The following is a 57,671-nucleotide window of genomic DNA, read 5'->3' as shown; positions in this document are numbered from 1 at the left end:
TGATAATTTGTCGTTTTTGTAACTAAAGTGAAAATAAAGCTAGACACTTTTGTATCAGGATGAATATCATCCACTACCGCTAAATGCAGTTGCACAAGTAAATTTACAGACCATTTAGGTTAATTATCAGCAACTTAGATAATTAACTTAGGGTTCCAAGGAGTTAAACGATGCATGCTTCGCTGAAAATGTTATCAATATTAGGTATTAGTTTGGCTTTGACTCAAACTCATGCCGAGTTGGTTCAATCCTCTTATCTAAATAATGATGTTGACCAATCAAGTCTTGCTTCACGCGTGATTAGCAAAGACTCTACAAGTTTCAATTCACACTTCTCGAATTTAAACAGTTTAGCAATTACTGAAAGTTCAGGTGATAAAATTCGTCGTGAAACAATCGCAGCGAAAATTCAAGTACCTGTTGAAGAGCCTTCAGTGATTGACAAACTTAATAATGTTGCTTCAAACACTGTTCGTCGTTTTAGCCAAACAGGTGTTGCTTCTTGGTACGGTCGTCAATTTCATGGTCGTAAAACTGCAAGTGGCGAGACGTTTGATATGAATGCACTTACTGCAGCGCATCGTAGCTTACCGCTTAATTGCTATATTCGTGTAACAAATAAATCAAATGGTAAAAGCGTCGTTGTTAAAGTAAATGATCGCGGCCCATTTCATGGTAATCGTGTTGTAGATTTATCTTACGGTGCTGCGAAATCTCTTGGTATTACCAATGCTGGTACTGCGCGTGTCAGCATCGAACGTGTGGATGGTCCAAATTCTTAGGTCCTCATGATTCAGCGAAGCATTTAACGACAAGCCACTCATTGAGTGGCTTTATTATTTTTAATTTTTTTTGATGTGACCAATATACAAAAAAGAATCTTGATTTATCATCTTATGTCATACTGTAGTTTATAGAATAAATAAAATTCAAATAATCAGTGAAGGAAATAGGATGAAGACAATTACAGAATGGTTAGATGAATATAGTGATAGCCATCAAAACCCAACCAATAAAACATTACACTGGATTTGCGTACCCACGATTCTATTCTCGATTATTGGCATACTTGCTCATTTCAGCGCATTACTGACTACCCTTTTACTGGTGTTAACACTCATCTTTTATGCAAGATTAGATCTTGTACTCTCGGTTGCAATGGCAGCATTATTATTGGTCATGTCTTGGCTTATTATTATTCTTCCATTCGGGAAAGGATTCTATATTGCTCTGTTCGTTTTAGCTTGGATAGGTCAATTTTATGGGCACAAAATTGAAGGGAAAAAGCCTTCTTTCTTTAAAGACCTCCAATTCCTTATGATTGGCCCTCTATGGTGTATGGATGCTTACCTAGATAAGATACTACCCAATTGGAAATCACGCCAAATCAGCGCTTAAATTAGCAAATACAGCATGGGTTAAATTAGAATTTAATTTAGCCCGATGTTCATGCTCTAATTAAGTAATTTATGAGATAGAAAAACAGTAAAGTAAAAACTAAATTACTGATAACTTTTTGACTTATTAGCGCAAGCAGTACACAAAATATTGCTGCCCATAAATAGTGATTACTCGACATAACCCTTAATTCTGCTGCTTCATAAAAGACAATCGGTACACATATTGCAGTCAACAAACATGGCGCAGAATATTTCAACATCTTTTTCAAAATTCTAGGAAGTGGCACATTTACCCTTGGCTCCAAGAATAAATATCGATTAATAAAGATCATGATCGACAATCCCAGCAAAAGCATCCAGCTCATTTTTAATCCCCTTCTGTTGTTTGCCATTTTTCAACTATCACACTGGCAAACATTCCACATAGACCAGAAATAATTAACGCTGCATTTACTTGGTAAGCTTCTAAAATTAAAGAAAAAATTATGGTAATCACAACACCAACAAGTATTGTAAGATTTTTTATCATTGGCACTATAATTAATATAAGCAGTGCAACGACTGAGAAATCAAGATGCAAATTTGATAAATTAGGAATGAAGTGAGCAAGCACAATCCCAAATAAACTAAATATCAGCCAAAAAATATAAAAACAAAGTCCTGCTCCAAATAAATATGCGAATGATCGTTGTGATTTATTTTTTACTCCAACCGCAAATAATTCATCCGTCAGCAGAAAGCCAAATACAATACGTTTAAATAGTGGAAATTTACTAACATCATTTCGAAAATTAAGCGCGTAAATTAAATGCTGACTCGTCAGAAAAAATATCGTCAGATAGATTGTCATCAGCGAAGCCTGCCCCGAAACCAATCCTAAGCTCACTAATTGTGCAGCACCAGCAAACATAAACAATGACATTGCAAAAGCTTGTATCGCATTCAATCCAGTCTGTATCGCCAAAGAGCCAGCCAATACCCCCCATGGCATGACTGCAATTGCCAACGGCATAATACCCAGCACACCATGTATAAAATTCTTTTTTGTATCACTCATCTTTTTCATCAATACATCTTAATCTGATTCACTTATCGATTATTATCATCTGATGAGTAATGATTGATCTTGAATAATATTGCGGCGCAAATTTAAGGAAAATTAATAGTTCAAAAGATATTGTCTAGGCGTTACACCTATTGCACTTTTAAAATGTCGATTTAAATGACTCTGATCAGAAAATCCAGTGAGTTGTGCAACCTCAGTTATTCGCACCCCCTGCTTAAGCAATTGTTTAGCTTTTTGAATTCTTCTTTGAACAAGCCAACTATGTGGAGGCAATCCCGTATGTTTTTTAAATTCACGTAATAAATGCCATGGGCTTGTATCTACATATGCAGACAACTCGTGTAGAGAATAGTCATGTTCAGGAAAACTACTCATAAGTTCTTTTATTAGTTCAACTTTTTTTCTCATTTCTGGTGTGTTGATTGGACTCAATTTCGCCCGCCCATAGCAATAGATCAATCTGGCCAATGTCGTCAAATAGAGGCTTTCTTTAAGCAAAGTATCCTCGCCCTGCTCAAATAAATCGAATAAAAATACTAGTTGCCTCGCCAAACCCAAATCATGGATCACTGCATCCGAGAACCATGGGACTGCATTCTTGGTTGTAAAAAAATCTCGACTCAGATCTAATATCATTTCAGGTGTTGGGTAAATTGCTCGATATTTCCAACCAGTTTCCACAGCGGATGAACCAGTATGTATTTCATCAGCATTCACCAGAATAATATCGCCTTTAGGTGCGATATGAAGCTTTCCAGAGCGGTAAAAACTTTGTGCCCCATCTTCAATGACACCAATACAATAGCCCTCATGAGCATGTTTTGAAAATTGCTTACGTTGAAATTGAGCTTTTAATAATTCCAATCCGCCCAATTCTTTGAAATGAAGATAATTAGCAGACTCTTGCATCTTTTTTCTGGATATTACGCCTATAAAATTGCATAAAAACTATCACGCCTGCATTTTAAATCTAGAATGAAATTGCTCATCTCATATATTTATTTTTATAAAAATTATTGATAACTTCGACCCTGATGCTTTAACCAACCATCAATATGCCGTTTTTGAGGATCATGGTGAGTCCAATGAATTACACCACCCTTGTCGGTATATTCATATTCACCATAGAACTCGACGATATCCCCTTTTTGAATATTCTCAACACGTGGTGCCAAGTCTATATTATGAGCTACCAAAACTGTCTGACCATGATTAAGTTTTAAAATAAATTTCTGATGTCTAGATCCTTCATTATCATCATTTAATATTGCAACAACTTCTCCAGAAGCCCTAACTTGCACATCTCTCATCTTTTTTTGAAAAAGTGTCGCTATTTTTGCGACATCATCATTATCCGCAGAGGATAGTTCTCGTTGGTTAGCATCATTATATTGAGTACTTGCATCTGTAGGATTTAGTGCGTGCTCATTACTCTGTTTTAAATCCTGTTTTAAATCGACACCGAAATATGCTGCGACCAACACTGCAATTAACGCAACAATACTTATTTTTGATTTCTGAGACATATTGATCTCTAAGTTATATTTTTATTTCATCCTAAAGTTTATATCATTTAGACTCATCAAAAAAAAGAAAAAGCCCTTAAAGGGCTTTTTCTTTTTCAAAATAATTGAATCAATTATTTTGCAGCAGCTTGAGCAGCAGCAACTTCTTCAGCGAAAGAAAGTTCAGCTTTTTTCTCAATACCTTCACCCACTTCGAAACGTACGAATTGAGCAACAGTTGTACCTGTAGACTTAAGAACATCAGCAACTTTCTTGTCGTTGTCGATAACGTACATTTGACGCTCAAGAACAACTTCATTTAAGTATTTTTCAACTGAACCAGTTACCATTTTTTCAACGATATTCGCTGGTTTACCAGATTCAATTGCTTTTGCTTCAGCAATTTCTTTCTCTTTAGCGATTAACTCAGCAGAAACACCTTCAGCATTTACAGCAACTGGGTTGAACGCAGCAACGTGCATTGCGATACCTTTACCAGTAGCAGCATCACCAGCAAATGAAACTACAACACCGATTTTTAAACCGTGTTTGTAAACTGCAAGGTTTTCACCTTCAACGATTTGAGCACGACGAACTTGAATGTTTTCACCGATTTTTTGAACAAGCGCAATACGAGCTTCTTCTACAGTTGCACCATCTTCAAGTTTCAATTCAGCAATTTGAGCAGCATCAGTTACATTCGCAGCAAGCGCAGCAGCAGCAACTTTCGCAGAGAAACCAGCAAAGTTTTCGTCTTTAGCAACGAAGTCAGTTTGACAGTTTACTTCTAAAAGAATTGCTTTATTGCCTTCTTGAGCAATTGTAATCGCGCCATCAGCAGCAATGTTACCTGCTTTTTTAGCAGCTTTTGCTTGACCAGATTTACGAAGGTTGTCGATCGCTAACTCGATATCGCCACCAGCTTCTGTCAACGCTTTTTTACATTCCATCATTGCTAGACCAGTACGATCACGCAACTCTTTAACCATGCTTGCAGTAATAGCAGTCATGTTATTCTCCTAAATTCGGTCGAGATATGTATCTGTTAACAAAAACGGCCCAAATTAATCATCTGGGCCGTTTTGCTTGATTGATGCTTAAGATGCCACGATTACGTGTCGCAAAAATGACAAATCCGCATCAAATCGCATTAAGCCTCAGGAGCTTCTTTAGCAGCTTCTTCGCCTTTAGCTTGCGCATTAGCTTGAGTTTGAGCGTATTCTTTACCAGCAATAATCGCATCAGCCATCGCAGTAGCGTAAAGAGTTACAGCGCGGATCGCATCATCGTTACCAGGAATAACGAAATCAACGTTATCTGGGTTAGAGTTAGTATCAACGATACCGATTACTGGAATACCAAGGTTCTTAGCTTCTTTGATTGCAATCGCTTCGTGGTCAACGTCGATGATGAACAATGCGTCAGGTAAACCACCCATGTTCTTAACACCGCCAAGAGCACGTTCAAGTTTTTCCATTTCACGAGTACGCTCTAAAGCTTCACGTTTAGTAAGCTTAGCGAAAGTACCGTCAGTAGACTGAGTTTGAAGATCTTTAAGACGGTTGATTGATTGACGAAGAGTTTTCCAGTTCGTCAACATACCACCTAACCAACGGTGATCTACATATGGTTGACCAGCACGTTGAGCTTGTTCACGGATGATGTTAGAAGCAGCACGTTTAGTACCAACGAACAATACTTTGTTCTTTTTGCTTGCTAGGTTGTTAACAAAGTTCAATGCATCATTTAACGCAGGAACAGTGTGCTCAAGGTTGATGATGTGAATTTTGTTACGCGCACCAAAAATGTATTGACGCATTTTTGGGTTCCAGAAGCGAGTTTGGTGACCGAAGTGCGCACCAGCTTGAAGAAGGTCGCGCATGCTTACGTTGTAATCTGCCATTTTCTTTACCTTAAAAGTTTGGGTTAGGCCTCCATATGTCCGCATTCTCCACCCTTACGGGCACCCAGAGTAATGTGTCGACATATGTGCGGATTTTATTAACCAACATATCATCCGATTAAGTGAATCTATTCACGAAAAGCATTTGATAAATTGGGCGGCTATTTATACCATAGTCACACACAAATTTCCAAAAGTTTTTAAAGATCATGAACAGTACTTATGAAGCACCACGTCGTTTAATTAAATCTGCTGAAGATATCGAAAAGATGCGTGTGGCGGGACGACTAGCGGCAGAAGTTTTGGATATGATCAAACCGCATATCAAGCCTGGTGTGAGTACACTAGAATTGGATACGATTTGTCATGATTATATTGTGAATAAACAAGATGCCATTCCTGCTTGCCTAGGCTATGGTGCTGCGCCTGGTCGTCCTGCATTCCAGCATACGATTTGCACATCAGTAAACCATGTGGTTTGCCACGGTATTCCCTCTGAAAACAAAATCTTAAAGAAAGGTGACATCTTGAATATTGATGTCACTGTGATTAAAGATGGATTTCATGGTGATACCAACATGATGTACATCGTGGGTGGTGAGACTTCTATTCTTGCAGATCGCTTATGCAAAGTTGCACAAGAAGCAATGTATCGTGGTATTGCTACGGTAAAACCTGGTTCGACGATCGGTGATATTGGTCATGCGATTCAAAAATACGTTGAGTCAGAGCGTTTCAGTGTCGTTCGTGAATATTGTGGTCATGGTATTGGAACTGTTTTCCATGATGAACCTCAAGTGCTTCATTACGGTCAACCAAATTCAGGCATGGTTTTAGAAGAAGGTATGACATTTACAATTGAACCAATGGTCAATGCTGGTGTATGGCAAACTAAACTTCTTGGTGATAAATGGACAGTTGTAACGAAAGATCATAAATTATCTGCGCAATATGAACATACTGTTTTAGTCACTAAAACAGGTGTCGAGGTATTAACTGCTCGCCCTGAAGAGGATTTATCCCGATTTCAATAATTTTAGTTAATTAATAAAGTTAAAAAAAGTCAGACCAATTTAAATTGATCTGACTTTTTATTTTGCTAAGTCACTCAATCAGAAATAAATTCACAAACAAACCTAACAAATGTTGGATTTTTAAGATTTAAATTCATGATTTTTAAAATTTTTTTATCACAAAAATGCGTAAAAACGCTTTTCAAACTGATTCATTTTATGTTTATATAACGCTTAAAGAATGTAAAACAACAACTAGCAACAAAATCGGACAGGGAGTCCAAAATGACGAAAAAAGCATTCTGGTGCATGGTCGTACCTATTGTTTTTGCATCTACAACTATTTATGCAGAATCATCATTTTTTAATCTGGATGAAACTGAAGGGTTTAAACGATATTCAATTTCAGTCGGACCATTACATGTTATGCCTCAAGGTAAAGCCAAGGCACCTAAAATTCGTACAGCAGTAAAAAATGGTGAAGTTGCAAAAAATGGTGATATTACACTTTCTACAGTTTTTGAGAACTTAGATCCTGATAAAGAAAAAGAAAATCAAAGTATGCAAGCGCTTTTGAAGATCGTTGATGCTTTTAGTGATACTTATCCAGCCAGTCAAAGTGGAACTTCAACTGTAAGCGGCATTGAAAGTTGGAGTATGGATGGTTCTGGAATGACTGCAGATGATGTCACAACACTTGGCATCATGATCAATTACCATTTCAACGATAAGATCTCATTCGAGAGTAAAGCTGGGTTCCCCCCAAAAGTAGATATTCAAGGTAAAGGTAAGATTACAGCACCATTTACAGCCGAAGCAAATTCAACACTTTTAGGTATACCTTTACCAACAATCTATCTTAAGAATGATCTGCCAATTACAGATCTTGAAAGTCATGGAAATTCTATTGCGACAGCACGTGCATGGACTCCAATGTGGGAATTGCAGTACCATTTTGGACAGACTGGGATCAATAAATTTAGACCCTATGTTGGGCTTGGACTTATGGTCGCATACTTCAATGAATTAGAATTGAATCCAAGCCTTGAAAAAGACTTAATTGATTCAGGTCACATGATTGCCAATATGAAAAATGGACGCGGTGGCGATGCATTAATTAAAGGTAAAAAAAGTACAGCAAATCCCAAGGTTAAACTTGAGTCCGAATTGAGTTTTGCGCCAATAGCCACGCTTGGGTTTACTTACGACTTCAATCAAAACTGGTTTGCAGTAGCCTCTATTAGTTATGCACATCTAACAGGTAAAACCACGATTGAAGTCAACGATGATAAACTTGGAACATTATTTTCATCGGAAGTTGATTTAGAAGTAAACCCGATCATTGGTTATGCTGGTGTAGGCTATCGCTTCTAAAACACTTGAGGCATATTGAAGCCACACCCCAATATGCCCAATCCATCACTAACAAAGGAAAAATAAGACAATTAGTATACATTTTAAAATCTAACTTATATCATATTTTTCAATAATTTAACAATTGTAAATTAGGATAATAAATTTGATTTCAAGTGAACAAACTGCTTTGCATTTAGATGATTTAATGAATATAAAATGAACTAAAAATTGGACATGGAGTCCTTCAAACAATGAAGAAGTTTTTAGTTCCTACATTATTCGCAAGTTCATTCTTATCTACTCTGAGTTATGCGGAGTCAGGATATTTCAGCCTTTCTGATGAGGGGTTTAAGCGTTTTTCAATTTCAGTGGGTGCATTACATGTAATGCCGCAAGGTAAGGCCCAACCTTTTAATGTCAAAACAGTCATAAATGACAATTATGAATCTAAAGTTGGGGACATTAATGCTTCCACTGTAATCGATAACCTTGACCCAGATCGTAAACCAAATTATTTAGTAGAAGGTATTGTTAAATTAATTTCTGCTTTTCAAGGCAATGTCTCAGGGGCTATAAGTGGAAAATCCTATATTAATGGATTAGCTGAATGGGATAATCCGAATACGGGCTTGGAGGCTGATAAAGTTACAACAGTTGGCATCATGAGCAGTTATCACTTTACAGATAATTTGTCTGTGGAAATAAAAGGTGGAATTCCACCTAAAGTGGATATCAAAGGTATTGGAAATATTAAAGCCCCCTTCTCAGCTACTGCAGCACCCTTAGGTGGAATTGCGGGGAACTTAGACCTCAAAAATAATATTCATATTACTAATCTAGAACAATCTTCAAAAGCTGCTGAAGCTAGAGCATGGACCCCTGCTTTTGAATTACAATATCGTTTTGGTGAGACCGGGATTAATAAATTCCGCCCTTACGTTGGCGTTGGATTAATGTACGCTTATTTTAATGAGCTAAAAATGGATCCAGGTATTGAAAAAGATTTAGTCGCCGCTGGGCATATGATCCAAAATATTATTAATCAAAATGCTGGTGCAGCACTCGATAAGAAAGATACCAATGGAAAAATGAAAGTTAATTTAGAAGCAACTGATGTTTTTGCACCTATAGCTACAGTTGGATTCACCTACGACTTTAATGATACATGGTATGCAGTAGCATCTATTAGTTACGCTCACTTGCAGAATGAAACGAAGATCACAGTCGTCAATGAAAATACTGGACAAGAGTTAATCAACTCAAAAGCTGATATCGAGATTAACCCGATATTAGGCTATGCTGGGGTTGGCATGCGTTTCTAACGCATAGAGTAAGAAAAGAGGCAATTGCCTCTTTTTTTTGTAATCAAACAAAAACCAAACATAATTGGCAAATTATTACTACAATGTGTCTAAAAATAAATTTGATAATAAAAATACAAAAATAATCACTCTTTATTTACAGTTTTGGACATGGAGTTCCATAATGAAAAAAAAACTAGCTTACTTAGTTGCATCCATTAGTGCGTTAAGTTTTCCAGTCTTCAGTTATGCAGATTCACCTTATTTTAGTTTGAAAGATGGAGATGGCTTTAAACGTTTTTCTGTATCAGTGGGTGCATTACATGTAATGCCTCAGGGTAAAGCTCAACCGATTAATATTAACACCGCTGTACCAGAGGGTACCAAGTCTGAAGTTGGACGAATTTCAACATCTTCTGTACTAGGTGCTATTGATACTTCGACAGCAGATGGTGTTGATAAAAAACGTAAATTAGAGACACTTATAAACTCAGGTCTTGTTAGCCCATTAATCCTTGATGAAATCGATGGCGTAAAATATCTTAAGCCATCAGTTGGTGGCACTGCCGAAATTGATGGATTATCATCATGGACTGCTCAAGGGACAGGATTAGAAGCTGATGATGTCACTACCCTCGGAATCATGACTAATTACTTCTTTACAGATAATATTTCTTTAGAAGTCAAAGCAGGAATTCCACCTAAGGTTGATATTAAAGGTAAAGGGAATATATCAGCACCTCTCACAGGCTCAGTAGATCCTGGAAACGTCAATATCATTATTGCAGATATAGATGCTGGGAGTATTATTGGCGGCAATATTCCACTCAAACAAGATATCCAAGTAACAAATCTTGGAGCCCATGGTAAAGTCGCAGAAGCTCGTGCATGGACGCCAGCATTCGAATTCCAATACCATTTTGGTAAAACAGGCGTAAATAAATTTAGACCTTATGTAGGGCTTGGTTTGATGTATGCATACTTCAATGAATTGGAAATGAACTCCAACCTTGAAGCTGATCTAGTCGCTGCAGGTCATAAAATTGCGAACATCAAATTAGGTGAAGCTGGGAAAGCACTTGATGGAATTGAAAGTACTGCGAATCCTAAAGTTAAACTCGAAGCTAAAGATGCTTTCGCCCCTGTAGCTACTGCCGGTTTTACTTATGATTTCAACGATCGTTGGTTTGCAGTCGGGTCAATTTCCTATGCGCATCTTAAAGGTGAAACAACAATTACAGTAAACGATGCTAAACTTGGTGAATTAATCAATGCAAAATCAGATATCGAAATTAATCCGATTCTGGGATACGCCGGTATTGGTTATCGATTCTAATTTCCATCAGTCTTCATAAAGCGGCCAAGTGCCGCTTTATTCATTCTAATAACTAAATTTTATTGATTGATAAATTTTTATTCTGTCGTCATGATGCTACTGATCTTTTAAAATTACAAAAAATGCTAAGCGGATTGACCATGTCAGAAACCAAATTTTCAAAACCCCTCATCTTTATGCTCATTGGGAGTGCTTTTATTTTGGCACTCTCCTTAGGTGTCAGACATGGATTTGGCTTGTATTTAGTTCCAATGAGTCATGAGTTTAATTGGAATCATCAAGTTTTCAGTTTAGCAATTGCCTTTCAAAATTTATTATGGGGTGCTGTTCAACCCTTTACGGGAGCGCTAGCAGATAAATATGGGAGTAAAAAAGTCGTTGCCGTTGGCGGCGCTTTATATGCGATTGGACTTGTGATGATGGCATTTAGCTCAACAGGGCTTCTCATCAATCTTAGTCTAGGTTTAATCATTGGTTTGGCTTTATCAGCTACTTCATTTTCTGTTTTGCTCTCTGCTGTCGGACGTGCAGCGCACCCAAGTCGACGTAGTATGGCTATGGGTATTGCTAGCGCAGCAGGCTCTTTTGGGCAATTTATTATGTTGCCAACCACACTTTTACTCTTACAAAATTTTGGTTGGTCATCGGCGCTACTCATCACAGCGATTTTAATTGCATTAATTGTACCCTTGGCTTGGATGCTAAAAGCTCCAATGTATCAAGCGCCTCAAGCAGTTGATGCGATTGCTAAACCTTCTTTAAGTTTTAAACAAATACTCATTGTTGCTAAAAACCACAAACCTTTTATCTGGTTAGCATTAGGATTTTTAGTTTGTGGATTTCAAGTCGTGTTTTTGGGCATTCATTTGCCGGGTTATTTAACTGACCATGGTTTTAGCACCACCACTGGTACTATGTTTTTAGCCTTGGTTGGGCTATTTAATATTATTGGAACTTACACTGCTGGTTGGCTGGGTGATAAATATTCCAAACCTAAATTGCTCATGTGGTTATATGGACTACGTGGCATCGCCATCATTTTATTCCTCGCATTGCCACTCTCGATCTTTACGATTTATAGTTTTGCCATCATTATGGGGTTGTTATGGTTATCAACCGTTCCCCTTACCAATGGTATTGTTGCTAATATGTTTGGGGTTAAGTATCTCACCATGCTAAGTGGAATTGTATTTTTTACTCACCAAGTCGGTTCATTTTTTGGAGGATGGTTGGGTGGCTTAAATCATGATATGACAGGCAATTACAATATTATTTGGATGATGTGTATTGCGCTCAGTATCTTCGGTGTATTGATTCATTTATTTGTTAATGAGGAGAATGTCGTCAATGACTAATCGCTTCAATCTGCTCAACATCAGCATATTCATCGGAGTCATCCTTCTGCTTGGTGTATCAATTGCTTTATGGATGAACACTCCTGATTTATTTACATATTTTAACCAAGCTTTTTGCGCACATTAATTTATATAACTTCATAGTTTTGACAACTCAGTTTTTTAAACTCCTCAATTAAATAATCTAATAAACATCTCACGGCAGGCATCATGCCTTGTCGTGATGTATAGGCAACATGAATAACGCCACGTGGTAACTCCCATTCAGGGACTAATTCTACAAGAGTGCCTTGATTAAGCTCTTCATAAACAAACACTCTAGGTAATGATGCTATTCCAACACTATTCAACACTGCAGATTTCATGGCAGCAAAATTATCAGTTTTGAGTCTTGGAAAGAATTCTACTTCTTGAAACTGATTAACTGTGTCAAATTTGGATTGAAATCTCCAAATCGATTTTGGGACATGAAAACCTATACTCGGAAGTTGTGCAAGGTTATCCAAATGGATAGGCTCATGAATCTGTTGAATTAATTCAGGCGTTGCCACTAACACATGTTGCCAAGCATCAAGCTCTCGTACAATCAAGTCGCTATCTTCAAGTGGTAAATTTCTCACCCTAACAGCCAAATCAATCCCCTCTTCTATGAGATCAATTTTACGATTTGTTGCGACCAGATGAACTTGAACACGTGGGTAATGTTGCATGAATTTAGCAATCATATTCCCCAACGGAAACTCAACCAAACCAATTGGGCACGAGATTCGAATTAAACCTGAAGGCTCGCTCGACAAACTTTGCTCTACAAAATTTTCTGCCGCCTCCACTTGATCCAAAATCTTAATACAATATTCAAAAAATTCTTGACCAACTGCGGTTACGGCAAACTTTCGTGTATTTCGTTGCAATAATCTTACGTGTAAACGGTTTTCCAAATCTGAAATATGACGAGACAACTTAGATTTTGTAATACCTAAAGCCTCACTTGCCTTAGTAAAACCTTGATATTTAACGACTTGCACAAAATAGTAGTAATCATTTAAATTTTGCATAATTGTTTCATTTTTGGAATTATCTGTTGAGAGAATCGCCCTGTAATCTCATCAATATACCTCAATATCATGATTAGAACGATATATAGAGGAATATAAATGACACAAGTTCAGAAAGTCTATACCAGCGATCGAAGCACATGGGTGGGTGATGGTTTTCCAACAAACTCCATGTTACCCATGCATGAAATAGGAAATCATACCAGCCCATTCTTGGTAATGGGTTATACAGGTCAATATCGATTTTCTCCAAGTCACCACCAACGCGGTGTTGATTTACACCCCCACCGTGGTTTTGAAACGGTGACGATTGTCTATGACGGCGAATTAGAGCATCGTGACTCAAAAGGCAATCATGGAAAAATTGGTCCAAACGAAGTGCAATGGATGACCGCAGGTAAAGGTATTCTGCATGAAGAACACCATTCGGAAGCTTTTGCAAAAACTGGCGGAGTTTTGGATATGGTTCAACTTTGGGTAAATCTACCAGAGCATGCCAAGATGACTGAGCCGAGATATCAGGAATTGACTGAGCAAAATATTCCTGAAGTTTTAACTCACGATGAGCAAACCAAGATTCGTGTTATTGCTGGTCAATATCAAATCGGCTCAACTGTTTATCAAGGACCAGCTCAAACATTTAGCAACATGAATGTTTATGACATTAGACTTAATCATGGAGCACGCCTTCCATTAAATCTTATGCCAAACTGGAATCATCTGATTTTCATCCTTGATGGAGAAGTTGAGATTGATGGTCAGATCTATACAGCCATGCAAACGCTTTATCTTGACCCAAAATCAACACAGGTCGAAATATTTGCTCATCGTACGGCGAAAATTCTTTGCTTAAGTGGTGAACCATTGAATGAACCCATTGTTGCCCACGGTCCTTTCGTCATGAATACTCAGGAAGAAATCATGCAAGCATTTGATGATTTCAGAAATGGAAATTTTGCTTAATTTAACACCCACAAGCCTTATCATTTTCAAGATAAGGCTTACTGCTCATCACTCCTTCATTCATTTCAAATACCTGTCATAATCCCCTATTAGACTTAGTTCAAAAACAACGTACGATTACAAAATGAAATCAGATAATTTTCCTAAAGTTAGCTTATCAGCACTATTTTTTATTTTTCTTAAATTAGGATGTATTTCATTTGGTGGTCCTGCAGCGCATTTGGTGTTATTTCATCGCACTTTTGTTGATCGGCTCAAATGGCTAAGCTCTCATGAATATGGACAATTGATCGCATTAGCACAATTGTTGCCAGGTCCGACCAGTAGTCAAGTGGGGTTATCGATAGGATATTTATCCAAAGGATATTGGGGGGGCTTTATTGCTTGGTTAGGATTTACATTACCTGCCTTCATTCTAATGACTTCATTTGCTATTTTTGGTCAATATTTTTTTTCCGATATACCTCTTGAACTCTTTCACGTCATCCATTTGATTGTAATAGCCGTCGTCATTTGGGCTTTTTTACAAATGTTCAAAAGCTTCTGTACTGAAATTTGGCAGTATGTCCTGATGCTGAGTTCTGCTTTTTTTATTTATTTTGCACAGTGGAGCTATAGTCAAATTTTCTTAATTTTAGTGGCTGGATTCATTGGCTTAGCATTTACAAAAAAAGGAAAATCTCAGCCATCACCGCACATCAAAACCACTCAGGCATATCAAAAGTATCATTATCTCTGGCTCATCCTGTTTGTCACTTTATTTATTATTTTTCCTGCGCTGCAATTTATCTATTCATCAAGCTTGCTTAGAAATCTAGAAAGCTTTTATCACACTGCTTCAATGGTTTTTGGGGGCGGTCATATCATCCTGCCACTCATGTATGAAGATTTTGTGCTTACTCAACACATCACTGCGGAACAATTTGACTTAGGCTATGCATTTGCTCAACTTATTCCAGGCCCTTTATTTAGTTTTGCAGGATACGTTGGCACATATTTAGGATTTACCGCATCGCCTTTACTTAACGCTGCGATTGCAACCAGTATAATTTTCCTGCCCTCATTTCTGCTTATTTTCGGCACGCTCCCTTATTGGTCAAAATGGGTCAAAAACAAAAAGATTGCAGCAGCCGTAGCTGCAATTAATGCAGCGGTCATCGGGTTATTACTCTGTTTAATTGCTCAAATGGCTGAAAAACATCTACACTCAATTTATGATTTTATTTTTATCGGCATTGTCATTCTTTTACTGAGATCAAAAATCCCTGTCATCATCTCTTTATTAGCGAGCTTTGTTAGCTATGGAGCTTTATTGTATTTTGTAATTTAAAGATCAAACTTAAATGCAAAAATAAAAAAACTCGCAAGCCTGGACTTGCGAGTTTTTTTTGTCATCAAGTCGCCTTAGAACAAGCGATTCATCCCGTTTAACGTTGCTACGCGATAAGCTTCAGCCATCGTTGGGTAGTTAAACGTTGTCTCAACAAAATACTTGATGGTATTGTTCGGACTATTCATCACGGCTTGACCAATATGAATAATTTCAGAAGCATTATTACCGAAGCAATGCACACCTAAAATTTCTAAGGTTTCGCGATGGAACAAAATCTTTAACTCACCCACTGTATCACCCGTGATTTGTGCACGAGCAAGGTGACGGAAAGACGCCTGACCAACTTCATAAGGAATTTTTTCTTCAGTTAATTCCTGCTCAGTTTTACCAATTGATGAAATCTCTGGAATGGTATAAATACCAGTAGGAATATCAACTACGGGTTGGATACCTTGTTCACCACTCATAATCGCGCCAGCACAGCGACCTTGGTCATATGCAGCTGAAGCTAGAGACGGCCAACCAATTACGTCACCCGCAGCATAAATATTTTCAACCTCAGTTTGATACTGCTCGTTCACTGATAGTTGTCCGCGGCTGTTTGGTTTGATGCCAACATTTTCCAAGCCAAGACCATCTGTATTACCAGATCGACCATTACACCATAGAATTGCATCAGCTTTAATTTTCTTGCCACTTTCAAGATGCAACACCACATGATCATCAAATGTTTCTAAGTGATCAATCTGCTCATTGTGGCGAATCAATACACCTTGTTCACGTAAGTGATATGACAATGCATCAGCAATTTCGTCATCTAAATAGCTCAGTAATTTATGCTGAGTATTAATCAAATCAACTTTGTGATCTAAGCCAATAAAGATAGATGCATATTCACAGCCAATGACACCAGCGCCATAAATAATGATTTTTTGAATTGAAAAATCTAGGTCTAAGATTTTGTCAGAATCAAACACACGTGGGTGATTGAAATCTAAAATTGAAGGACGATATGGACGACTACCTGTCGCAATCACCAACTGTTTAAAAATAATCGTTTCTTTCACACCTTCAGGCGTGAAAATCACCACCGTATTTTGATCTTGGATATAAGCACGACCGTGGAAAATATCAATGCGGTTACGGTCGTAAAAACGCGAGTGTGTATCCACTTGCTGTTGGATCACTTTATGCGCATTACGAAGCACTTGCTTCATGGTGAATTGTTTCCAATCACCCACTTTTTGGAACATTGGATCACGTTGATAACGGATAATGCTAGAAACCGTTTGACGTAAAGCTTTACTTGGAATGGTTCCTACATGCGTACAGTTACCACCAAGTTGTTCACGCATATCAACTACTGCAACGCGCTTGCCTGATTTGGCAAGTTTCATTGCCGCACCTTCACCAGCAGGGCCTGAACCTAAAACGACTGCATCATATTTGACAAAGGTTCCACTCACGACCTCTTTCTTACGCGGCATTCAATGCTCCTATACAATTATCTCTTCATTTATCTAACTTATATTATGACTGAAAATGCATACATTTGCTGTATTTCAATACCATATATTACTTGATAGCCACATTTATTTTATGAATATCGTTTTTGCCCAATTTATGCATAAATTCGCTATAATAAGAGACCTATTTTTAATATTTCCTCCCGTCACACATTAGTGGAATCGTTGAATATGTCAGAAAACCGTAAACCAGTACAGGGTGAAAAACTTCGTGGCGCTGAGAAAGTTGCACGTATTCCTGTAAAAGTGATTCCTACGGTTGAAGCACCTCGTAAACCAGACTGGATTCGCGTCAAAATGGCTGCACCAGAAGAGGTTCAACGCATTAAATCAACTTTACGTGAACAAAAATTACATACAGTGTGTGAAGAAGCTGCATGTCCAAACCTTCCTGAATGTTTTGGTGGTGGTACAGCAACTTTCATGATTATGGGTGACATTTGTACACGTCGTTGCCCATTTTGTGATGTGGCACATGGTCGTCCGAATGCATTAGACCCAGATGAACCACGCCACATGGCTGAGACAATTGCAAACTTAGGTTTGAAATACGCTGTTATAACATCTGTAGACCGTGATGATCTACTCGATGGTGGAGCGCAACACTTTGTTGATTGTATTAAAGAAGCGCGTGCTTTAAGTCCTAATACATTATTGGAAATTTTAGTACCTGATTTCCGTGGTCGTATGGATGTTGCATTACGCATCATGACGGAATGTCCTCCAGATGTGTTTAACCACAACATTGAAACCGTACCACGTTTATACAAAGCAATGCGTCCAGGTTCAGACTATCAACATTCCTTAAACCTTCTTAAAATGTTTAAAGAATACTGCCCAGATATTCCAACTAAATGTGGCTTGATGGTAGGTATTGGCGAAACTGAAGAAGAAGTTCTCGCACTTCTTGATGACCTTAAAGCACACGATGTTGACTACGTAACGATTGGTCAATATTTACAACCATCAAAAGAACATGCACCAATTGATCGCTTCGTCACACCTGAAGAGTTCGAACGCTATACAGCACATGGGCAAAAATTAGGCTTTAAAAATATTTGGGCTGCACCAATGGTACGTTCAAGTTATTTTGCTGATCGTCAATACTATGGCGAACCAGTACCAGCAGTTCGTCGTAAAGCTGATCCTGCAAAGAAAATTACTGTTCAAACAATCGAAGCATAATTCTTCTTACTTTAAAGCCCTCGTATGAGGGCTTTTTTGTTTGTGGTTTTTATAATTCTCAATTACTTATTGACACATTTCTTATCTCTCTTCAGCTTGAATTTTGAATATTTTTCAAACAATCTTATCCAATATAAGTATTAATATGCGTCCGTTTTAGAACTCAACGCTTTCGTTTCACATTTCATGATCCAATATCTCTGTAGATCTGATGTTTGTGCTTTGATTAAATTTACTGTGGGTATTGGCTCCATGACCAAATCATAAATGGAGCAGTTCATAATGTTTTTTATACTCAGTTTAATTATTCTATTTATAACACTCTGGGCTATTTTTTATTTCGAATTCTCAAGAACTTCTGGGGCTATCATACTCACAGTCGTATCTATTTTAGTCGCGTTGATCAGCCCTTGGTCGCTGATACTCGGTATTCCTTTTATCCTAATTTCATTGATTGTCAGTATTGATACGTTAAGGATGAAATTTATTACACAACCTGCCTATAAAGCTCTAGCCAATGCAATGCCAACAATGAGTAGTACCGAGCGTGAAGCATTGGATGCAGGAACCAGTTGGTGGGAAAAAGAATTATTTATGGGGGCACCAGACTGGAAGAAATTTGATCAGTATCCGTACCCCACGCTGTCTGAAGAAGAACAATCATTTATCGATCATGAAGTCGAACAGCTCTGCCAGATGCTGGATGAATGGGATATTCACCATCATCGTAAAGACCTCCCTGAAGAAGTCTGGTCATTTATTAAATCCAAAGGTTTTCTGGGTTTAATTATCCCTAAAGAATACGGCGGTAAACAATTCAGCTCATTTGCGCAAAGCCGTATCATGAGTAAGATTGCCTCGCGCTCACTTACCACTGCTGTCAGTTGTATGGTGCCTAACTCTTTAGGTCCAGGAGAATTACTCTTACACTACGGTACTGAAGATCAAAAGAATCGTTATTTACCAGGTTTAGCAAAAGGTGAAGAAATTCCATGTTTTGGTTTAACAAGCCCTGAAGCAGGTTCAGATGCAGGTGCAATTCCTGATACAGGTGTGGTCTGTTATGGTCAATTTGAAGGACAAGAAGTTCTTGGCCTAAAAATGAATTTTTCCAAACGTTGGATTACACTTGCCCCTGTTGCTACGGTGGTCGGTTTAGCTTTCAAATTATATGACCCTGAAGGCTTACTAGGTGATAAAAACAAAACTGAATACGGAATCACATGTGCCCTATTACCAGCTGATCATGAAGGTGTGATTGTAGGAGCACGCCATAATCCAGGTTCACCATTTATGAATGGTACCGTGGATGGTAAAGATGTCTTCATTCCGCTGGATTGGATTATTGGTGGTGTAGAAAATGCAGGTAAAGGCTGGCGTATGCTGATGGAATGTCTGGCAGTTGGCCGCGGTATTTCTCTTCCAGCACTATCAACAGCTGCAGGTGAAATGTGTTATTTAAATGTCGGCGCCTTTGCTCGTGTCCGTCAACAATTCAAAATTTCAGTCGGTAAATTCGAAGGTGTTCAAGAGGTTTCAAGTGATATCGCTAGCGATACCTATATGCTTGAAGCATTCCGTTACCTCGTCACTTGTGGCCTAAACCAAGGGGGTAAGCCCGCAGTTATGACCGCAATGGCAAAATACTACGCAACTGAGACCATGCGTGAGATTGTTAATCATAGTATGGATATTGTGGGCGGGCGTGCTATCCAAATGGGTCCTCGTAACTTCTTGGCGCTCATGTACCAAGCGATCCCTGTTTCGATTACTGTTGAGGGTGCCAATATTCTGAGTCGTTCACTGATGATTTTTGGTCAAGGTTCGATGCGTTGTCATCCCTATTTATTTGAAGAATTACAACTTTTACAAGCCGAAAATAAAGATGCAGCATTAAAAGAGTTTAATGACATTCTTTATAAGCATTTGGGTTATACATTTAATCGAACCGCTAAATCATTTGCTTATGGTTTTATAGGCGGATCAACAGAAGGCTCAGTAAAGGCTGATGATTTCAGTCGCCCTTACTACAAAACCATTAATCGTTTGAGTGCTAATTTTGCCTTAGTCGCAGATATGTGCTTAGGCCTCCTTGCAGGTGATATCAAACGCAAAGAAATGCTGTCTGGACGATTGGCAGATATGCATTCACACTTATTTATTGCGACTGCAATTCTTAAATTTTATGAAAATGGTCAACGTACTGAAGCTGAACAACTGCATGCTAAACTCGCACTTGAGAAAGCATTATATGCATCTCAAGCAGCGTTCTATGGTCTGTTTGATAACTTCCCTGTAAAAATTGCCGCAAGTTTAGTCAAACTTATTTGTTTCCCTTTTGGTCGTCCTATTACTCAACCATCGGATGCCTTGAAACTTAAATTAGGTGAACTAATTCTTCAGGAAAATGCTTTCCGCGATGAATTAAAAAAACATGTCTTCTATAGCACTGATCCCGATGATGTCAATGGACGCATGGAGTCTACATTCCAAATGTTGCTTCAAATTGAGGATTTATGGAATAAGTTTAAAAAGGCTGAATCCAAAGGCCAATTTACAGGTCTGACTTTCGAAGAGCATATTGAATCTGCTCTTAAGGAGAATTTCATCACTCAAGCTGAAGCAGATCAGTTGCTTACGTATAACGCTAAACGTTTTGACAGTATGTTGACTGATGTTTTCGATACTGAACTTAACCAGAGTTTAGAACTTGAGAACCCTCACGCTCAGGCTTTGTCAAATTCTACACAATACTAGTCACCCAATTGCTTCTGAAAAAACGATCCTAAAGGGTCGTTTTTTATTTTTCATTCCACTTTTTATATTTCATTCCACTATGGTGTTATAGAAAACAACATCAAAATAAGCGAAATTAAATGAAAACAAAATAATGAATCTTTATTCATTTTTTATGATAATGTGATTACAACTAATAAATAGCTGTCATTAAATTTTGAACATATGAAATTGACACGCATTTGAATCATATAAACTACAGGACAAGGATCAACGCTATGAGTCAAGAAATCGTATTAGTTGCAGGTAGCCGTACCGCTATGGGTAGCTTTCAGGGAGGACTTTCAAGCTTAACAGCCCCGCAACTTGGTGCTGAAGTCATTAAAGCCGTACTTGACCAATCTAAGCTTGCTGCGGATCAATTAGATGAAGTGATTATGGGGTGTGTTTTACCTGCGGGATTAAAACAAGGTCCTGCTCGTCAAGCGATGCGAATTGCAGGTGTACCAGATCATGTAGGTGCAACAACGATCAATAAAATCTGTGGGTCTGGCATGAAAGCCGTGATGCAAGCTGCAGATGCCATTAAAGCTGGCTCGGTAAATATTATCGTCGCTGGCGGAATGGAATCCATGTCGAATGCACCTTATCTCATGGACAAAGCACGCGCAGGTTACCGTATGGGACATGGCAAAGTGATTGATCACATGTTCCAAGAAGGTTTGGAAGATGCTGAAACTGGCTATTCAATGGGTATTCTTGCTCAAGAAATGGCAGATAAGAAAAACTACACACGTGAACAACAAGACGATTTCGCGATTCGCTCCTTAACTCGTGCTCAGAATGCGATTCAAAATAATTATTTCAAAGATGAAATCACCCCCGTTACAGTAAGTTCACGTAAAGGCGATGTCATCGTTGCCCAAGATGAAAATCCATTTACAGCAAAAATTGATAAAATTCCTACGCTACGCCCAGCATTTGCTAAAGACGGTACAATTACTGCAGCGAATGCCAGTTCAATTAGTGATGGTGCATCAGCATTTTTAGTGACTTCTGCTGAACACGCAACAGCAAAGGGGCTTTCAACTTTAGCAACGATTAAAGCTTACGCATCTCACTCTCAACACCCATCAGAATTTACCATCGCACCTGTTGGTGCAATTGAAAAAGTATTAAACAAAGCGGGCTGGACTGTTGAAGACGTGGATTTGTGGGAAATTAATGAAGCGTTCGCGATGGTAACCATGGCAGCGATTGATGCTTTTCATTTAGATCCTGAAAAAGTGAATATCCACGGTGGAGCTTGTGCACTCGGGCATCCATTGGGGTCATCAGGTTCACGTATTATTTTGACTCTCATCCATGCATTAAAACGCTTAGGTAAAACAAAAGGTGTTGCCGCGCTTTGCATTGGTGGTGGAGAAGCAACTGCGATTGCGATTGAAATCCCAGCTTAATATTTATGCTATAGCGCATCTTAAGGTGCGCTTTTTTTATGAGGAAAAAAATGTCAAAACAAGATTATGAAAATGGTTTAAAAGTTCGAACCGAAGTGATGGGAGAAAATTTTGTCAAACGTGCACAAGACAATACAGTTCCATTTACTCAACCACTTCAAGATTGGATTAATGAGCATGCATGGGGTTCAACTTGGCAACGTGAAGGTGTTTTACCGCGCAAGTATCGTTCCTTAATCACGATTGCATTTTTAACAGCCCAAAAAAGCCCAACAGAACTTAAAGGTCATGTACGTGGCGCTTTAAACAACGGCGCAACTATTGAAGAAATCCAAGAGGTTCTTTTGCACAGCTTGCCGTACTGTGGTGCTCCAGCTACCCAAGAAGCATTTAGAGCCGCGTTAGAAGTCATTAATGAATATCAACAAAGCTAATCTCATTGAGCATTCATAGATAAACCGCTTAATCTACATTAAGCGGTTTTATAAGGTATTTCGACGCTAGATTTAACTTAATTCAATTTTAGATTGATGTTCAAGCACTTGAACCACAGCTGAAAAATCAGAATCTTGAGCTTTCACTTTTTCAATTTGCATATACTGATTTTGTATAAGTTGCATCGCTGGCAAATTCAACGCTTGCTCTTGAATTAGATCAGTCGCAATTCCAATATCCTTTTGTAAAAGATTTAAGGCGAAGGTTTTTGGAAACGCACGACTCAAGACACGTTGCGCCATAATATTTTCAGACATTGAACTTTTACCACTAGAATGATTAATACAATTCAATGCACTATTCAAATCTACTCCTTTTGACTTTAATACCGTCAATCCTTCTGCAAGTGCCCATAGATGGGTTGCCATCAACGTATTATTCACCGCTTTAACAGCAAATCCAGAACCACTCTCCCCGACATATTCAATTAATCCTGCAAATGCCTGAATAATCGGTTTTGCACGCTTATAAGCATCGAAATCACCTCCAACCATTACCGTCAGTGTCCCTTTTTCAGCACCTATAGTTTGCCCAGAAACGGGGGCATCTAAATATTCAACACCATTAAATTTCAACTGATTTGCAAGTTTTAAAGCACTTACAGGTACACCACTGGTACAGTCGATCCATACGCTCCCCTTGACCGGAGGATTTTGAGCAATAAGCTGTTCGATATCTGCACTGGTGGGTAAGCAACTGAAAATAAAATCTGCTTTCACTGCTTGATCGACAGAAGTCGCTTTAGTACCAAATGTTTGTGCATGTGCTTCTGCTTTTTCAAAATTACGGTTCCAAACCAAAACTTCAAATCCTAGTTTTGGTAAATGGCTCGCCATGTGCCATCCCATAGCACCTAAACCGATAAATGCAATTTTCATTTTTAATTTCACCTTAAATTTGAGTGTTAGGGAGTGCCGTTGCTTCTGCTGAATGCGGTTTGTTTTCGAGCTCTACTGTTTGCGCATTTTTATCTTCACGATTTAAGAAAAGATTCAATAAAATAGCCGCTAATGTTGCAGTCCCTATTCCACCCAAATCAAAATTCCCAATTTGTAAACTATAATTGCCTGTCCCCATAATTAAGGTGACAGCAGCAATCAACAGAGTACTGTTTTTGGTAAAATCTACGCGGTTGTCCACCCAAATTTTAGCACCAGCCACTGTAATCAGACCGAAAACAACAATCGAAGCTCCCCCTAATAATGCGACAGGAATCGTACTAATAACCGCGCCAAATTTTGGTGATAGACCTAGCAAAATTGCAAATACGCCAGCAAATAAAAATATGGTGGTCGCATAAATTTTGGTTACCGCCATCACACCAATGTTCTCAGCATATGTTGTCATTCCTGTTCCACCGACTGATGCAGACAAGGTCGTACACACACCATCTGCAAAGAAACCTCGTCCCATATATGGTGAAAGATTACGTCCAGTCATTGCAGACACCGCTTTGAAATGTCCTAGATTCTCTGCAACTAAGATGATCGCTACGGGAGCAATAAGGAGCATGGCATTAAATTCAAACACTGGCGCATGAAAAGTAGGTAAACCGAACCAAGCTGCCTCACTGACTTTAGTAAAATCGATCGCTGTACCAAAACCCAAAACATTGGTGAGTAAAAAATAAATAAAGTAAGAAGCCACTAAGCCAATGAGCAATAATAATCTACGGATCATGCCCTTAGTAAATACGGCGATCACACTAATACAAATAATCGTAATTAGAGCCATCCATGAATCAAACTGATTAGCAGAGACACTTTTGATCGCCACTGGTGCTAAATGCAAACCAATGATCATCACAATTGCTCCAGTCACAATTGGTGGCATCAATTTTTCAATCCATGCTGTGCCAGTTTTCATCACGATCAAACCGATCAAGGCGTACAAAATACCGCATGCAATGGTACCGCCAAGTGCTAAGCCTAGGTTTGGATTTAAGCCAACACCGGTATAACCAGTGACTGCAATGACTGCTCCAATGAAAGCGAAGCTCGAGCCTAAATAGCTCGGCATACGCCCCCCAGTCATTAGGAAAAATAATATTGTCCCAATACCCGTAATAAACATTGTAAGATTCGGATCGAAACCCATCAGTAAAGGGGCAAGTACTGTTGCTCCAAACATTGCAAATGCATGCTGCAGCCCCAATACCATACTTTTACCTGGCGGCAAGTACTCATCTACTTGAACTGCGGTCGTGTCTAGATTTCCTTGGAAAGGTTTAAATTTTGGAAACCATGTTTCTTTTGTGCTCATCGACCTTCTCCTGATCAAGCATGCTGTTTTAGACCATTGGAACTGGCTCGCAATATGCGCGGTTAAAATACATGAGGGCTTTTTCACCCGCTTGCTGTTTCATCCCCTTTACATGGCAGAACAAAACATCATGACTGCCTACCGATAAACTTTGTACGACTTCACAATCAAAACTCACTAGCGCACCTTCTAAAATAGGTGCACCTGTGACTAATGTTGACCAGTCCCCCTTTTCAAAACGTTCTGCCATTGGAGTTTTACCCCCAAACACATTTGATAAATGCTTTTGACTACTACTTAAAGTATTGACACACAAAACCTGATTACTTTTAAATGTTTCAAATACTGATGCTGATCGATTTAGACATACCAGCAATGTTGGTGGTGTATCTGTCACACTACATACAGCTGAAGCTGTGAAGCCAGCTTTTCCTGCTTGACCAGCTGTAGTAATGACATTGACAGCTGCACCTAAATTCGACATTCCTTGCCTAAAAACCTGTTGGTCAATGTTGAATGTGGCACTCACTGCCTCGGGTAAATTGATTGATTTCACATTTGCATTCATAGTGTTCTCCATCCCTCATCGCCTAAGCAGTCAGTGAGGGACTCATAATAGGGTGATGAAAGCTTTCAAATTAAACATGAGCAATCGAAGCAATTTCGATGAGTGCATCAGGTTTGACTAATCCTGTTTGAACACAGTAACGAGCTGGTTCTGCATTCGGAAAATATTCGGCATATACTTCATTCATTGCAGCGTAGTTTGCCCAATCTGTCAGAAAAATATGGTTGAAAGTAATGTCAGACATTGTTCCGCCAGCAGTTTCGATGACCTTCTTTATTGTTTCAAGGACATGGCGTGTCTGTGCTGCTACGTCTCCAACATGAACTACATTGTTGTTTTCATCAAAAGGCAAAGTGCCTGAAACATAGACAATGTTGTCTGCTTTAGTTGCTGGCGAATACGGTGCGAGTGGCTTACCTGAACCCACTGGAATAATGACTTCTTTTGACATGACTTATTTCCTAATTTTAAAATTTATAAATATCTATGCGCTTTCAGAGAGTGTTGGTTGATCTGCAAAACTACTGACAAAACTTTCTGTATCCGACACCCATCCAAAGAAGGTTTTTATGTTGTACATACTTGCGACATGGGCTTCTTTTGGCCCTGCTTGATGACAGGCATCGTCTAAAGCCACGCCAAAATATTCTAGAAAGAAGCCATCTCTGAGCGTCGATTCAACGCATACATTGGTCGCGATACCAACAAAAACCAAATTACGAATTCCACGCACTCTGAGCATGCTGTCTAGCGCCGTGTTAAAGAATCCACTATAACGAGGCTTTTCAATCACAATATCTTGAGGAGCTGGCACCAACTCATCAATCAACTCAAAATCCCAATCCCCTTTTGCTAACAATTTGCCTTGTAGCTCAGGACGCTTACGCATGGTCTTCAGTGCATTTGATTTATGAAAGTTTGGTGAATCAATACCACCTGCTTCACGATATTGATTATCCCAACCGTTTTTGAAATAGATCACTTGAATACCAGCATCATGTGCTGCAGAAACTGCCTTTTTAATATTTTCAACCACAGGTTTTGTCGTCGACACATCAAACCCAGCAAGATCTAAATAACCACCTTTTGACGTATACGCATTTTGCATATCAATCACGATTAATGCTGTTTGCTCTGGTGCAAGCACAATATTTTCCGGTTCGGCTTTGAGTTTTACACCCGTACCCGCTTGTGCAGTAAATCCAGCTTCAACGGTATTTTCTAAATGACTCATGCGATTTTCTCCAACACAGGTTCTGAACTCATTCCTTCAACCACAACATGTTCACGACATTTCATAAGCGGCTGAATCCGCTGTCCAAAACTTTCAACACCTTCAACAAAATCATCAAATGTCAGTAAAATGCCTTCAGTTCCTTTCACCTCACTAATCTCATCTAGCATTTTTGCGATAGTTTCGTAAGAACCCACCAACGTTCCCATATTGATGTTGACTGGTGATACTGATGAAGCCATTTGACGAATATTAGTATCTGCACCAGATTTAGTATCTTTTCCGCCTTGATTCATTAACCAGTTGATCGCTTCAATATCAGCGCCATCGTTGTAATGTTGCCACTTCGCCATCGCTTCTTCGTCTGTTTCAGCAGCGATAATCATGAACAAAACGTAGGTTTGAACATCACGACCCGTAATATCTGTTTTTGCTTTTAAACGATCGTTGATTTCTGCATAGGCTGTTGGTGTATTAAGCCCTTTACCAAAAACAAAATTGTAATCAGCGTGTTGAGCAGAAAATTCCAAACCTGTATCCGATTGACCAGCGCAGATAATTTTCATCTCTGCTTGCGGGCGTGGGCTAACTCGGCAATCATCCATTTGGAAATGGTCACCTTTAAAATCAGATTTACCTGTTGCCCATAATTCACGCAGAATTTGTACGTATTCAGATAAGTATTCGTAACGCTTTCCGAAATATTCATCACCGGGCCACATGCCCATTTGGGTATATTCTGGCGCTTGCCAACCTGTGACGACATTTAGGCCGAAACGACCATTCGAAATTGAATCAATCGTAGATGCCATGCGTGCAACTATGGCAGGTGGCATCACTAGCGTCGCAGCTGTTGCATAAATTTTTATTTTGCTGGTGACTGCAGCAAGACCCGCCATAAGCGTAAAAGTTTCTAAGTTGTGATCCCAAAACTCAGTCTTACCCCCGAAACCACGCAGCTTGATCATAGACAATGCAAAGTCAAAACCGTAATGCTCTGCGCGTTGGACAATTTTTTTATTTAACTCAAAACTTGGTTTGTATTGAGGAGCATTTTCTGAGAGTAACCAGCCATTATTTCCGATCGGACAAAAGACACCAATTTTCATATCTAACACTCCTAATTTAACGATCAGTTAAATTTGATTTAGTAGGATTAAGCTTTCGAGCTTGTATTAGATATTTAGCAAATGGTGTGCCAATTATTATTTTATTATATATTACAACAACTTAATAATTTTATATTTTACCTTATGATAAATTAATCACATAATCCCATTACTCATCACTCCTAAAGAACGTCATAAAAAAGTGCACAAGATGTTCCAAAAAAATACCATTTGGTAAAATAATTAAAAAAACCACGATCTCAATCGTGGTTTTTTATATGCAATTGAAAAGTTTCAAATGCTAGAGTGATCGAAGAAATTGAATAAGTGCTTGATTAGTGATATTTGGCTCAGTCACAGTAGAAGCATGTGCACCTACATAAAAAATTGAGCATTGTGCATGTACAAAATTTTTCTGAAGATCAAGAGTCTTATGTACTGGAACCAAGAAATCATCACGATTTGCAATCAAGTGAATTGGAGTTCGTTGAAGTGCGGTGATATGTTCATTCGTTATTTTAAATTCCTTTAAAGCCTTCAGACGTCTCAGTACATTCTCTTTTGGTGGAAAGTTTCGGAGTTGATTATTTTCTGCTTGTTGTATTTGATCGATATTAACAGAGATCCATACAGGTGGATAAAGAAATAATGCTTGAGCTCTAACATATGCCTCTGCACCAGCATTTTGTAATAACGATTCTCGAGCTTCAAAACATTTGAGCGTATGTGGATCTAGTGAGTCCCACGCATTAATACTGGTCAAACTCAACATTTCCAATTTTGTATTTTTAATTAAAACTGCTAACTCCGCTCCAATATGCCCACCTAAAGCATGACCGATAAAATGGAATTCATCGATCTTTAGATCCTCTAAAATCTGTATCACTTGTACTGCCATATCGGTCATTGAATAAGTTGGTGCTAGTAATGCAGCATCTGCATGACAACCTTCTTGATCATATGTAATAACATGAAAAAAACGAGACAATATATCTAATTGAGGATGCCAAAAATGTCCATGTCCTCCTAGCCCTGAAGATAACAACACAAACTGAGCATCAGGATTAGATTTACAGTAAAAAACTTGATACGTCATAAATTTTACCTATCGATAAAAAATATCTACAACGCTGCAATTAACATGCCCAAGCTAATTCAATTAAAAATTTATTTCTAAAATGCTAAATTTATAATTCTAAAGATAAACAATAATTGTTATCATTTACAATAATTACATACACTCACACTTTCTTACTTTTATGAACAGTACAGAATTCGAACTACCAGGCGAGTTAACACTTGGGAATCAAGTAAAAAAAACTCGTAAGACTACTAAATCAGTTTCTATCAGTTATCGCCTGATGGTGCTCTATCGTTTTTTATTGGCGGGTATTGGAGGTTATTTGCTTGCATCCCTCTCTGCCATCGTAATTGCACAAACATTTAGCACATATCAATCTAGCGCAGCGATGTCAGCAACGCTCATTGCTTTCTGTTTACAGTGTGCAGCGTTTATTTGGGTTTTTATGGTTCACAAAACCAGGAAAGCCACATTGGGCATCGTCTTACCTAGCCTTGCTTTATTTCTCATCTATAAAATCATGGGGAACTAATTCATGAGAAGTGATGCCAAAGCTGAAGGCCCACGCCAATCGATGTCATGGTTACATACTTGGGCTAGTTTGATACTAGGATGGTTGCTGTATGCCATCTTTGTAACCGGTACTTTGAGTTTTTTCCAAGCAGAAATCAGTACATGGATGAAACCCGAGTATCACCAATCGATTCCTAGCCAATCTCAACTTGAGCAGACGCAAGTAGCTCTGCAATATTTGCAGAATAATCATACTGATGCGGGGAGCTGGGGAATTCAATTGCCCAATGCTCGTCAAAATTACACCACACTGAATATCCGGAATGTCGGAGAAGATCCCAATGCTCGTCGCGGTGGTGAACGTGTGACGATTGACAGTGCCACAGGTGAAGTATTAGAAGCCCGTGAAACCCGTGGTGGTAGTTTTCTGTATCGTTTCCATTTTGAATTATACGGAATGCCACGTATATGGTCACGTTGGATTGTGGGCATAGCAACTATGTTTATGCTTGTTGCAATTATTAGTGGCATCATCACCCATAAGAAAATCTTTAAAGATTTCTTTACCTTTAGAACAGGTAAAGGACAGCGTTCTTGGTTAGACGCACATAATGCAACAGCTGTATTCGCACTTCCCTTTCATATCATGATCACTTTTAGTGGTTTACTTTTATTATTGTTTACCATCATGCCGTGGGGGGTACAGCAAATTTATGACAATCGTGGCGCCTTTCTACAAGACCAACGAAAATCCTTAATTCAAAATCCAGCAGAACCACAAGGGCAGACTCGTACTGATCAACCGCAAGGAAATCAGCGTTCAATGATGAATGCTCGTACAGAAATTGAGGCTCGTGGTACGCAGTCAGCATCAAATGAACATGCTAACAAAATGGATGGTGAGAGAAAGAATCGAGGTGAAGGTCGACGTACTCGAAACCAAGATCGTAAAGCTGAACCTGCACCACTTACAGATATTGCCCCAATCCTCACTCAAGCTGAAGCGAAGTGGAAAAACAATCCGATTGGTTCGATCACGATTAAAGCACCAAATACATCTAAGGCGACCATAGAGTTACGTGCTTTACACGGCGCAAGTATCGCTCATCGTGGCGTATATGAAACTTTAGACTTCAATGGTGTGACAGGTCAAAACATTACAGATGATTCCGCTCAACTCAAAAATCCTTCTATTCCCAATGGCATTTACAATGTTGTCACTGTTCTACATGAAGCACGAGGAGTTGATTTAGCCTTACGTTGGATACTCTTTTTTTCTGGTATCGTTGGCACGCTAATGGTCGCAACAGGATTAATTTTATGGTGCGTTAAACGTGCACCTCAACAAGCGAAACAAGGTTATAAATCCTTTGGCTATCGCACGGTTGAGATTACCAATATCGCTGCGATTATCGGCTTACCAATTGCTTGTGCAGCTTATTTTTATGCAAACCGTTTTATCCCTGCCGATATGGAAATGCGTTTAAACTGGGAAATCCGTACATTCTTTATCGTGTGGCTCTTCACACTGGTTTATGCTGTTTTTCGCACCCATCGCCAAGCTTGGCTTGAATTACTGAGTCTCGCTACCCTGCTTTTTGCTTTACTTCCGCTTGTAAACTTTATCACAGGTGGTCAACCTTTATGGCGTACTATAGCTCACGGTCAATGGGTTATCGCTTCGTTCGATCTGGCAATGCTAGTTTTAGCAATGGTTTTTTATTCTGCACTTTACAAAGTTCAAAATCATCAAGGAACTCCATTAAAAAAGAGTCAAGTTTTACCTAAGGTAGAGGGGTAATCACCATGAGCTTTTTTCTCCTCATTTGGGCAGTTTGTACTTTAGGTTTTATAGTTTTAGCCAGTGCAATGCAAAAGCATCAAAAACAAATTTTTGGTCAAACGCTAAGTACTAAACACCAGAAAATAGCCTCAATGGTTGGATGGGGATTCCTGTCGTTAGGGCTTATCCTCTGCATGAGCAAAGGACAAGTCAGTAATATGATAAGTTATTGGATTGGTGTACTGACATTCGCTGCGCTTTTTGTTGCACTTTGTCTGACCTATTTTGAGTCAAAAATGAAAAAAATCATTTTGGGCGTATCCTTTATTGGATTCATCAGCTTGATCTTCCTCATCATTTAAATACTCTACTTGATAAAAAAACCGACCAATATTTCATTTCAATATGGGTCGGTTTTATTCTTCTTAGATTAGCTTTAAACGTGAATCACGCTGAAGTTCTAGCAAATCAAACGTATAATGAGCCTCATTTATTATGGCGGTTAAGGATCGGTACGCATGGAACTTCGACATTTGAAATATTTCGTCTCAGTTGCCGAAGAACTTAATTTTACGCGTGCTGCAGAAAAACTTTTTATAGCGCAGCCCTCTTTAAGTCAGCAAATTAAAGATCTTGAAGCGGAATTAGGTACATCCCTGCTGATTCGTAAAAGCAGAAGCTTATCGCTCACAGAGGAAGGAGAAACTTTTTTAAAAGATGCTCGACATATATTGAAACTTGCTCAAGACGCCAAACACAAGATTCAAATTATGGCGAATACCAAGAAAAACAAATTAAATATTGGCTTTTTACCTGTGGCAGAAATGAAAATTTTTCCCTATGTCATGCCTATTATTCGTGCACAACAGCCTGATTTAGATATTCAATTTCATAGTTTGAGCTGTGTACATCAAATCCAAGCACTTCGTGATCAAAAAATTGATGTCGCATTCACTCGCCAATGTATCGATGATGAGCATATTGCCTCTATCGAATTGTTCAGTGAGCCTCTGATCTTGCTGATTCCTCGTCATTCAGCCCATGCGCATTTAGACTGTATTTCAAAACAGGATTTAATTGCCCAAAAATTTATCATGAGCGAGGAAACTGCCTCACCGATCTTATTCCAAAAAATTCAGAACATTTTTGAAACCCTGAATACATCTATTCAAGTTGCTCAATACTCGAGTAACATTTTAATGAATATTAATCTTGTAGCGATGCAAGTCGGTTGGACCATTGTTCCAAAATATGTTGAAAGCTTGCTCAGTGAAAATGTCTTAATTAAGTCAACTAAAATCGATTTACCGAATATCAGCTTATATTTGAGTTTCAGAAAACAAGATCAAAGTAAGCATTTGCAAACTGTGAAAAATATTCTAAGCCAACACTTTCATTGTCATATTTTTTAAAACTTTGAAAGCTATTTTAAAAATAAAAAACCTGCAAATTTGCAGGTTTTCTTTTAGATTAGTCTTAAACTTTTTGATTAAACGCCAAGTTTATCAAACAGTTTTTGACTGAGCTCTTCGCTCGTCTGAGGAATACTTAAGCCAGCGACAAATTTATCTGGTCTTAAAAATGCCATCGAGTATTGAGTACGACCAAACCATGCTCGAATCGCATGCTCCGTATCCCCAAGTGTCAATATTTCATCATCATGAGCATCAGTATTCAATTGTTCAGGTGGAACGACTTTAATGAATTTCACACCCAATGCTTTCCATTTTTGAATACTTGTTGGTGTGAGTCCCCAAGTCGGATCTACTCCCCAAGCAATAATAGCAAAGCCTTGACCAATAAAATCATCCAGTAATTTCACCTGACCTGTGCTGTCTTGCATTTTAGGTTGAATAAACATTTTACCGATTGGTGATGTCTTATTGACCTGTCCAACCAAAATACCAGATTTATATTGTGGCATTGGCTTAAAGCGCATTTCCAACAAATATTGTTTAACTGGTTTAATGTAATTTAGAACATATGAAATAGCATCACGCGCAGTACCTTGCCATTTTTTAGGCGGAGCCAGCACATGGCCTGCTGTAACAGATAAATCAATCATCGCTTTGGCATGATCATGACGCTCTTCTTGATAAGAATCTAGAACTTTAGCATCTACTTTACCTTGTACGACCATAGCCAGTTTCCAAGATAAATTGAACGCATCACGCATTCCACTGTTATAACCCTGCCCCTGCCATACTGGCATAATGTGCGCTGCATCTCCCGCAAGTAAGATACGCCCTTCTTTAAATCTACTGGCAATACGTGCATTATGGGTATAAACACGATTTCGGATCACATCGATATTTTCAGTGTTTGGTAATACTTTGGATAAAAGTTTAGCCATGTTTTCAGGTTGACTCAGTTGCTCTTGCGTCTCCCCTGGCATCACCATAAATTCAAAACGACGGATACCATGTGGTAAAGCCGCTGACACATATGGACGTACTGGATCGCAACATAAGTAAATATGTGGTGTCGCCAATGGATCGTTTGCAATATCGACAACAATCCATTGGTTTGGTGCAGTTTTACCTTCAAAAGGAATATTCAACATACGGCGAACGTAGCTATTACCGCCATCACATGCCACAAGATACTTTGCAGTTATATATTCAATTGTTTTATCTTTATTTTGGATTTGAACTTCAACTTGATCTTCAGTCTGCTTAAAACTTTGAAGTTGACGAGAAAAAAGTACTTCCACATCATCAAAACGTTCTAAACCTTCCAATAATTCTGCATCAACATAAGGTTGTACGAATGCGTTACGACGAGGGAAACCAAACTCACGTGTTTTAGGTTGGATATCTGCAAAACAACGGCCTGAAGGCGTAAGAAAACGCATCGCATGATCGGGAGTGGTATGCGGCAATACTTTGTTGATCAAGCCAATCGATTGCATTGTTCTTAGAGATTCATCATCAATACCAATTGCACGAGGATAATCAATCAATTGATCAAGCTGTTCAATCACTTTTACTTTTAAGCCCGCAAGGCCAAGGCCGTTCGCCATCGTTAAACCGACTGGGCCTGCACCAAGTACGATCACATCTGCTGAATAAGTGTTGGTCTGTGACATGGTCAATCTCCTCTAATATTCGCATTAGAGAGGATTTTCAGCATAGGAAAAAGTTATGCTAAGGTCTTATGAAATTTAAGAAATTGTCACTTTTACTTCAATTCCATCAAAAAACCTTAATTTATGTCGCTCATCTATAGCTTTTACCTATAGTTGAATTTGTAATTCATCTACAAAATATCTTAGTAAATAGGCTCGAACCATACTACTCAAGCTTTGAATCAGTTTTGCAGTATAATAAGGGAACAACTTTAATATTTTTTGCTTCGCTTTGAAGCCATGGAATCCCACTATGACTAAACGTGTTACCGTCCCGATTGCTCTCGAAAATCGTGCTCATGCAGGTAATGCCGCTGCTCAATTTGAACTTGCTGAACTTTATATGACGAGTGAACACGATGAAGACATTGCGCTTGCAGAAGAATGGGCTTTACGTGCTGGTCAATTGGGTCATGTCGAAGCGATGTACTGGTTAGGGGAAGGTTATACACATTATGCGAAAGAAGTTTTAGAAGAAGATCCTGAAGATGCAAAACTAAACTTTGAGTACGGTTTTAACTGGCTCACGCAAGCAAGTAAACATCAACATGCTGCTGCGATTTTAGAGCTCGCAGGTTATTACCGTCGTGGTAATGTGGTCGAAAAAGATGTACAAAAATCTGTTGAATTGGTGACTCAAGCCGCTGAACTTGGTGATACTCAAGCAATGCGTGATTTATCTGCCATCTATGCACATGGTTTAGGTGTAGATGTAAACGAGGAAAAAGCTGATTATTGGCAGGAAAAAGCTCAATCAAGCACTTAAGATAAATCTCGTTTTTTTGCCTCAAAAGCCTTCATGATTGAAGGCTTTTTATTGAACTACTTTAGATCTTGTTAAAACTTTAACATACCTTAAAATAGCAACCCACTTTAAGATAGTGACATACTTTTAGATATTAATTAACTTCAGCGATGATGGCTTGTCTACAAATCCCATCTACTGCCCTTTGCTGTTCAAATATTTTTTTCGGCATTGCTTCAAAGCTATCAAAAAAGCAGATTTCTTCTTCATTAATGTCATATACCAATGAATGATTACCAATGCCTTCTAAAGTATCGTAATACACGATCACGAACTTATTGGCATCAAATGCGATTTGAATATCTTGATAGCTGATTGCGGGGGATATTTTTAGCGCAAGTTTTTCAGCTTCTAAATAGCTTTGCTTTTCTTGCTCTTGAAGTGCATTGTCTTCATCTGTGGTAAATTCCACATCTAAGCCAAATTTTTTAAGTCCCACCGCTAGACCGATCGTGGTCGTTCCATCACCTTCTACATAACCACAGACTTCTTTTAGTTGTTCAATATCTGGGTCTAACCCAAGATATTGAAAGAGCATCCATACGGCGTAAATGCCAGCATTGGCTTCGAGGTTAGCTAGTTCTTCGGGAATTTCCATCAAAAATATATATTATTTATTGAGCTATCAATTATAACAAATAATCTTCTTCAAAATTTAAGAAATTAAATACAAAATTCAAGCTCACTCATCTAAAAGTTTCAAAAAGTTTGGACATTGTAAATGGTCATCGTATGGACATTTTTCAACGTGTGACAAAATTAAGAGTAATTTATTTAAAGTCTCAATTTTATCTTTGATTTCGTTTTTTGCTTCCCTAACTTGATCGCGTTTAATTTTAATTTTTTCATGATCAATTGACATATTTTTAATTTGGCTCAGCGTCATACCACCATTTTGGAAGATCTTGATTAATGAGATATTCTGTATTGCTCGGGATGAATACTGTCTTCTAAGCCCTTTCCTTCCAATAGATCGAATAAGTCCTTTTGATTCATAAAACCTAATCGTGGCAGTTGAAGTATTTGTTCGATCAGCTAGATCACCTATATCTATTTCCATTAATGCACCTTGACTTCAAGTTAGCTTTAAGTTGCACACTAGCATGACTTAAATTAGAGAGTCATCCTTTCATGAATATTTTAATTTACATTTTAGCCTTAGGCCTAAGCGCTACTTTAATTATGGATTTTTTAGGTTGGGTAAGAGCGATGATTTTTAAAATCCCCTCATTTAACTATGCTTATTTGGGTAGGTTTTTCTTTTTAGTTAAAAATAAAAAATACGTATACAGAAATATTACCGAAGCCCCTGTACACAAATTTGAATACATTACGGGTTGGGTATTTCATTATATAACCGGTATTTTTTTCGCTTTAATTTATACTTATATCGATAATTCACATACTACTTTGGAAGCTTTTATATCTTCTATTTTATTTGGACTTTCAACTGCTATTATCCCATTTTTGGTGATGCAACCTATTCTTGGATTTGGTTTCTTTGCGAGTAAAACGCCCAATCAATGGATCAGCATAAAAAATAGCTTAGTGGCACACTTAAATTTCGGAATCGGTTTATTTATAGCCCAAATTATTCAATCCTACATTTTCTCAACATTACACTAATGAAAGCTTGATAGATTGAATGATAAAAATTTTAAATTAAATTTCTAATACGTTGCCAAAATGAATAAATCAATCAAAGACAAAATTATTCGAATTTGTGATGAAAAAATCGATCGGAAGGGAGAGTCTGTAGGTTTGTCATTTTATGCTTTCTTTTCAAATAAAATAATGACCCCGATGCACTCATGGAAGTAGCTCATTGGTGGATCATGAAACATAAACTTGACCACTTTGAAAAAGCACAGAAAATAAAATCTCTAATATCATCGGAATCTGAAGTTGACGCGATTTAATTGAAATACTTTGAATCACCAATAACCAACTTAACATTGGAAATTCGCAAGTTTAGAAGTACAATACTGCCCTAGTCGAGGGATGCTGCGACGTTTTACAAGTACAAAATGTAAAAGCGCCAGGCTCGACGATCGGTCCCTCTTATTCTAGGTAGACCAACAACGGCATCCGCGAACATAATGATCAATTTTTGTTTTTTATAAGGAGATCGTGATGAACGCGGTTAATGCTTCATTTACAGATTATAAAGTTGCCGATATTTCACTTGCTGACTACGGCCGTAAAGAAATCAAACTTGCAGAAGCTGAAATGCCAGCCCTTATGGGTCTGCGTAAGCGTTACTCTGCGGCTAAACCACTTGCTGGTGCTAAAATTTTGGGTTGTATCCACATGACAATCCAAACAGCTGTTCTTATCGAAACTTTGGTAGAGCTTGGTGCTGAAGTTCGTTGGACATCTTGCAACATTTTCTCAACTCAAGACCACGCTGCTGCAGCTATTGCAGCTTCTGGTGTTCCAGTATTTGCTTGGAAAGGCGAAACTGAAGAAGAATATATGTGGTGTCTTGAACAACAAATTAATGTAAATGGTACGCCTTGGGATGCCAACATGATTCTGGACGACGGCGGTGATTTAACTGCACTTGTTCATGAAAAATACCCAGAAGTACTCGCAAAAATCCACGGTATTACTGAAGAAACAACAACAGGTGTTCAACGTCTTCTCGAAATGTGGAAAGACGGTTCATTGAAAGTACCTGCGATCAACGTAAATGACTCAGTAACTAAATCTAAAAATGACAACAAATACGGTTGCCGTCACTCTCTAAACGATGCCATCAAACGTGCAACTGACATGCTGTTATCTGGTCGTCGTGCACTTGTAATTGGTTACGGTGATGTAGGTAAAGGTTCTGCGCAATCGCTTCGTCAAGAAGGCATGATCGTACGTGTTTCTGAAATCGATCCTATCTGTGCAATGCAAGCATGTATGGACGGTTACGAAGTGGTTTCTCCATACAAAAACGGCGTACAAACAGGTAAAAAAGAAGACGTTAACGCTGACCTTCTTTTAAATACAGACTTAATCGTAACAACGACTGGTAACTACCACGTTTGTGACGCTGCAATGCTTGATACATTAAAAGCAGGTGCAGTAGTTTGTAATATCGGTCACTTTGACACTGAAATCGATACCAACTACTTACGTGGTTATAAATGGGTTGAAGTTAAACCACAAGTTCACCAAGTATATCGTTCAGAAAATGAAAATGATTACCTCATTCTTCTTTCTGAAGGTCGCTTAGTAAATCTTGGTAATGCAACTGGTCACCCATCACGCGTGATGGACGGTTCTTTTGCGAACCAAGTTTTAGGTCAAATGCACTTGTTCGCAGAGAAATTTGCTGATCTTCCTGAAGACCAAAAACAAGCTGCGATCCGTGTTGAACTTCTTCCTAAGAAATTAGATGAAGAAGTTGCTGCAGCAATGGTTGCAGGTTTCGGTGGTGTTCTGACTCAATTAACTCAAGAACAAGCGGACTACCTTGGGGTTGCTGTTGAAGGTCCATTCAAATCTGACGCTTATAAATACTAATCTTTGAACAAGCAGGCTGAACAGCCTGCTTTTCTTTGAATTCTATTTTGCTGAAATAAGTACAAAGGATTTGAACATGTCTAAACAGATTCCAATTTCTTTTGAGTTTTTCCCAACCAAAACTGATGCAGGTGCGGAAAAACTTAAAGTTGTTCACCAAGAACTACAGTTGCTGAATCCAGAGTTTTTCTCTGTGACTTATGGTGCAGGTGGTTCTACACGTGAACGTACACTTTCGACTTTAGCTGATTTTAATGGCAAAGGCACGCCTGTCGCTCCTCACCTATCTTGTATTGGTGATAGCAAAGAACGGATCGCTGAACTTTTAGATTTATACAAATTTCAAGGGATTGACCGTATTGTTGCACTACGTGGTGACTTACCTTCCGGTCAAGTTGGCTTAGGTGAATTACCGTATGCTCAGGATTTAGTACGCTTTATCCGTGAACATTCGGGTGACCACTTCCAGATTGAAGTTGCAGCTTACCCTGAAATGCACCCACAAGCAGATAGCTTTGATTTAGACATTAAACGCTTTTGTGAGAAAGCCAATGCAGGTGCAAATGCAGCCTTAACTCAATTCTTCTTTAATCCAGATGCGTATTTTTACTTTGTAGAGCGCATTCAAAAAGAAGGTGTGAATATTCCTGTGGCACCTGGCATTATGCCAATTACCAATGCAAGCAACTTAATTCGCTTTGCAGATGGTACAGGTGCTGAAATCCCTCGTTGGATTCGTAAGCAACTGGCAGCCTATGGTGATGATACTGCATCAATCAAAGCCTTTGGTCATGAAGTGATTGTGAAGCTCTGCGAGCGCTTAATTGCTGGTGGTGCACCAAGCTTACACTTTTATACGATGAACACCACTGATCCAACTCGTCAACTTGTAAAAGACCTCGGTCTGGCATAAGTCTCCTGACTTCTTTTATCGACAGCTTAGGTTCAATTTATTTGATGTAAGGACTGAAGATAAAAGAAGTTTTTATTTTACCGACTTTAGAGTAATGCACATGCCTCGTTTTTTTATTGAAGCAGACTTAAATGTAAATACAACAGTTGAGCTAACTGAAACTGTATTTCATCATTGGGTCAAAGTTTTACGTGCACAAGTCGGTGAAAAAGCGACCTTGTTTAATGGTCAAGGTGGCGAATATCAAGTTGAGTTAACTGAAGCCAATAAAAAAACAGCCTCGGTTCTAGTTCAAGAATTTAACCCAACCAATCGCTCCCCAAACTTTAATGCCTTACTTGGTCAAGTAATGAGTAAAGGTGACCGCATGGATTATGCTATTCAAAAAGCGGTTGAGTTAGGCGTATCTGAAATTCAACTTCTCACCTCTGAACGTTGCGAAATGCGTTTAAAGTACGACCGCGATCAAAAAAAATTAGATCATTGGCAAGGTGTAGCAATTGCTGCTTGCGAGCAGTGTGGATTGAATATTGTTCCTAAAATATTAGCCCCACTCCCTTTAGCACAATGGTTAAATAGCGAACTCCCTGAAACGAAATTAGTCTTGGCACCCAATAAAGATGAGGTCGATGTGTTAAAAGATGCTTCCTCAAATATAGCACTACTCATTGGTCCAGAAGGTGGATTGAGTGAAGCTGAAATCCAATCTGCAAATCAGCATGGATTTATCAATTGGTGTATTGGTGAACGTGTTTTACGTACAGAAACTGCACCAGTGGTTGCTTTATCGATCTTAAATTACAAATTTTAATAAATATTTTCTCAAAATTCCGTGATTTAACTCACAATAGAATTGATTTTCATCCAATTAGACAGTACTTTAATGAGAAAAGAGTTGTCGCGCTAAATTTATATTTTTTAAGTTCGTACTCAAAAATAATTCAAATAAAGTAGAAAGAAAATTAAGGTATTGCCAGTTATGAGTGAAGTTCAGGGAGAGCATGTTTCCAACTCTGTACTCGATAGCCAGATCAAAAGTGCGACTTCTAATTTGCATTTTTTTTTAGCGTGGGTGCTCTTTGCCTGTATCTATAATCAACTTATTTACTTTTTTTACTTCAAAAGCTTTTCGATCCCTTATACCATTTGGCTCATTATATTCAGCGCCATTCTTTTAATCTGTTTTTGCTTTACCCTCTTTTTTAAAAAATCTAATCAAATTAGTATTTTTAACTTAGACATGTGGGCACAATTGGTTTGCTTAATTACTGGAGCTGGTCTAGCTATCGGTATTTATACCGTATTACAGCTTATCCCCGAACATAATCCAGAAGTCAAAGATATACATATGTTGACTTTAGCTGGGTTAATGTTATCTATTGTTTATACTTTTGCTATTGTATTTCTATCACAGCGTTTACGATACTTTCTTTATGTTTTTTTGCCTTCAGCTTCGGCCATAGTCCTTTCCAATTTCCTTTTTTTAGATAATACTCCTGATGTTTTTAGTTTAATCTTTAATATTTGGTTTGGCGTATTACTTATTTGCGCACTCCTTACCCATAAGATGTACCGCCGTCTTGGAATATTAAATAGTCACAATAAATTCTATTTATCTGAATCTAGAAAACATCTTATGGAGTCATCACTTCTCCAAGAAAAGCTAAAAAATGAGATTGAAAAATCCAAAGAAATTGAAAGCCAATTACAAATGCATAATCAATTACTCGAACAAAAAGTAATTGAACGAACCTACGATATTAATAAGATCAACGATCGACTGCAGCACCATCAAGCTAACCTCGATTTTGCGCATGAAACTGCTGGAATTTCATCTTGGCTATGGAATATTGAGAAAAGAACTATTGAAATTTCAGGCATTAAATATGGTAATCAGGTTTTACATTACCAAAGTGCAACTGATCAAATTAACGAGTTTATTCACCCAGAAGATCAAGAAAATTATCGTAAAGAGCTCCGTAAACATTTAAGAGGAAATACTGAACGTTTTGAAGCACATTATAGAACTAAAGTAAAAGATCAGTGGTTTTGGATTAAAGATATTGGTCGAGTTATTACACGTGATCCTGAAAATAATAAACCTCTTAAAATGGTGGGTATTTTCCAAGACATTGAGAGTGAAAAAAAAGCACAAGAAAAATTGAAATTAGCTTCGAATGTATTTAATCAAGTGGCCCAAGGAGTTTTCGTTTTAGACAATAACTTGTGTTTTTTAGAAGTTAATCCTTATTTTAGTGAATTGGTCAACATCCCACCGCAAGATATTATCTCAAAACACATCTTTGATATTACCAAATCTTCCACATCCCAACTCAGCCAACATCACGCCGATATAACTCAGACTGTGTTACACACTGGACAATATGATGCTGAGGTCACAGAAGAATTTATTTCAGGAAAAATATTAACCTTATGGCTGCATATCAATGCAGTTCGTGATGATAAAAATAGAATTTTAAATTATGTAGGCATCATTTCAGATTTGACTGAACGGAAACAAAATCTTGAAAGAATGGCCTACTTAGAGAATTACGATATACTTACAGACTTACCTAACCGTGTTTATTTTAATTTACAGTTACACCAGTATCTAATTAGTAAATCTAAAATTCTGAGCCATTTTTCTATTATTCGTCTCAACATTGATCGATTTAGACATTTTAATGAGTTTATCAATCATCAAACTGGAGATGAAGTTCTCAAAGAAGTTTCCCGAAGACTGAAATATACCTGTTCTAAAGCCGTTCTGATTTCATATTTAAATAATGATGACTTTGCTATGATTTACAACTTAAATCATAGTCATTACACGATCCAACAAGTCGTCGATCAGATCCTTGAGGCCTTTGAAATACCCTTTATCATCGATGGGCAAGAACACATGATTCATGTCTCACTGGGTATCGCAATTTACCCCAATCATGGTAGACAAATTGGTAGCTTAAATAGTCACGCGGAAAGCGCTTTAACAGAAGCAAAAAAACTAGGGGGCAGCACAGCCTATTATTATGACAATAAGCCTGAATCCATTTTTGGCAGTGACATTGAGCTCGAAAGAGATTTACGACTTGCTATAAAGAATCAGGACTTAGAAATTTACTATCAACCTAAGATAGAAAGTAAAACGATGCAAGTGAGCGGCTTTGAAGCGTTAATCCGCTGGAATCATCCAAAGTACGGCATCATCATGCCAGATCGTTTTATACCCATTGCTGAAATGACTAGTCTGATCTCAGATATCGGAAAATTTGTTATTTTCCAGACATGTAAGCAACTTAAAATATGGCATGAATTAGGATTTGATAAGTTACAAATTTCTATTAATGTCGTGGCGCAACAGATCCATCGTGGGGAATTTCTCAATTTTATTGATCAAGCCGTGCTCAAATACTCACTCAAACCGGAGTTTATAGAGTTTGAACTTACCGAGTCATCATTGTTAGATAAATCATCTCATGTTTTTGATTTGCTAGACCAAATTAAGGATAAAAATTTCTCAATCGCCTTAGATGACTTTGGGACAGGCTATTCATCACTTGCATATCTTGCAGATTATCCTATTGATACACTCAAGATTGATCGCGCCTTTATTTCAAAGATTGGCACTCGTAAAAATAATGCTATTGTCGATGCAATTATTTCAATGGGTAAAACGATGGGGATGAAATTAGTTGCTGAAGGTGTTGAGGATATCGAGCAAATTGAATATTTAAAAAAACAAGGTTGTGATTATTTCCAAGGTTATTATTTTTCGAGACCATTAAATAGCGCTGATAGCACTCAATTTCTGCAAAATGAATATCAATTCTCAAAAATTAAATAAAGGCTAGACCAAAGTCCTAAATATGTATGAAATTTCGACTTTTAACTGTGATCAATGTGCAACTAGTGGTATATTCGAACCGATATAACCAAAAAACCAGCAAGGCTGGAACATTGTAATAACTGGGATTCAGATGGACGATCAATCTTTAAAACAGCAAGCACTCTATTACCACGAATTTCCAACGCCAGGAAAAATCAGCGTTACTCCGAGTAAGCAACTCGTCAACCAACATGATCTAGCATTAGCATATTCCCCAGGTGTTGCAGTGCCATGTTTGGAAATTGAAAAAGACCCTTCTAAAGCAGCGCTTTATACTGCACGTGGTAACTTAGTCGCAGTCGTCAGTAATGGTACTGCAGTACTCGGTTTGGGTAATATTGGTCCCCTCGCCTCTAAACCAGTGATGGAAGGTAAAGGCGTCCTGTTTAAAAAGTTTGCAGGCGTTGATGTTTTCGATATCGAAATTGCAGAAAATGATCCAGATAAAATCGTAGATATTGTTGCTGCTCTTGAACCGACTTTCGGCGGTATTAACCTCGAGGACATTAAAGCTCCAGAATGTTTCTATATTGAACAGAAACTTCGCGAGCGTATGAATATTCCAGTTTTTCATGATGATCAGCATGGAACATCAATTATTGTAGGTTCAGCGCTTTTAAATGCTTTGCAATTGAACGGCAAAAAAATTGAAGATATCAAGATCGTCGCTTCTGGAGCAGGTGCTGCTGCACTGTCATGTCTAGATCTTCTTTGTGCGCTTGGTGCTAAAAAAGAAAATATCATTGTTGCTGACTCTCGTGGACTCTTAACAAAAAAACGTGAAGGTTTAGACGAGTCTAAAAAACGCTATGTTCAAGATATCGAAGGTTCTCAGCTTGGCGACGTAATTGCTGGTGCAGATATGTTCCTTGGTCTATCAGCTGCGGGTATTTTGACTAAAGAAATGGTCAAAGTCATGGCGAAGGATCCAATTATCTTCGCGCTTGCTAACCCAGATCCTGAAATTCTGCCTGAACATGCACATGAAGTTCGTGATGATGTCATCATGGCGACGGGTCGTTCAGACTATCCGAACCAAGTCAATAATGCGCTTTGCTTCCCATATATCTTCCGTGGTGCACTTGATGTAGGTGCAACAACCATTAACGAAGAAATGAAGATTGCATGTGTACACGCAATTGCTCGTATGGCACATGTAGAAGCTGATGCTGCATCTTATGGTGAAAAATCTGCATCATTTGGACGTGATTACCTAATTCCACGCCCACTAGATCAACGCTTGATTCTTGAAATTGCGCCTGCTGTCGCAAAAGCTGCGATGGATTCTGGTGTAGCGACTCGTCCAATCCAAGATTTCTCCGTGTATCATCAGCGTCTTTCTGAGTTCGTTTACAACTCAGCATTTATGATGAAACCAATTTTTGCTCAAGCGAAAACTGATCCTAAACGTATTGCTTATGCGGAAGGTGAAGATCTTCGTGTTCTTCGTGCTGTTCAAATTGCAGTAGACGAAGGCCTGGCAAAACCGATCTTGGTGGGTCGTACTGCTGTGATCGAAGCGAATATTAAGAAATTAGGTTTACGTTTAGAAAATGGTGTGAATATCACTATCGTTGATCAAGAAACAAATCCTGATTACGAAAAGTTTGCTGATGATTACTATAATCTGATGATGCGTAAAGGGGTAACACCTGAGTATGCACAACGTGAATCACGTCGTCGTTCGACCCTGATTGCAGCGATGTTAGTACGCCACGGCTTAGCAGATGGTATGCTATGCGGTACGTATTCTAGCTACGATATTCATTTAGATTTCGTGAGTAATGTCATCGGTTTAAAAGAAGGTCATAACACTTTCTTTACCTTAAATGCGTTGATGCTCGAAGATCGCAACTTGTTCATTGCAGATACATACATCAATCGTAACCCTACGGCTGAACAGCTTGCTGAAATGACTATATTAGCAGCAGATGAAGTCCGTCGTTTCGGTATTACTCCACGTGTCGCATTGTTGTCGCACTCAAGTTTTGGTTCTGATCAGACTGACCCTAGCGCTCAAAAAATGCGTAAAGTGTATGAAATCCTTTCTGAAATCGCACCTGAACTTGAAGTTGAAGGTGAAATGCATGCAGATGCAGCACTTGATGAAAATATCCGTAGCTTTGCATTCCCGAACTCGCGCTTCAAAGGTTCTGCGAATCTATTGATTATGCCGAATTTAGATGCTGCAAATATTTCATTCAACCTGTTGAAGTCAACTTCAGGAAATAATGTAACAATCGGTCCAATCTTATTAGGTGCGGCTAAGCCAGTTCATATCTTAACACCAACAGCTACTACGCGCCGTGTTGTAAATATGACTGCATTAACTGTTGCAGAAATTCAAGAAGAGGAAAAAAACGCGCTCTAATCCTTTATTTAGGGCACGTTTTGTGACTTGAGAAAACCTTTATTCTGATGCATGATGGTGCTAAGAATAGAGGTTTTTTATGCAAGTTTATTTAGTAGGCGGCGCAGTGCGAGATCAGTTGCTCGGACACCCCTATCACGAAAAAGATTATGTCGTTGTCGGTGCAACACCAGAACAACTTTTAAACCAAGGTTTCCAACCTGTTGGTAAAGATTTTCCTGTATTTCTACATCCCGAAACTAAAGATGAATACGCCCTCGCTCGTACTGAGCGTAAATCTGGGCATGGTTATCATGGCTTTGAATTTTTTACCGATCCCTCGGTAACCCTTGAAGATGATTTAATTCGTCGTGATTTGACAATCAATGCAATGGCCATGAATGAAGATGGTGAGTTGTTCGACCCTTATCATGGTCATCAAGATTTGAATCAACGCATTTTACGTCACGTTTCTGATGCCTTTGCAGAGGATCCACTACGAGTATTGCGTGTTGCCCGTTTTGCAGCTCGCTATCATCAGTATGGTTTTAAAGTAGCTGAAGAAACCATAGCCTTAATGAAAAATTTGGCTGATTCTGGTGAATTGCAAGCACTTACGCCTGAACGTGTTTGGAAAGAAACTTCTCGTGCTTTAATGGAACGTGATGCTGATATTTACTTCGAAGTCCTTCGTCAGTGTGATGCTCTCAAAATCCTCTTTCCAGAAATCGAAGCATTATTTGGTGTACCACAACGTCCTGAATACCATCCTGAAATTGACTGTGGTATTCATACCTTGATGTCATTACAACAAGCTTGTAAAGCAGACTACTCGATGGATGTACGCTTCGCAGTATTAGTGCATGATCTGGGTAAAGCACTCACGCCTAAAGATGAGTTACCTCGCCATATCATGCATGAGGAACGTGGTGTTCAGCCCGTGACTGATTTATGTGAACGTCTTAAAGTTCCGACCCAAACCAAACAATTGGCTATTGCGGTGTGCAAAGAACATCTTAAATGCCATCAGGCGTTTACATTAAAACCAGGAACACTTTGGCGTCTATTACAACGTTTAGATGTATTACGCCGTCCTGAACGTGTTGAGGCTTTTGTACAAGCATGTGAATGTGATGCCAAAGGTCGCTTAGGTCTCGAAGACCGTGAATATCCTCAAGCAAAATATGTATTAGATGCAGTACAGATTGTTCGTTCAATTAAAGCATCTGATTTACCGCCTGAGATCAAAGGCCCTGATATTGGTGAAATGCTGATCCAAAAAAGAATTGAAGCTTTGTCAATGCACCGAGAAAAATATCAATCCATTGTAAATACATAATATTTACCTCCTGAAGCTCAGGAGGTAATCGTATTTTAAAAGAATGATTGTTGAAAATATTTAAAAGAATCAATCATTGGTTTAATGATCGAAGCCACTAATAATAGCGCCATACTGTAATTGAAGATCTTTAGATGCTGTGGCGTACGCACCAAAGTTTGTAATTTTTCTCCGAGTATTCCCCAAGCTCCCGTGCATGGAATACAGACTAACCCAAACACAACACCCAAAATGATATACCAATAAAATTCACTGCCTGCAGCTAAATAAGTCGTCACCGCGCCCATTGCCATAATCCAAGCTTTTGGATTGACCCATTGAAATAATGCAGCTTGCAAAAAAGTAATGGGTTTCGCTTGAGTTTTATCTAATTCAACTGAGCCTGATTTAGCAATCTTAATGGCTAAGTAGATTAAATAAGCAATACCGATCAACTTTAGAATTTCGTAAACCAATTGATTTTGACTCAGTAATGTACCTATCCCTAAACCAACCAAAATCACCATGACCCCAAAACCGATCGCTACACCTAAAATGTGTCCATAAGTCGCACGGAGTCCAAAGTTCACTCCTGAGGTTGCGACCATCAAATTGTTAGGTCCAGGTGTTATGGATGTCACAAATGAATATAGAACAAAGGATATAAATACACTAAAAGTCATAATAAGGTTTTCACTTAAATTTTATATTTTTAATTTTTGATAAAAATTAACTTCTAACTGGCAATGATTAAACTCTGCAAACCGCTTCAGCTCAACCATCAACAAATTTAAAAATTCTTCTTTTTGTTTAATACCTTCATGTAAATGAAAATTTAGAATTTCTAAAATACCTTCTGAACGATACGCTTTACAATCTATTGTTGCAACAAAATCTGTTCCATAGAGAATAGGTAAACTAAAATAACCATATTGACGTTTTTCTGGTTTAACGTAGCATTCTAAACTATAGTCGAACTGAAATAATTTCATTAATCGATCACGATGGATCACTAGATTATCAAAGGGAGAAAGAATTTTCACCGTGCTTTCAATATTAGGAATTTCTTCGATCCCTTTCACATCCACATAAATGAACTCACCTGAACCTAAGCTTTTTAACTCAATTAATTTTGCATCTATTTGTTCATGAATTATTCTTTGCATTGCTTTTTTAAGTTCGGCGCCAGTTTTCAAATGGATCAATTGTTTCCATGTAAATACACCCTGTGATCTTTTAACCGTCTCGTATAAGTAGCGTGCATATTCATCTATTGAAGGCTCTGTCAAATCAATGCTCGAACTTAAACAATTCTCCTTCAGCACGTAAATTTTTTCAGCACCTGAACGCTGATGCACCATTAAGTCACCTTGCATGTAGAGTTGCTCGATCGATTTTCTTACAATTCCTGAGTGCCACCATGAATGACTAGTCTTTTGATTTTTTACAATAAAATCGCGCGATCTAATTTCCCCCTCTGATTTTGCTCTCGCTAAAATCTCACGCATGAGTTTTTGATCACCACCATTAAAATACTTACTATCTCCTCGTTTCACCATATTCATTTGTCTTAACGCATAGCGGTAGTCGCGCATGGGTATATATGAAGCTGCATGAAACCAGTATTCGAAAATATGATGATTTTCGAGCAACACATTTAAATTATCTTTTTGGTAACCTTCAACACGATTCCAAAGTACATGATGATGTGCACGCTCAACCACTGAAATAGTATCAATCTGAACATAACCTAAATGATGAATAACATCTAAAATTTCTCGTGCCTTTTGTTGGAGAGTTTCATATTTTAAAGATTGACTAAAGCAATTTCCCCTCCGCCCACAATACAATGAACGGTAAATTGCCAACCTCCTAATTTGAACATCCATACGCTACCTTTTTATTATTATTCTTAGATTATCATATCCTGAATACAACATTAATGATGTATTCAGGTTGTCTTAAAAGTCAATTTATGATTTTTCAGCAGGAAATGTAATCACTTGCTCTAGTTTCATTTTCTCTGTTGCCACCATCAGTAAACGATCGATCCCCAATGCGATACCTGAGCATTCTGGCATTTTAGGCAATGCTGCTAAGAGATTTTCATCTATTGGCATAACATCTAAGCCTAATTTTTCGCGTTCAGCATTATCAGCTTCAAAACGGGAACGCAATACATCTGCATCAATCAACTCATCATAAGCATTTGCTAACTCTAAGCCCTCAATGTAAAGCTCAAAACGTGCTGCAACCAATTCCCCATCTTCATCAACTCGAGTTTTTGCAAGAGATGCAAGTTCTGGTGGAAAATCTGTTAAAAATACAGGCGTATCAAAACCTAAGCTCGGTTCCACCATATGCGAAAATAACAAGTCGATATAACCTAGACGATCATCACCCAGATCTAGATTTAACCCAACACGATTACAACAATCCTTTAATTCCTTTAATGTGGATTTAAGTGGGTTGAGATCTAAGCGATCTATAAATGCATGTTTATAACTTAAAATCGTAGGTCGCACTTCGCCAAAACGATGTGCCAAAGTGACATTGAGTAAATCTGTAACTTCAAACATTAACTCTTTGAGACTTAAATCAGGTCTATACCATTCAAGCATGGTAAATTCACTGTTATGTTTACGTCCATGTTCATCATCGCGAAAAACTTTACAGATTTGATAAATTGGCCCTACTCCTGCTGCCAACAGTCGTTTCATGGCAAATTCTGGTGAAGTTTGAAGATAGTGCTTTTTCAAATGACCATGCACATGACGGCTTGCCTCAACTGATGCCAAGTGGACATCGGTTACTCCAGCATGAGATAAAATTGGAGTTTCCACTTCCAAAACATCACGTTCTAAAAAAAATTGGCGAATCTGTTGATACATCTTCGCTCTGGCCTTCATGGCTGTAAGATCGCAAGTTGGTAGATAGCTCAGAGAGTCAGTCATGCTTGCGGCCCTCCATGAGCAGCCCATTCACGGCGTAATGGATAGGTTTTACGTAATTGATCAAATGAGGCTTGATCTACTTTCCCATCTATGAGGCATGCTCTTAAGTTCTGATCATCTCTAAAGATATCGTAGATATGGTTTAATTGAGTTTTCAGCGTGTGCTTGAGATCACTATTGTTAAAATATTGTTCACATGTAGGCAATTGGGTTTCGAACTGTTTTGAAGGCTGATGGCCGAAATGCTGACAGAAACCATCATAAATCATCTGGGTACCACGCGCTTTACCCTCAAGACTATAACCCGCAATATGAGGTGTCACCAATTGCACAAGATCCAGTAAATCTTCCGTAATGACTGGTTCATGCTCAAAGACATCTAGTACAACTTTACGACCCGTTGCTCGAATATCTGCAATCAAAGCTTGTTCTTCAATGACGGGCCCACGGGCAGAATTAATTAAAATTGTAGATGGTTTAAGCTTTTTTAAGGTCTCAGCATTAAACATATGTCGGGTTGCATGCATCCCTGAAGTGGTTAATGGCACATGGATAGAAATTGCATCTGCTTTTGAAAAAACTTCATCTAAAGTGACTTGCTGAATATTTTCTCTTTGTACAAAAGGATCAACCCCGATGACGTTCCATCCCAATAGTTTCGCCATATGTGCGAGTCGAGAACCGACATTACCCAGTCCAATAATGGCTAAAGTGAAATCTTGTTCTGCATCTAGCAAATGAGGATTTAGAGCTAATAACGCAGTAATAACATATTCAGAAACAGCTTGGGCATTACATCCTGCAGCATTTGTCCATTGGATATTTTGCTGTTCAATTGCTGGAATGTCCAAGTGATCTGTGCCGATCGTTGCACTACCCACAAAGGTTAATGCAGTATTTTGAATGAGCGCAGAATTCACTTTCGTCACAGAACGTACTAATAAGGCTTCAGCATCAACCACATCGTCATGCTTTAAGGTACGACCAGCTTTATTATAAATATCGCCAAATTCTGAAAAGAAATAATCTGTGAATGCGAGATTTTCATCTGCAACGATTTTCATGAGCCTACCCATCAAGATTTTAGCATTATGATAACGCTTCTGTGAGGGTTAGGCTATGTGGCTCGCAGCTTGAGCGACTGACTACCAACCACATAGCACCATTCCTAAAATCAATCTAAATAGAACGTTTTTAAAGGTGGATAACCATTGAATTCGACCGAAGCATAAGAGGTTGTATAAGCTCCAGTACTTAACCAATAGAGTCGATCTCCAATGCTCAAGTTTTTTGGTAACTGATAAGGCACTTTTTCATACATGATATCTGTTGAATCACAGGTCGGTCCTGCAAGCACAACACTTGAATGTTCATGTGCTGAATGCATTTTAGGTGTATATATAGGATATTTGATCATTTCACCTAAAGTTTCAATTAGTCCATTAAAGACGCCCACATCCGTGTACACCCATCGTTTATCATCATGTGCTGATTTATTGGCGATAAGAACAATCTCTGAAACAATCACACCAGCATTACCCACCAGCGATCTGCCTGGCTCCAAAAATAATATCACCTGATCATCAAAGTGTTCATCAAGATAGCGTTGAATCTCGTGCGCATAACTTTGAATACTGTCAACATCAGCTAAGTAATGTGCTGGGAAACCACCACCCAAATTGATTAATTGTAAACTGATACCGTATTGGTCTTTCAGAGTATTAAATATTTGCTTTACTATCCCTAAAGCTGAACGCCATACAGTGACATCACGTTGCTGACTACCAACATGGAATGACACGCCAAAGGGTATTAAACCCAATTGTCTAGCTTTCACCATTAAATCAACCGCCATATCTGGATGGCATCCAAATTTACGTGAAAGTGGCCAATCTGCTGTACCTCCTGACTCTACCATTGCCCTGACAAAGACTTTAGAGTTCGGTGCGAATTCGGCTATTTGGGCGAGATCTGCTTCCGCATCGGTGACAAATAAACGGATTCCTTTTTGGTAAGCATACTCAACGTCTGAAGCTTTTTTAATAGTATTACCGTATGAAATACGATCTGGATGAATTCCACATTCAAGCGCTTTGTCTAACTCATAAATTGATGCAACATCAAAACATGAGCCAAGTTGATCAAGTTTATGAATAATTTCACGACCTGGATTTGCTTTCACTGCATAATAAATATGGGCTTTTGGAAAGCTATTTTGCAACTCAATAAATTGAGTTTGTACTTGATCTAAATCAACAACTAAAAAAGGGCTTTGCTTTGTTTCGGCAAAATTTTGGATTTTTTTCCATTGTTGATCAGAATAGTATTTTTCTAATTGCATGTAAGATCCACTCAAGTTAGCGAATAATTTAACGAAAATGGCCTTTGGCTATAAGTACTTTGGCTAGGGCCGTTGATTGTGCATATATTGATTTTTAAGGTATGCACATTAGTCTTACATTAATCTCTATTCAATTTAAGACGATCACTCCATTCATTCAACGTTGGCTCCTCCACCAAATCTTGAAATTCAATTTGAAAGCCTTTTTCACGTAGCAATCCAACCAGCGTCATAAGACTGACTGAATCAAGTCCTAACATAAATAAATTATCTTCCTGCTGAATTTCATCTACAGGTAAATTCAATTGATGAGCGACCATATTTTTTAGCTCAAGCATGCTTAATTCATTCATGATCATTGCCCCTGACCTAAGTCATTAATCACAGTCTGAGTATCCATGACTTTTGCACAGCGCCCAGTCGCATATTTTAGTGCAAGATCATGTTCTTCTCGGCTAAAATCCGCCAAGGCATCACCCACCATAAATGCTTGAATATCCAACATAAATGCTTCCGCAGCTGTTAATAAGCAACCAATATGGGCATATACTCCACAAATCACTAATTGATTGCGGTTGGCTTGTTTGATTTGCTGCTCAAAATCACTTTTTTTAAATGCGCTATAGCGCCATTTTGTCAGCACAGTGTCTTCATTTTTTGGTTGAAGTGGATCAATAATTTTGGTCAATGCTGGATCAGCTGACAAACCTTTACCCCAAAAATCCGTTAATAGTTGACGATGTTCTGGCGTCTGATCTCCAGGTTGTGCGGTGTAATACACTGGAATTCCTAGTGCATGGGCCTGATCAATAAGGGCTCTACAATTTCGGATTAATGTCGGAATAGGCGCTTGGGTTTGATCATAAAAATCTAAAAAATACTGCTGAACATCATGTACCAATAGAACCGACCGTGACGCATCTAAAGTCCAATCAACTTTGTTAACTGGAAAATCTTGAGCAGATGGCATGGGGTAACTTGCAATACGTAGGATTGCCATATTTTATTTCCTTCGTTAAATCGTGTCTTCGCTGAGGCGTTTTCTGAGTTGTTTCTTGTCGATTTTGCCCAATGCCGTATAAGGCATTTCTTCAATAAATTCGATGCGATCTGGAATCTTATAGGTCGCCAGACCATAGGCTTGAACGAATTGTCTAATTTGCAGTTTGAGCCTTGTTTCTGATGCATCTTGGTTGTTAGGTCGCCATTGAATAAATGCACAACTTTTTTCTCCTAACATTGGATCTGGTTGTGCAACCAAGGCGGACAAGATGATTTGTTGGTGTTGATTTAAAACCTGTTCGACTTCTTCCGTCGCGATTTTTTCACCGCCACGATTAATTTGTTCCTTACTTCGCCCTTCAACAATAATATTGCCTTCTGGCGTTAATCGAACTAAATCACCAGTGCGATAAAATCCATCTAAGGTAAAAGCACTTCGGTTATGTTCTGAAGCCCGATAATAACCTCTAATGGTATAAGGGCCGCGAGTTAAAAGATGCCCCACCTCACCCAACGGCAGCTCGTGATCCTCCTCATCGACGATTTTAATTTCATCATCTGGACTTATACGGGAACCTTGGGTACCTATAATGACTTCTTTCGGATCATGGTAACGGGTGTAATTCACCAAGCCTTCTGCCATACCAAATACTTGTTGTAATCGGCATTGGTATTGATCAATCAACTTTTCAGCTAAAGCATCTGGCAACCTTGCCCCACCGACCTGTAAAGCCTTTAATTTCTTAAAAATATTTGTTGCGCCGTTTTGAACAGCTTCAGCCCATGTTGCTGCTAATGCAGGGACAAGAGCAACATGCGTGATATTGTGCGATTCAATGAGTGGAAATGCAGTTTGGGGAGAAGGATCTTTCGCTAAAACAAGTGTTCCACCTGCATAAAATAGACCCAATGAACCAGCCGAACTCATACTGAAATTATGTGCTACTGGAAGCACCATAAGCATACGACTTGCTGTATGAAGTTCACAAATATCTGCACTGGCACGAACACTATACAAATAGTCATCATGTGTTCTTGGTATAAGTTTCGGTGTGCCAGTACTGCCCCCTGAAAGTTGAAAAAAAGCCACATGGCGAGCCGTTATTTTGGGCTTTGATACCATATGATTTTTAAACGATGCAAGATTCGGCCAAGGATCAAAATTGCCAGCATCACCAACGACAATCACTTGCTGTAAAGTCGGACATCTGCGCTGGCACTCTTGCGCTAAGGATCTGTAATCAAAGCCTAGATGCTTATCTGCACAGATATAAAGTTTGGCATCTGTTTGCTGAATAAAATGACTTACTTCGGCATGACGGTGTGCTGGTAAACTCATCACTGGTCGCATCCCTATCCGCAAAGCTGCAAAATAAGCAATAAAAAACTCTGCTATATTTGGCATTTGAATCACAACAGCATCTGCCAGCCCATAGCCTTGTTTAGTCAAGAAGACTGCAAATTGTTCAATATTTTGATTCAGCTCTTGATAAGAATACTGGCGATCACCACAAATCAATGCCAGCTGATTGGCATATTTCTGGGCTGATTCTTGAAAAAACTCTGAAATGGTTTGACCTTTCCAATATCCCTTTTGAATGTAACGTTCTACGAATTCTTCTGGGTATGGCACGATCCCATCCCAGAGCAAAGACTCGTCATTTACATTTGCATTCATTTTATTCCCCATGATTTAAGTGCTGAGAATCTAAACCCAATGCATTTAACATCGTTTTAAATTTCACGATGGTTTCTGACAGTTCACTGGTCGGCTGTGAAGCTTCGACAATTCCTGCACCTGCATAAAGACGCGCATAATGGTCAAAGATTCGCCCACAACGTACATTCACTGCCCAAGCCCCATTCCCTCTGGCATCACACCACCCCATGGTTCCAGCAAAAAGGTTACGGTTAAAAGGCTCTAGTTCCGAAATCAGCTGGCGAGCCATGGGTGCTGGTTGTCCACAGACTGCTGGTGTTGGATGCAGAATTGAGACCACATCAAAAATATGTTGCTCTGGATCTTTCAACGTTCCCTGAATTTTGGTCGCCAAGTGCCAAACCGCCTCGGTTTTAATCAGTGAAGGTGATTTTGGGATATTCAGCGTTTTGCACAAGGGAGAGAGTTGATCTGCAATGGCTTCGATGACCACGGCGTGTTCATGTTGATCTTTTTGTGAAGCAAGCAATTTTTCAGCTTGTTGTTGATCCAGTGCTGGATCTGTATGACGTGCTAATGTTCCTGCAACTGGGTGGCTAAACAAATATTCATTTTGCTTCGCAACGAGAAGCTCTGGACTTGCCCCCATAAACCAACCAGATTGTTTTGGGTTTTGGGCCAACGCAAATGTGTAGCCATCAGGATTAGAGGCCAACAACTGGTAAAATAAATCAATAATATTAATTTTGTGTTGGGTTTTAAGATCAATTGCCCGAGCCAATACTGCTTTTTCTAGCGGTGATGACTTCATCAATTCAACCAATTTAACGACACCAGCAATGTATTCCTCTTGTGCTGGGATGAGAGTCGCTTGCACTTGATCATCAAGAGAAGACTGAGCCGATTGATCAATGCGCTCATTTACAAATGTGTTTTTTGCTTCCGCAATCGAGATTTCTGGTAAATCTCGATGATCAAAAGGCAAGCTCCCGACCAAAATAAGATCTTTATTCGCTGTTAATTCGATTTTTTTTTGTAGTGCAGATTTTGCTTGTTCGAGCCACTGTGCTTGCTGCTGATTAAAATTTAAATGAGAAGATCGATCAAATTCGATATGTTCAACTAACTTTTTACTTGAAATGGTCCCCGTTGGCGTTGCGAACACGAAGCCAGGTTGATCTTCCTCAATTAACTCTTCCTTTTTTATGCCTATCATATTTTGAAAAACTGACGGTTCTATTGGCAACATATTTGTTCTCACGATTATCTGTTCGCACTGCGTGCATCAAACTTTCAACATTCACAAAAGGACAACCTCTAGGAGTTGAACGCAACCAATATAATAATTATTATTCCCAATTGAAAATGATTATCGTTTCAATTTGTTAATAAATTAAAGGATACTTAAATGGGTTTATATATCGTGACGGGTGCAGCCAGAGGAATTGGTGCTGAAATTTGTCGTCAACTATTGCAGAAGGATCATCAAGTCATCGCAATTGATCGGATTGATGACATCAATCAATGGGAACTTTTTAAATTAATTCCTGAAGCATCACTCAACCATCTAGACCACATCAGCTGTGACATTCGCAAGACCAATGAGATTATTCAGCACATTGAAAATTCTATACTTTTTAAAGGCACGATCACGGGGTTAGTGAATGCTGTGGGGGTCTTAGAAATGGGATCTTTATTAAATACATCTGTTGAACAATGGCATGAAAATTTGTCGATAAATTTCATTGGCCCTGCCGAACTTAGTCGTTGGGTCGCTCACCAAATGATTCCGCAAAGAGAAGGTGCGATTGTGAGCATCAGTTCAAATGCAGCCCTCATTCCAAGAATGAATATGGGTCTGTATGCAACGACCAAAGCTACAGTGAGTCATTATTTTAAAAATCTCGCGTTGGAACTCGCGCCCCACAATATTCGCTGTAACTTAGTTTTACCTGGCTCAACCCTTACACAAATGCAAAAACAACTATGGACTGAGGATCGCCCTCCAGCAGGCATTGTCAACGGAAATCTAGAACAATTCCGAAATGGCATTCCATTACAAAAGATTGCTGAGGCTGAAGATATTGCCAATGCCGTGATGTTTTTACTTTCAGAGCAAGCACGCCAAATCACAATGCACGAATTGGTGGTTGATGGTGGAGCAACTTTAGGCGTGTAACAGCCCTATTGCCCATTCACAGCATAAGCTGCCAGACTATTCTGGCAGTGGTTTATGAATTTGAAGTTGTTCAAAAACAAGT

The 57,671-nt window shown here is 38.6% G+C and carries 54 protein-coding genes and 1 pseudogene (1 of these 55 only partly in view); 27 read left to right on the top strand and 28 right to left on the bottom strand.

What is annotated here, in order from left to right:
* Nucleotides 1–170: 170 nt before the first annotated feature.
* Nucleotides 171–782 (top strand): septal ring lytic transglycosylase RlpA family protein, encoded by a 612-nt coding sequence (locus AC1M9C_RS04780; RefSeq protein WP_218947276.1) that lies wholly within the window; start codon nucleotides 171–173, stop codon nucleotides 780–782.
* 172 nt (nucleotides 783–954) lie between these two features.
* Nucleotides 955–1,398 carry an Mpo1 family 2-hydroxy fatty acid dioxygenase gene (locus AC1M9C_RS04775; RefSeq protein WP_481951722.1) on the top strand — a complete coding sequence of 148 codons (444 nt, stop codon included), beginning with the start codon at nucleotides 955–957 and terminating at the stop codon, nucleotides 1,396–1,398.
* 49 nt (nucleotides 1,399–1,447) lie between these two features.
* Here AC1M9C_RS04775 and AC1M9C_RS04770 read toward each other — a convergent pair whose 3' ends face one another.
* The 6 genes from AC1M9C_RS04770 to rpsB all read right to left on the bottom strand — a co-directional run bounded on the left by AC1M9C_RS04770 (nucleotide 1,448) and on the right by rpsB (nucleotide 5,874).
* Nucleotides 1,448–1,765, bottom strand: coding sequence for an AzlD domain-containing protein (locus AC1M9C_RS04770; protein ID WP_092766028.1), 318 nt, complete (start codon nucleotides 1,763–1,765; stop codon nucleotides 1,448–1,450).
* A 2-nt stretch (nucleotides 1,766–1,767) separates the two neighbouring features.
* Nucleotides 1,768–2,466, bottom strand: a complete 699-nt coding sequence (locus AC1M9C_RS04765) for an AzlC family ABC transporter permease (protein WP_481595583.1) — start codon at nucleotides 2,464–2,466, stop codon at nucleotides 1,768–1,770.
* Nucleotides 2,467–2,559: 93 nt separating this feature from the next.
* Nucleotides 2,560–3,375, bottom strand: coding sequence for an AraC family transcriptional regulator (locus AC1M9C_RS04760; protein WP_481593122.1), 816 nt, complete (start codon nucleotides 3,373–3,375; stop codon nucleotides 2,560–2,562).
* Between the two features lie 104 nt (nucleotides 3,376–3,479).
* Nucleotides 3,480–3,992 carry a DUF3465 domain-containing protein gene (locus tag AC1M9C_RS04755; protein WP_481953281.1) on the bottom strand — a complete coding sequence of 171 codons (513 nt, stop codon included), beginning with the start codon at nucleotides 3,990–3,992 and terminating at the stop codon, nucleotides 3,480–3,482.
* Nucleotides 3,993–4,105: 113 nt separating this feature from the next.
* Nucleotides 4,106–4,981, bottom strand: a complete 876-nt coding sequence (gene tsf, locus AC1M9C_RS04750; protein WP_035265686.1) for a translation elongation factor Ts — start codon at nucleotides 4,979–4,981, stop codon at nucleotides 4,106–4,108.
* A 140-nt stretch (nucleotides 4,982–5,121) separates the two neighbouring features.
* Nucleotides 5,122–5,874: a 30S ribosomal protein S2 gene (rpsB, locus tag AC1M9C_RS04745; protein WP_035265684.1), complete on the bottom strand. Its 753-nt coding sequence runs from the start codon at nucleotides 5,872–5,874 to the stop codon at nucleotides 5,122–5,124.
* A 209-nt stretch (nucleotides 5,875–6,083) separates the two neighbouring features.
* Here rpsB and map point away from each other — a divergent pair, with 209 nt between their 5' ends.
* From map to AC1M9C_RS04720, 5 genes are all read left to right on the top strand, one after another.
* Entirely contained in the window at nucleotides 6,084–6,908 is an 825-nt protein-coding gene (map, locus tag AC1M9C_RS04740) for a type I methionyl aminopeptidase (protein ID WP_035265682.1), read from the top strand.
* Nucleotides 6,909–7,172: 264 nt separating this feature from the next.
* Complete coding sequence (locus AC1M9C_RS04735) at nucleotides 7,173–8,261, top strand: OmpW/AlkL family protein (RefSeq protein WP_081403241.1); 1,089 nt, start codon at nucleotides 7,173–7,175, stop codon at nucleotides 8,259–8,261.
* Nucleotides 8,262–8,494: 233 nt separating this feature from the next.
* Nucleotides 8,495–9,565, top strand: a complete 1,071-nt coding sequence (locus AC1M9C_RS04730) for an OmpW/AlkL family protein (RefSeq protein WP_035265681.1) — start codon at nucleotides 8,495–8,497, stop codon at nucleotides 9,563–9,565.
* 163 nt (nucleotides 9,566–9,728) lie between these two features.
* Nucleotides 9,729–10,880 carry an OmpW/AlkL family protein gene (locus tag AC1M9C_RS04725; protein ID WP_481586619.1) on the top strand — a complete coding sequence of 384 codons (1,152 nt, stop codon included), beginning with the start codon at nucleotides 9,729–9,731 and terminating at the stop codon, nucleotides 10,878–10,880.
* 140 nt (nucleotides 10,881–11,020) lie between these two features.
* The gene (locus AC1M9C_RS04720; RefSeq protein ID WP_481586618.1) at nucleotides 11,021–12,235 is read left to right on the top strand and encodes an MFS transporter; all 1,215 of its coding nucleotides are present in this window, start codon (nucleotides 11,021–11,023) and stop codon (nucleotides 12,233–12,235) included.
* 128 nt (nucleotides 12,236–12,363) lie between these two features.
* On the opposite strand, the gene AC1M9C_RS04715 is transcribed toward AC1M9C_RS04720, so the two are convergent.
* Nucleotides 12,364–13,290, bottom strand: a complete 927-nt coding sequence (locus tag AC1M9C_RS04715; RefSeq protein WP_481586617.1) for a LysR substrate-binding domain-containing protein — start codon at nucleotides 13,288–13,290, stop codon at nucleotides 12,364–12,366.
* A 99-nt stretch (nucleotides 13,291–13,389) separates the two neighbouring features.
* Here AC1M9C_RS04715 and AC1M9C_RS04710 point away from each other — a divergent pair, with 99 nt between their 5' ends.
* Nucleotides 13,390–14,253: a pirin family protein gene (locus AC1M9C_RS04710; protein WP_481586616.1), complete on the top strand. Its 864-nt coding sequence runs from the start codon at nucleotides 13,390–13,392 to the stop codon at nucleotides 14,251–14,253.
* A 124-nt stretch (nucleotides 14,254–14,377) separates the two neighbouring features.
* Entirely contained in the window at nucleotides 14,378–15,583 is a 1,206-nt protein-coding gene (gene chrA, locus AC1M9C_RS04705) for a chromate efflux transporter (protein ID WP_481586615.1), read from the top strand.
* 74 nt (nucleotides 15,584–15,657) lie between these two features.
* Here chrA and sthA read toward each other — a convergent pair whose 3' ends face one another.
* Nucleotides 15,658–17,073 (bottom strand): Si-specific NAD(P)(+) transhydrogenase, encoded by a 1,416-nt coding sequence (gene sthA, locus AC1M9C_RS04700; RefSeq protein WP_035265673.1) that lies wholly within the window; start codon nucleotides 17,071–17,073, stop codon nucleotides 15,658–15,660.
* Between the two features lie 210 nt (nucleotides 17,074–17,283).
* On the opposite strand from sthA, the gene lipA reads away from it, so the two are divergent.
* From lipA to AC1M9C_RS04680, 4 genes are all read left to right on the top strand, one after another.
* Nucleotides 17,284–18,297: a lipoyl synthase gene (gene lipA, locus AC1M9C_RS04695; RefSeq protein WP_035265671.1), complete on the top strand. Its 1,014-nt coding sequence runs from the start codon at nucleotides 17,284–17,286 to the stop codon at nucleotides 18,295–18,297.
* A gap of 282 nt (nucleotides 18,298–18,579) precedes the next feature.
* A complete protein-coding gene (locus tag AC1M9C_RS04690; protein ID WP_481953280.1) occupies nucleotides 18,580–21,054 on the top strand; it encodes an acyl-CoA dehydrogenase in 2,475 nt (824 codons plus the stop codon).
* Between the two features lie 257 nt (nucleotides 21,055–21,311).
* Nucleotides 21,312–22,493, top strand: a complete 1,182-nt coding sequence (locus AC1M9C_RS04685) for a thiolase family protein (RefSeq protein ID WP_481586613.1) — start codon at nucleotides 21,312–21,314, stop codon at nucleotides 22,491–22,493.
* Between the two features lie 50 nt (nucleotides 22,494–22,543).
* Nucleotides 22,544–22,927 carry a carboxymuconolactone decarboxylase family protein gene (locus AC1M9C_RS04680; RefSeq protein WP_481586612.1) on the top strand — a complete coding sequence of 128 codons (384 nt, stop codon included), beginning with the start codon at nucleotides 22,544–22,546 and terminating at the stop codon, nucleotides 22,925–22,927.
* Between the two features lie 72 nt (nucleotides 22,928–22,999).
* On the opposite strand, the gene AC1M9C_RS04675 is transcribed toward AC1M9C_RS04680, so the two are convergent.
* From AC1M9C_RS04675 to rutD, 7 genes are all read right to left on the bottom strand, one after another.
* The gene (locus AC1M9C_RS04675; protein WP_481586611.1) at nucleotides 23,000–23,866 is read right to left on the bottom strand and encodes an NAD(P)-dependent oxidoreductase; all 867 of its coding nucleotides are present in this window, start codon (nucleotides 23,864–23,866) and stop codon (nucleotides 23,000–23,002) included.
* Between the two features lie 13 nt (nucleotides 23,867–23,879).
* The gene (rutG, locus tag AC1M9C_RS04670; protein ID WP_481586610.1) at nucleotides 23,880–25,250 is read right to left on the bottom strand and encodes a pyrimidine utilization transport protein G; all 1,371 of its coding nucleotides are present in this window, start codon (nucleotides 25,248–25,250) and stop codon (nucleotides 23,880–23,882) included.
* 28 nt (nucleotides 25,251–25,278) lie between these two features.
* Entirely contained in the window at nucleotides 25,279–25,818 is a 540-nt protein-coding gene (gene rutF, locus AC1M9C_RS04665) for an NADH-dependent FMN reductase RutF (protein ID WP_481586609.1), read from the bottom strand.
* A gap of 70 nt (nucleotides 25,819–25,888) precedes the next feature.
* The gene (gene rutC / locus AC1M9C_RS04660) at nucleotides 25,889–26,269 is read right to left on the bottom strand and encodes a pyrimidine utilization protein C (RefSeq protein ID WP_035265663.1); all 381 of its coding nucleotides are present in this window, start codon (nucleotides 26,267–26,269) and stop codon (nucleotides 25,889–25,891) included.
* 33 nt (nucleotides 26,270–26,302) lie between these two features.
* A complete protein-coding gene (gene rutB / locus AC1M9C_RS04655) occupies nucleotides 26,303–27,052 on the bottom strand; it encodes a pyrimidine utilization protein B (protein ID WP_481586608.1) in 750 nt (249 codons plus the stop codon).
* On the bottom strand, nucleotides 27,049–28,161 hold the full coding sequence (rutA, locus tag AC1M9C_RS04650) for a pyrimidine utilization protein A (RefSeq protein ID WP_035265660.1): 1,113 nt from the start codon (nucleotides 28,159–28,161) through the stop codon (nucleotides 27,049–27,051). The genes rutB and rutA overlap by 4 nt, the downstream gene beginning before the upstream one ends.
* Nucleotides 28,162–28,462: 301 nt before the next feature.
* A complete protein-coding gene (gene rutD / locus AC1M9C_RS04645) occupies nucleotides 28,463–29,257 on the bottom strand; it encodes a pyrimidine utilization protein D (protein ID WP_481586607.1) in 795 nt (264 codons plus the stop codon).
* 163 nt (nucleotides 29,258–29,420) lie between these two features.
* Between rutD and AC1M9C_RS04640 the strand changes: the two genes are divergently transcribed.
* The 4 genes from AC1M9C_RS04640 to AC1M9C_RS04625 all read left to right on the top strand — a co-directional run bounded on the left by AC1M9C_RS04640 (nucleotide 29,421) and on the right by AC1M9C_RS04625 (nucleotide 32,950).
* On the top strand, nucleotides 29,421–29,774 hold the full coding sequence (locus tag AC1M9C_RS04640; RefSeq protein ID WP_035265656.1) for a hypothetical protein: 354 nt from the start codon (nucleotides 29,421–29,423) through the stop codon (nucleotides 29,772–29,774).
* A 3-nt stretch (nucleotides 29,775–29,777) separates the two neighbouring features.
* Nucleotides 29,778–31,556, top strand: a complete 1,779-nt coding sequence (locus AC1M9C_RS04635; protein WP_481586606.1) for a PepSY-associated TM helix domain-containing protein — start codon at nucleotides 29,778–29,780, stop codon at nucleotides 31,554–31,556.
* A gap of 5 nt (nucleotides 31,557–31,561) precedes the next feature.
* On the top strand, nucleotides 31,562–31,900 hold the full coding sequence (locus AC1M9C_RS04630; RefSeq protein WP_481586605.1) for a DUF3325 domain-containing protein: 339 nt from the start codon (nucleotides 31,562–31,564) through the stop codon (nucleotides 31,898–31,900).
* Between the two features lie 156 nt (nucleotides 31,901–32,056).
* Nucleotides 32,057–32,950, top strand: coding sequence for a LysR substrate-binding domain-containing protein (locus tag AC1M9C_RS04625; RefSeq protein WP_481586604.1), 894 nt, complete (start codon nucleotides 32,057–32,059; stop codon nucleotides 32,948–32,950).
* A gap of 77 nt (nucleotides 32,951–33,027) precedes the next feature.
* Here the strand turns inward: AC1M9C_RS04625 and AC1M9C_RS04620 are convergent, their stop codons facing one another.
* Entirely contained in the window at nucleotides 33,028–34,626 is a 1,599-nt protein-coding gene (locus AC1M9C_RS04620) for a bifunctional 3-(3-hydroxy-phenyl)propionate/3-hydroxycinnamic acid hydroxylase (RefSeq protein WP_035265649.1), read from the bottom strand.
* Between the two features lie 292 nt (nucleotides 34,627–34,918).
* Here AC1M9C_RS04620 and AC1M9C_RS04615 point away from each other — a divergent pair, with 292 nt between their 5' ends.
* A complete protein-coding gene (locus AC1M9C_RS04615) occupies nucleotides 34,919–35,431 on the top strand; it encodes a tetratricopeptide repeat protein (RefSeq protein WP_035265647.1) in 513 nt (170 codons plus the stop codon).
* A 133-nt stretch (nucleotides 35,432–35,564) separates the two neighbouring features.
* Here AC1M9C_RS04615 and AC1M9C_RS04610 read toward each other — a convergent pair whose 3' ends face one another.
* Both AC1M9C_RS04610 and AC1M9C_RS04605 read right to left on the bottom strand, forming a co-directional pair.
* On the bottom strand, nucleotides 35,565–36,068 hold the full coding sequence (locus tag AC1M9C_RS04610; protein WP_481953279.1) for a cysteine peptidase family C39 domain-containing protein: 504 nt from the start codon (nucleotides 36,066–36,068) through the stop codon (nucleotides 35,565–35,567).
* An 84-nt stretch (nucleotides 36,069–36,152) separates the two neighbouring features.
* Nucleotides 36,153–36,530 carry a MerR family transcriptional regulator gene (locus AC1M9C_RS04605; RefSeq protein WP_481586603.1) on the bottom strand — a complete coding sequence of 126 codons (378 nt, stop codon included), beginning with the start codon at nucleotides 36,528–36,530 and terminating at the stop codon, nucleotides 36,153–36,155.
* Nucleotides 36,531–36,601: 71 nt separating this feature from the next.
* Between AC1M9C_RS04605 and AC1M9C_RS04600 the strand changes: the two genes are divergently transcribed.
* The 8 genes and pseudogenes from AC1M9C_RS04600 to AC1M9C_RS04565 all read left to right on the top strand — a co-directional run bounded on the left by AC1M9C_RS04600 (nucleotide 36,602) and on the right by AC1M9C_RS04565 (nucleotide 47,474).
* Nucleotides 36,602–37,096, top strand: a complete 495-nt coding sequence (locus tag AC1M9C_RS04600; protein ID WP_035266514.1) for a DUF2938 family protein — start codon at nucleotides 36,602–36,604, stop codon at nucleotides 37,094–37,096.
* A 60-nt stretch (nucleotides 37,097–37,156) separates the two neighbouring features.
* A pseudogene (locus AC1M9C_RS04595) lies at nucleotides 37,157–37,389 on the top strand (DUF6500 family protein).
* Between the two features lie 214 nt (nucleotides 37,390–37,603).
* Complete coding sequence (gene ahcY / locus AC1M9C_RS04590; protein ID WP_004814998.1) at nucleotides 37,604–38,986, top strand: adenosylhomocysteinase; 1,383 nt, start codon at nucleotides 37,604–37,606, stop codon at nucleotides 38,984–38,986.
* A gap of 76 nt (nucleotides 38,987–39,062) precedes the next feature.
* The gene (gene metF / locus AC1M9C_RS04585; RefSeq protein ID WP_481586602.1) at nucleotides 39,063–39,899 is read left to right on the top strand and encodes a methylenetetrahydrofolate reductase [NAD(P)H]; all 837 of its coding nucleotides are present in this window, start codon (nucleotides 39,063–39,065) and stop codon (nucleotides 39,897–39,899) included.
* Nucleotides 39,900–39,999: 100 nt separating this feature from the next.
* On the top strand, nucleotides 40,000–40,710 hold the full coding sequence (locus AC1M9C_RS04580) for a 16S rRNA (uracil(1498)-N(3))-methyltransferase (protein WP_035266510.1): 711 nt from the start codon (nucleotides 40,000–40,002) through the stop codon (nucleotides 40,708–40,710).
* 168 nt (nucleotides 40,711–40,878) lie between these two features.
* On the top strand, nucleotides 40,879–43,743 hold the full coding sequence (locus tag AC1M9C_RS04575; RefSeq protein WP_481953278.1) for an EAL domain-containing protein: 2,865 nt from the start codon (nucleotides 40,879–40,881) through the stop codon (nucleotides 43,741–43,743).
* 133 nt (nucleotides 43,744–43,876) lie between these two features.
* On the top strand, nucleotides 43,877–46,156 hold the full coding sequence (locus tag AC1M9C_RS04570; RefSeq protein ID WP_035266506.1) for an NADP-dependent malic enzyme: 2,280 nt from the start codon (nucleotides 43,877–43,879) through the stop codon (nucleotides 46,154–46,156).
* Nucleotides 46,157–46,235: 79 nt separating this feature from the next.
* Entirely contained in the window at nucleotides 46,236–47,474 is a 1,239-nt protein-coding gene (locus tag AC1M9C_RS04565) for a multifunctional CCA addition/repair protein (protein ID WP_035266499.1), read from the top strand.
* A 35-nt stretch (nucleotides 47,475–47,509) separates the two neighbouring features.
* On the opposite strand, the gene AC1M9C_RS04560 is transcribed toward AC1M9C_RS04565, so the two are convergent.
* From AC1M9C_RS04560 to AC1M9C_RS04520, 9 genes are all read right to left on the bottom strand, one after another.
* Nucleotides 47,510–48,136, bottom strand: coding sequence for a LysE family translocator (locus AC1M9C_RS04560; protein WP_481586601.1), 627 nt, complete (start codon nucleotides 48,134–48,136; stop codon nucleotides 47,510–47,512).
* A gap of 21 nt (nucleotides 48,137–48,157) precedes the next feature.
* The gene (locus tag AC1M9C_RS04555) at nucleotides 48,158–49,342 is read right to left on the bottom strand and encodes a winged helix-turn-helix domain-containing protein (RefSeq protein WP_481586600.1); all 1,185 of its coding nucleotides are present in this window, start codon (nucleotides 49,340–49,342) and stop codon (nucleotides 48,158–48,160) included.
* Between the two features lie 84 nt (nucleotides 49,343–49,426).
* Nucleotides 49,427–50,407: an EF-P lysine aminoacylase EpmA gene (gene epmA, locus AC1M9C_RS04550; protein ID WP_481586599.1), complete on the bottom strand. Its 981-nt coding sequence runs from the start codon at nucleotides 50,405–50,407 to the stop codon at nucleotides 49,427–49,429.
* Nucleotides 50,404–51,471: a 4-phosphoerythronate dehydrogenase gene (locus AC1M9C_RS04545; RefSeq protein ID WP_035266492.1), complete on the bottom strand. Its 1,068-nt coding sequence runs from the start codon at nucleotides 51,469–51,471 to the stop codon at nucleotides 50,404–50,406. The genes epmA and AC1M9C_RS04545 overlap by 4 nt, the downstream gene beginning before the upstream one ends.
* Nucleotides 51,472–51,581: 110 nt before the next feature.
* Nucleotides 51,582–52,748 (bottom strand): type III PLP-dependent enzyme, encoded by a 1,167-nt coding sequence (locus AC1M9C_RS04540; protein ID WP_481953277.1) that lies wholly within the window; start codon nucleotides 52,746–52,748, stop codon nucleotides 51,582–51,584.
* Between the two features lie 119 nt (nucleotides 52,749–52,867).
* Nucleotides 52,868–53,101, bottom strand: coding sequence for a phosphopantetheine-binding protein (locus AC1M9C_RS04535; protein ID WP_228133240.1), 234 nt, complete (start codon nucleotides 53,099–53,101; stop codon nucleotides 52,868–52,870).
* Nucleotides 53,102–53,103: 2 nt separating this feature from the next.
* Nucleotides 53,104–53,748: an isochorismatase family protein gene (locus tag AC1M9C_RS04530; RefSeq protein WP_481953276.1), complete on the bottom strand. Its 645-nt coding sequence runs from the start codon at nucleotides 53,746–53,748 to the stop codon at nucleotides 53,104–53,106.
* A gap of 15 nt (nucleotides 53,749–53,763) precedes the next feature.
* The gene (locus AC1M9C_RS04525; protein ID WP_481953275.1) at nucleotides 53,764–55,428 is read right to left on the bottom strand and encodes a (2,3-dihydroxybenzoyl)adenylate synthase; all 1,665 of its coding nucleotides are present in this window, start codon (nucleotides 55,426–55,428) and stop codon (nucleotides 53,764–53,766) included.
* Nucleotide 55,429: 1 nt separating this feature from the next.
* The gene (locus AC1M9C_RS04520) at nucleotides 55,430–56,659 is read right to left on the bottom strand and encodes an isochorismate synthase (protein ID WP_481953274.1); all 1,230 of its coding nucleotides are present in this window, start codon (nucleotides 56,657–56,659) and stop codon (nucleotides 55,430–55,432) included.
* Between the two features lie 159 nt (nucleotides 56,660–56,818).
* Between AC1M9C_RS04520 and AC1M9C_RS04515 the strand changes: the two genes are divergently transcribed.
* Nucleotides 56,819–57,589, top strand: coding sequence for an SDR family oxidoreductase (locus AC1M9C_RS04515; protein ID WP_481595609.1), 771 nt, complete (start codon nucleotides 56,819–56,821; stop codon nucleotides 57,587–57,589).
* Between the two features lie 36 nt (nucleotides 57,590–57,625).
* On the opposite strand, the gene AC1M9C_RS04510 is transcribed toward AC1M9C_RS04515, so the two are convergent.
* Nucleotides 57,626–57,671, bottom strand: the 3' end of a protein-coding gene (locus tag AC1M9C_RS04510; RefSeq protein WP_481953273.1) for a condensation domain-containing protein. It continues 1,277 nt past the right edge of the window; only the last 46 of its 1,323 coding nucleotides appear in the window; its start codon lies beyond the right edge, outside the window — the gene reads right to left on this strand; it ends in the stop codon at nucleotides 57,626–57,628.

Source organism: Acinetobacter sp. 24-47-39, assembly GCF_056783825.1.
The sequence above is the reverse complement of the archived record's forward strand: the minus strand, read 5'-3'. Positions and strand labels throughout refer to the sequence as shown.

Coding starts and splice junctions, on each gene's coding strand:
- AC1M9C_RS04780 (WP_218947276.1), top strand. CDS start 171: ATGCATGCTTCGCTGAAAATGTTATCAATATTAGGTATTAGTTTGGCT.
- AC1M9C_RS04775 (WP_481951722.1), top strand. CDS start 955: ATGAAGACAATTACAGAATGGTTAGATGAATATAGTGATAGCCATCAA.
- AC1M9C_RS04770 (WP_092766028.1), bottom strand. CDS start 1,765: ATGAGCTGGATGCTTTTGCTGGGATTGTCGATCATGATCTTTATTAAT.
- AC1M9C_RS04765 (WP_481595583.1), bottom strand. CDS start 2,466: ATGAAAAAGATGAGTGATACAAAAAAGAATTTTATACATGGTGTGCTG.
- AC1M9C_RS04760 (WP_481593122.1), bottom strand. CDS start 3,375: ATGCAAGAGTCTGCTAATTATCTTCATTTCAAAGAATTGGGCGGATTG.
- AC1M9C_RS04755 (WP_481953281.1), bottom strand. CDS start 3,992: ATGTCTCAGAAATCAAAAATAAGTATTGTTGCGTTAATTGCAGTGTTG.
- tsf (WP_035265686.1), bottom strand. CDS start 4,981: ATGACTGCTATTACTGCAAGCATGGTTAAAGAGTTGCGTGATCGTACT.
- rpsB (WP_035265684.1), bottom strand. CDS start 5,874: ATGGCAGATTACAACGTAAGCATGCGCGACCTTCTTCAAGCTGGTGCG.
- map (WP_035265682.1), top strand. CDS start 6,084: ATGAACAGTACTTATGAAGCACCACGTCGTTTAATTAAATCTGCTGAA.
- AC1M9C_RS04735 (WP_081403241.1), top strand. CDS start 7,173: ATGACGAAAAAAGCATTCTGGTGCATGGTCGTACCTATTGTTTTTGCA.
- AC1M9C_RS04730 (WP_035265681.1), top strand. CDS start 8,495: ATGAAGAAGTTTTTAGTTCCTACATTATTCGCAAGTTCATTCTTATCT.
- AC1M9C_RS04725 (WP_481586619.1), top strand. CDS start 9,729: ATGAAAAAAAAACTAGCTTACTTAGTTGCATCCATTAGTGCGTTAAGT.
- AC1M9C_RS04720 (WP_481586618.1), top strand. CDS start 11,021: ATGTCAGAAACCAAATTTTCAAAACCCCTCATCTTTATGCTCATTGGG.
- AC1M9C_RS04715 (WP_481586617.1), bottom strand. CDS start 13,290: ATGCAAAATTTAAATGATTACTACTATTTTGTGCAAGTCGTTAAATAT.
- AC1M9C_RS04710 (WP_481586616.1), top strand. CDS start 13,390: ATGACACAAGTTCAGAAAGTCTATACCAGCGATCGAAGCACATGGGTG.
- chrA (WP_481586615.1), top strand. CDS start 14,378: ATGAAATCAGATAATTTTCCTAAAGTTAGCTTATCAGCACTATTTTTT.
- sthA (WP_035265673.1), bottom strand. CDS start 17,073: ATGCCGCGTAAGAAAGAGGTCGTGAGTGGAACCTTTGTCAAATATGAT.
- lipA (WP_035265671.1), top strand. CDS start 17,284: ATGTCAGAAAACCGTAAACCAGTACAGGGTGAAAAACTTCGTGGCGCT.
- AC1M9C_RS04690 (WP_481953280.1), top strand. CDS start 18,580: ATGTTTTTTATACTCAGTTTAATTATTCTATTTATAACACTCTGGGCT.
- AC1M9C_RS04685 (WP_481586613.1), top strand. CDS start 21,312: ATGAGTCAAGAAATCGTATTAGTTGCAGGTAGCCGTACCGCTATGGGT.
- AC1M9C_RS04680 (WP_481586612.1), top strand. CDS start 22,544: ATGTCAAAACAAGATTATGAAAATGGTTTAAAAGTTCGAACCGAAGTG.
- AC1M9C_RS04675 (WP_481586611.1), bottom strand. CDS start 23,866: ATGAAAATTGCATTTATCGGTTTAGGTGCTATGGGATGGCACATGGCG.
- rutG (WP_481586610.1), bottom strand. CDS start 25,250: ATGAGCACAAAAGAAACATGGTTTCCAAAATTTAAACCTTTCCAAGGA.
- rutF (WP_481586609.1), bottom strand. CDS start 25,818: ATGAATGCAAATGTGAAATCAATCAATTTACCCGAGGCAGTGAGTGCC.
- rutC (WP_035265663.1), bottom strand. CDS start 26,269: ATGTCAAAAGAAGTCATTATTCCAGTGGGTTCAGGTAAGCCACTCGCA.
- rutB (WP_481586608.1), bottom strand. CDS start 27,052: ATGAGTCATTTAGAAAATACCGTTGAAGCTGGATTTACTGCACAAGCG.
- rutA (WP_035265660.1), bottom strand. CDS start 28,161: ATGAAAATTGGTGTCTTTTGTCCGATCGGAAATAATGGCTGGTTACTC.
- rutD (WP_481586607.1), bottom strand. CDS start 29,257: ATGACGTATCAAGTTTTTTACTGTAAATCTAATCCTGATGCTCAGTTT.
- AC1M9C_RS04640 (WP_035265656.1), top strand. CDS start 29,421: ATGAACAGTACAGAATTCGAACTACCAGGCGAGTTAACACTTGGGAAT.
- AC1M9C_RS04635 (WP_481586606.1), top strand. CDS start 29,778: ATGAGAAGTGATGCCAAAGCTGAAGGCCCACGCCAATCGATGTCATGG.
- AC1M9C_RS04630 (WP_481586605.1), top strand. CDS start 31,562: ATGAGCTTTTTTCTCCTCATTTGGGCAGTTTGTACTTTAGGTTTTATA.
- AC1M9C_RS04625 (WP_481586604.1), top strand. CDS start 32,057: ATGGAACTTCGACATTTGAAATATTTCGTCTCAGTTGCCGAAGAACTT.
- AC1M9C_RS04620 (WP_035265649.1), bottom strand. CDS start 34,626: ATGTCACAGACCAACACTTATTCAGCAGATGTGATCGTACTTGGTGCA.
- AC1M9C_RS04615 (WP_035265647.1), top strand. CDS start 34,919: ATGACTAAACGTGTTACCGTCCCGATTGCTCTCGAAAATCGTGCTCAT.
- AC1M9C_RS04610 (WP_481953279.1), bottom strand. CDS start 36,068: ATGGAAATTCCCGAAGAACTAGCTAACCTCGAAGCCAATGCTGGCATT.
- AC1M9C_RS04605 (WP_481586603.1), bottom strand. CDS start 36,530: ATGGAAATAGATATAGGTGATCTAGCTGATCGAACAAATACTTCAACT.
- AC1M9C_RS04600 (WP_035266514.1), top strand. CDS start 36,602: ATGAATATTTTAATTTACATTTTAGCCTTAGGCCTAAGCGCTACTTTA.
- ahcY (WP_004814998.1), top strand. CDS start 37,604: ATGAACGCGGTTAATGCTTCATTTACAGATTATAAAGTTGCCGATATT.
- metF (WP_481586602.1), top strand. CDS start 39,063: ATGTCTAAACAGATTCCAATTTCTTTTGAGTTTTTCCCAACCAAAACT.
- AC1M9C_RS04580 (WP_035266510.1), top strand. CDS start 40,000: ATGCCTCGTTTTTTTATTGAAGCAGACTTAAATGTAAATACAACAGTT.
- AC1M9C_RS04575 (WP_481953278.1), top strand. CDS start 40,879: ATGAGTGAAGTTCAGGGAGAGCATGTTTCCAACTCTGTACTCGATAGC.
- AC1M9C_RS04570 (WP_035266506.1), top strand. CDS start 43,877: ATGGACGATCAATCTTTAAAACAGCAAGCACTCTATTACCACGAATTT.
- AC1M9C_RS04565 (WP_035266499.1), top strand. CDS start 46,236: ATGCAAGTTTATTTAGTAGGCGGCGCAGTGCGAGATCAGTTGCTCGGA.
- AC1M9C_RS04560 (WP_481586601.1), bottom strand. CDS start 48,136: ATGACTTTTAGTGTATTTATATCCTTTGTTCTATATTCATTTGTGACA.
- AC1M9C_RS04555 (WP_481586600.1), bottom strand. CDS start 49,342: ATGGATGTTCAAATTAGGAGGTTGGCAATTTACCGTTCATTGTATTGT.
- epmA (WP_481586599.1), bottom strand. CDS start 50,407: ATGACTGACTCTCTGAGCTATCTACCAACTTGCGATCTTACAGCCATG.
- AC1M9C_RS04545 (WP_035266492.1), bottom strand. CDS start 51,471: ATGAAAATCGTTGCAGATGAAAATCTCGCATTCACAGATTATTTCTTT.
- AC1M9C_RS04540 (WP_481953277.1), bottom strand. CDS start 52,748: ATGCAATTAGAAAAATACTATTCTGATCAACAATGGAAAAAAATCCAA.
- AC1M9C_RS04535 (WP_228133240.1), bottom strand. CDS start 53,101: ATGAATGAATTAAGCATGCTTGAGCTAAAAAATATGGTCGCTCATCAA.
- AC1M9C_RS04530 (WP_481953276.1), bottom strand. CDS start 53,748: ATGGCAATCCTACGTATTGCAAGTTACCCCATGCCATCTGCTCAAGAT.
- AC1M9C_RS04525 (WP_481953275.1), bottom strand. CDS start 55,428: ATGAATGCAAATGTAAATGACGAGTCTTTGCTCTGGGATGGGATCGTG.
- AC1M9C_RS04520 (WP_481953274.1), bottom strand. CDS start 56,659: ATGTTGCCAATAGAACCGTCAGTTTTTCAAAATATGATAGGCATAAAA.
- AC1M9C_RS04515 (WP_481595609.1), top strand. CDS start 56,819: ATGGGTTTATATATCGTGACGGGTGCAGCCAGAGGAATTGGTGCTGAA.